The organism is Pseudomonas extremorientalis (assembly GCF_024584605.1).
In the GTDB taxonomy this organism is placed as follows: domain Bacteria; phylum Pseudomonadota; class Gammaproteobacteria; order Pseudomonadales; family Pseudomonadaceae; genus Aquipseudomonas; species Aquipseudomonas extremorientalis.
Genome location: NZ_CP089519.1, coordinates 687969 through 745639, shown reverse-complemented (window position 1 = coordinate 745639; position 57671 = coordinate 687969). Strand labels below are relative to the sequence as shown.

29 protein-coding genes and 2 pseudogenes (2 of these 31 cut by a window edge) are annotated in these 57671 nt (G+C 62.1%); 21 read left to right on the top strand and 10 right to left on the bottom strand.

Annotated elements, in window-relative coordinates; translation table 11 throughout:
- From LUU92_RS03135 to LUU92_RS03110, 6 genes are all read left to right on the top strand, one after another.
- Positions 1-647, top strand: the 3' portion of a protein-coding gene (locus LUU92_RS03135; RefSeq protein ID WP_257103149.1) for a TonB-dependent copper receptor. It extends 1423 nt beyond the left edge of the window; 647 of the gene's 2070 nt are visible here — the last part of the coding sequence; its start codon lies beyond the left edge, outside the window; the stop codon is at positions 645-647.
- A 125-nt stretch (positions 648-772) separates the two neighbouring features.
- Positions 773-2155 carry a PepSY-associated TM helix domain-containing protein gene (locus tag LUU92_RS03130; protein WP_257103148.1) on the top strand — a complete coding sequence of 461 codons (1383 nt, stop codon included), beginning with the start codon at positions 773-775 and terminating at the stop codon, positions 2153-2155.
- Between the two features lie 151 nt (positions 2156-2306).
- Positions 2307-4415 (top strand): TonB-dependent receptor, encoded by a 2109-nt coding sequence (locus tag LUU92_RS03125; RefSeq protein WP_257103147.1) that lies wholly within the window; start codon positions 2307-2309, stop codon positions 4413-4415.
- Positions 4415-5203 (top strand): ABC transporter ATP-binding protein, encoded by a 789-nt coding sequence (locus tag LUU92_RS03120; protein WP_093530648.1) that lies wholly within the window; start codon positions 4415-4417, stop codon positions 5201-5203. Before LUU92_RS03125 ends, LUU92_RS03120 begins: the two co-directional genes overlap by 1 nt.
- Positions 5200-6147: an ABC transporter substrate-binding protein gene (locus tag LUU92_RS03115; RefSeq protein WP_257103146.1), complete on the top strand. Its 948-nt coding sequence runs from the start codon at positions 5200-5202 to the stop codon at positions 6145-6147. Before LUU92_RS03120 ends, LUU92_RS03115 begins: the two co-directional genes overlap by 4 nt.
- Positions 6144-7154 carry a FecCD family ABC transporter permease gene (locus LUU92_RS03110; RefSeq protein WP_257103145.1) on the top strand — a complete coding sequence of 337 codons (1011 nt, stop codon included), beginning with the start codon at positions 6144-6146 and terminating at the stop codon, positions 7152-7154. The genes LUU92_RS03115 and LUU92_RS03110 overlap by 4 nt, the downstream gene beginning before the upstream one ends.
- A 5-nt stretch (positions 7155-7159) precedes the next feature.
- On the opposite strand, the gene LUU92_RS03105 is transcribed toward LUU92_RS03110, so the two are convergent.
- On the bottom strand, positions 7160-11716 hold the full coding sequence (locus tag LUU92_RS03105; protein ID WP_257103144.1) for a DUF4329 domain-containing protein: 4557 nt from the start codon (positions 11714-11716) through the stop codon (positions 7160-7162).
- 263 nt (positions 11717-11979) lie between these two features.
- Here LUU92_RS03105 and urtA point away from each other — a divergent pair, with 263 nt between their 5' ends.
- The 5 genes from urtA to urtE all read left to right on the top strand — a co-directional run bounded on the left by urtA (position 11980) and on the right by urtE (position 17634).
- Positions 11980-13245: an urea ABC transporter substrate-binding protein gene (gene urtA / locus LUU92_RS03100; protein ID WP_071491623.1), complete on the top strand. Its 1266-nt coding sequence runs from the start codon at positions 11980-11982 to the stop codon at positions 13243-13245.
- A 141-nt stretch (positions 13246-13386) separates the two neighbouring features.
- Positions 13387-14889: an urea ABC transporter permease subunit UrtB gene (urtB, locus tag LUU92_RS03095; RefSeq protein WP_071491624.1), complete on the top strand. Its 1503-nt coding sequence runs from the start codon at positions 13387-13389 to the stop codon at positions 14887-14889.
- Positions 14889-15956 carry an urea ABC transporter permease subunit UrtC gene (gene urtC / locus LUU92_RS03090; protein ID WP_071491625.1) on the top strand — a complete coding sequence of 356 codons (1068 nt, stop codon included), beginning with the start codon at positions 14889-14891 and terminating at the stop codon, positions 15954-15956. Before urtB ends, urtC begins: the two co-directional genes overlap by 1 nt.
- Positions 15953-16786, top strand: coding sequence for an urea ABC transporter ATP-binding protein UrtD (urtD, locus tag LUU92_RS03085; RefSeq protein ID WP_172963310.1), 834 nt, complete (start codon positions 15953-15955; stop codon positions 16784-16786). The genes urtC and urtD overlap by 4 nt, the downstream gene beginning before the upstream one ends.
- Positions 16787-16935: 149 nt before the next feature.
- On the top strand, positions 16936-17634 hold the full coding sequence (gene urtE, locus LUU92_RS03080) for an urea ABC transporter ATP-binding subunit UrtE (protein WP_071491627.1): 699 nt from the start codon (positions 16936-16938) through the stop codon (positions 17632-17634).
- Here the strand turns inward: urtE and LUU92_RS03075 are convergent.
- Together LUU92_RS03075 and LUU92_RS03070 are read right to left on the bottom strand one after the other, a co-directional pair.
- Positions 17624-23467, bottom strand: a complete 5844-nt coding sequence (locus LUU92_RS03075; protein WP_257103143.1) for a DUF4329 domain-containing protein — start codon at positions 23465-23467, stop codon at positions 17624-17626. The two genes, urtE and LUU92_RS03075, sit on opposite strands and share 11 nt — an antisense overlap.
- Positions 23468-23641: 174 nt before the next feature.
- Positions 23642-28213, bottom strand: a complete 4572-nt coding sequence (locus LUU92_RS03070) for a hypothetical protein (RefSeq protein ID WP_257103142.1) — start codon at positions 28211-28213, stop codon at positions 23642-23644.
- 256 nt (positions 28214-28469) lie between these two features.
- On the opposite strand from LUU92_RS03070, the gene LUU92_RS03065 reads away from it, so the two are divergent.
- The 6 genes from LUU92_RS03065 (at position 28470) to ureC (ending at position 32795) form a co-directional block, all read left to right on the top strand.
- On the top strand, positions 28470-29309 hold the full coding sequence (locus LUU92_RS03065; RefSeq protein ID WP_257103141.1) for an urease accessory protein UreD: 840 nt from the start codon (positions 28470-28472) through the stop codon (positions 29307-29309).
- Positions 29310-29312: 3 nt separating this feature from the next.
- Positions 29313-29615 (top strand): urease subunit gamma, encoded by a 303-nt coding sequence (ureA, locus tag LUU92_RS03060; RefSeq protein ID WP_003171437.1) that lies wholly within the window; start codon positions 29313-29315, stop codon positions 29613-29615.
- A gap of 9 nt (positions 29616-29624) precedes the next feature.
- Positions 29625-30137: a GNAT family N-acetyltransferase gene (locus LUU92_RS03055; protein WP_071491631.1), complete on the top strand. Its 513-nt coding sequence runs from the start codon at positions 29625-29627 to the stop codon at positions 30135-30137.
- Positions 30138-30142: 5 nt separating this feature from the next.
- Entirely contained in the window at positions 30143-30676 is a 534-nt protein-coding gene (locus LUU92_RS03050; protein WP_071491632.1) for a GNAT family N-acetyltransferase, read from the top strand.
- On the top strand, positions 30673-30978 hold the full coding sequence (locus LUU92_RS03045; protein WP_058423547.1) for an urease subunit beta: 306 nt from the start codon (positions 30673-30675) through the stop codon (positions 30976-30978). Before LUU92_RS03050 ends, LUU92_RS03045 begins: the two co-directional genes overlap by 4 nt.
- A 116-nt stretch (positions 30979-31094) precedes the next feature.
- Positions 31095-32795 (top strand): urease subunit alpha, encoded by a 1701-nt coding sequence (gene ureC / locus LUU92_RS03040; protein ID WP_071491633.1) that lies wholly within the window; start codon positions 31095-31097, stop codon positions 32793-32795.
- A 20-nt stretch (positions 32796-32815) separates the two neighbouring features.
- Here the strand turns inward: ureC and LUU92_RS29100 are convergent.
- Positions 32816-33850: pseudogene (locus LUU92_RS29100) on the bottom strand (NEL-type E3 ubiquitin ligase domain-containing protein); the annotation flags it as partial.
- 3228 nt (positions 33851-37078) lie between these two features.
- Positions 37079-37801: pseudogene (locus tag LUU92_RS29095) on the bottom strand (dermonecrotic toxin domain-containing protein); the annotation flags it as partial.
- Positions 37802-38299: 498 nt separating this feature from the next.
- On the opposite strand from LUU92_RS29095, the gene LUU92_RS03030 reads away from it, so the two are divergent.
- Both LUU92_RS03030 and LUU92_RS03025 read left to right on the top strand, forming a co-directional pair.
- Complete coding sequence (locus tag LUU92_RS03030) at positions 38300-44314, top strand: dermonecrotic toxin domain-containing protein (RefSeq protein WP_257103139.1); 6015 nt, start codon at positions 38300-38302, stop codon at positions 44312-44314.
- A 105-nt stretch (positions 44315-44419) separates the two neighbouring features.
- Entirely contained in the window at positions 44420-51355 is a 6936-nt protein-coding gene (locus tag LUU92_RS03025) for an NEL-type E3 ubiquitin ligase domain-containing protein (protein ID WP_257103138.1), read from the top strand.
- Positions 51356-51378: 23 nt separating this feature from the next.
- Here the strand turns inward: LUU92_RS03025 and LUU92_RS03020 are convergent, their stop codons facing one another.
- Complete coding sequence (locus LUU92_RS03020) at positions 51379-52317, bottom strand: DnaJ C-terminal domain-containing protein (protein ID WP_257103137.1); 939 nt, start codon at positions 52315-52317, stop codon at positions 51379-51381.
- Between the two features lie 238 nt (positions 52318-52555).
- Between LUU92_RS03020 and LUU92_RS03015 the strand changes: the two genes are divergently transcribed.
- Positions 52556-53824: an Hsp70 family protein gene (locus LUU92_RS03015; RefSeq protein WP_257103136.1), complete on the top strand. Its 1269-nt coding sequence runs from the start codon at positions 52556-52558 to the stop codon at positions 53822-53824.
- A gap of 124 nt (positions 53825-53948) precedes the next feature.
- Here LUU92_RS03015 and LUU92_RS03010 read toward each other — a convergent pair whose 3' ends face one another.
- The 3 genes from LUU92_RS03010 to LUU92_RS03000 all read right to left on the bottom strand — a co-directional run bounded on the left by LUU92_RS03010 (position 53949) and on the right by LUU92_RS03000 (position 56329).
- Complete coding sequence (locus LUU92_RS03010; protein WP_027607720.1) at positions 53949-54962, bottom strand: AI-2E family transporter; 1014 nt, start codon at positions 54960-54962, stop codon at positions 53949-53951.
- Between the two features lie 207 nt (positions 54963-55169).
- Entirely contained in the window at positions 55170-55469 is a 300-nt protein-coding gene (locus LUU92_RS03005; protein ID WP_017849707.1) for a PsiF family protein, read from the bottom strand.
- 71 nt (positions 55470-55540) lie between these two features.
- A complete protein-coding gene (locus tag LUU92_RS03000) occupies positions 55541-56329 on the bottom strand; it encodes an AraC family transcriptional regulator (protein ID WP_071491639.1) in 789 nt (262 codons plus the stop codon).
- 97 nt (positions 56330-56426) lie between these two features.
- Between LUU92_RS03000 and LUU92_RS02995 the strand changes: the two genes are divergently transcribed.
- Positions 56427-57296 carry a DMT family transporter gene (locus tag LUU92_RS02995; RefSeq protein WP_071491640.1) on the top strand — a complete coding sequence of 290 codons (870 nt, stop codon included), beginning with the start codon at positions 56427-56429 and terminating at the stop codon, positions 57294-57296.
- On the opposite strand, the gene LUU92_RS02990 is transcribed toward LUU92_RS02995, so the two are convergent.
- Positions 57293-57671: the final stretch of an esterase/lipase family protein gene (locus tag LUU92_RS02990; RefSeq protein ID WP_071491641.1), read on the bottom strand. Its footprint extends 512 nt past the window's final position; only the last 379 of its 891 coding nucleotides appear in the window; its start codon lies beyond the right edge, outside the window; it ends in the stop codon at positions 57293-57295. The two genes, LUU92_RS02995 and LUU92_RS02990, sit on opposite strands and share 4 nt — an antisense overlap.

Below are 57671 nucleotides of genomic sequence, written 5' to 3'. Positions count from 1 at the left end.
ATGCCTTCGACGGCGTGAAGCCGGAGAAAACCACCCAGCTCGACTTCGGCGCGCAGTACAAAGCCGACGATCTGGAAGCCTGGGCCTCGGGGTACATCGGCCGGGTGCAGGACTTCATCCTGTTCGACTACAGGCCCGGCATGACGGGCACCACCTCCCAGGCCCGCAACGTCGACGCCCGCATCGTGGGCGGCGAATTGGGCGCGGCCTACAAGCTCACCCGTAACTGGAAAGCCGACGCCACCCTCGCCTATGCCTGGGGCAAGAACAGCAGCGACGGCAAGGCGCTGCCGCAAATGCCACCGCTGGATGCACGCCTGGGCCTGACCTACAGCGAAGACGACTGGAGCGCCGGTGCGTTGTGGCGTGTGGTCGCGGCGCAGAACCGCATCGACCAGAACAAAGGCAATGTGGTCGGCAAGGACTACGACAAGAGCGGCGGCTTTGGCGTGTTCTCGCTGAACGCGGCGTACCGCATCAACAAGCACTTCAAGGTCAGCACCGGCGTCGACAACCTGTTCGGCAAGGCCTATGCCGAACACCTGAACCTGGCCGGCAACGCCGGGTTCGGCTACCCGGCGAGTGACCCGCAAGCCATCAAGGAGCCAGGCCGAACACTCTGGACCAAAGTCGACATGAGCTTCTAAGAGCATCGCGGGCAAGCGCCCTCCCACACTTTTGATGTTGTGAACACCATCAAATGTGGGAGGGGGCTTGCCCCCGATGACGGCCGACCAGACACAAAAAACTCAAAGCCTTGCGGAGCCCAATGATGAGCACTCAAAAAATATCCTTCTACAACCTGGCCTGGCGCTGGCACTTCTACGCCGGGCTCTTCGTCGCCCCTTTCATGGTGCTGCTGGCCCTGACCGGCATCATCTACCTGTTCAAACCCCAGCTCGACCCGCTGATGTACGGCGACCTGCTCAAGGTGCAGAGCGCCGCGCACGCCCTGAGCGCCGACGAGCAACTGCAACGCGCCCAGGCGGCCTACCCCAAGGCCGCGATCAGCAAATACCTGCCCCCCGCCGACGCCACCAGCAGCGCGCAATTCGTGACGCATCAGGACGGCCGCGAAGTGACGGTCTTTGTCGACCCCTATCGCGGCACGGTCCTCGGCGAGCAGGATGCCAAATACAACCTGCAAGCCATCGCCCGCGCCCTGCACGGCGAGCTGATGATCGGCACGGTCGGCGACCGTCTTGTAGAACTCGCCGCCGGTTGGGGCGTTATGCTGGTGGTGTCGGGCCTGTACCTGTGGTGGCCGCGCGGCAAGTCATCAGCCGGTGTTCTATGGCCACGCTTCACCACCCGTGGCCGGGTGTTCTGGCGCGACCTGCATGCGGTCACCGGTTTCTGGGGCGCCTCGCTGTTGCTGGTGATGCTGCTCAGCGGCATGACCTGGACCGGCTTCTGGGGCAAGCAGTACGCCGAGCTGTGGAATCGCTTTCCAGCGGCGATGTGGAACAACGTGCCGCAGTCCGACCAGCAGGCGCGCAGCCTCAATACCGCCAGCCAACAGACCGTGCCCTGGGCCATGGAGAACACGCCGATACCGATGTCCGGCGACCACGCCGAGCATATGAACCACGGCGCCATGCACGCCGCTCCCGCTGCACCCAAAGTGCGCCTGCAACAGGTGGTCGACCTGGCCAACGCACGCCACGTCGAGCCCGGCTACAGCATCACCTTCCCCACCACCGCCGAAGGTGTGTTCACCGTCGCAGTGTTCGCCAACGACCCACGCAACGACGCTACCCTGCACGTCGACCAGTACACCGGCAAGGTTCTCGCCGATGTGCGCTGGGAGCATTACAACCTGGTGGCGCGCGCCACCGAGACCGGCGTGATGCTGCACGAAGGCAAGATGTTCGGCTGGGTCAATCAGCTGATCGTGCTGCTGATCTGCCTGATGATCCTGCTGAGCGCGGTCAGCGGCGTGGTGATCTGGTGGAAACGTCGTCCGGTGGGCGGGCTGGGCGTGCCGCCGCTGCGCCACGACCTGCCGAAATGGAAAACCGCGATGGTGATCATGTTCGGGCTGGCGATCATTTTCCCGCTGGTGGGTGCGTCGTTGATCGTGGTGTGGGTGCTGGACCGACTGGTGTTGGCGCGGCTGTTCGCACAACGTGAATCTGCCTCAGGTTCGACATGAAGTCGGCGAGATGCCCTACATAGAGGCGTTATGTAGTCTTACGCGGGCTTTCGCCCACGCCGCAGAAAGTGTTAACTTATAACACTTTCTGCTTACTCCAGCTCGCCGCGCCCAGCGGCGAGCACTGCCTTCAAGAAGACTTTTTCGTCCGATGAACAAGTACCTCGCGTCCGGCCTGTGCCTGCTCGCCCTGCATACCAGCGCCCAGGCCCTGACTCTGCCCGCCAGCCCCGTCACTGCACCTGCCGTGGACGATGACCACGTCGACCTCAAGACCCCGACCACCGCTGGCTCGCGCCTGAACCTCAGCGCCCTGCAAACCCCCGGCAGCGTCGAGAGCCAGACCGGCGTGCAGATCCGCGAACGCGGCGACGCCAGTGTGCAGGACGCGATTTCCCGCGCCACCGGCATCAGCCGCACCGGCACGCCGGGCGATGGCGGCACCTCGTTGTCGGCCCGGGGTTTTACCGGCCAGGGCTCGGTGATGCAGTTGTATGACGGCAACCGCATGTACATGGGCATGGGCACCTCGACCTTCCCGGTGGACACCTGGTCGCTGGAGCGCGTCGACGTACTGCGCGGCCCGGCCTCGGTGCTGTACGGCGAAGGCGCCACCGGTGCGGTGATCAACACCGTGCCGAAAAAGCCTTTCGAGGGCGAGATCGAAAACCACATCCGCCTCGGCTACGGCTCGTATGATCGCCAGCAACAAGCCGTGGACAGCGGCGGCTCGCTGACCGACACCCTGAGCTACCGCCTGAACCTCAATCGCCTGCGCAGCAACGGATTCATCGACCGCGGAGACTCCAGCAGCGACTTCGTCAGCGGTGCCCTGCGCTGGCGGGCGGCAGACAACCTGAGCTTCACTTTCGCCAGCGACTACGGCGACCAGCGCCCGCAGAACTACTTCGGCACACCGCTGATCAACGGCCAGTTGCACAAGGGCCTGCGCGACAAGAACTACAACGTCAGCAACGACACCCAGCACTACAACGACCAGTGGACGCGCCTGACCAGCGAGTGGCAGATCAACGACAGCGTCAGCGCCACCAACGAGCTGTATTACCTGAAAAACCAGCGTCGCTGGCAGAACGCGGAGAACTACAACTTCATCGGCGGCCAACTGACCCGCAGCGGCAACTATGGCATCAAGCACAACCAGGAACAGGTGGGCGACCGCCAGACCTTCACCTTCAAGCACAGCCTGTTCGGCCTCGACAGCCAGACCGTGACCGGCGTGGAATACAACCGTATCCGCTTCCGCCTGGCCAGTAACTCGCCGTTTACCGACACGTTTGCCAGCGGCCAACCCATCGACGTGAACCACCCCGCGCCGGGCCAGTTCGCCAGCAACGACCCTTTCAAGCCGCTGTTCGCCAGCACCACCAAAACCGTCGCCGGCTTCGCGGAAAACCGCCTGCAGCTCACCGACCAACTGTCGCTGATCACCGGCATCCGCCGCGACTACGCGCACATCGACCGTGATGACCTGCGCACCGGCAGCCAGTCCGACAAGACCCTTACCGGCAATAACTGGAAGGCGGGCCTGGTCTACGCGATCACGCCCGACACCTCGGTCTATGGCCAGTACGCCACCAGCACCGACGGCGTCGGTGGCCTGATTTCCCTGAGCCCGGGCCAGCAGCAGTTCGACCTGTCCACGGCCAGGCAGACCGAGATCGGCATCAAACAGGCCTTCTGGGACCAGCGCGGCGAATGGACGTTGGCGGCGTATCACATCGTCAAAAAGAAACTGCTCACCGACGTGCCGGGCAACCCGAGCCTGCAGCAGCAAGTCGGCCAGCAATCCTCCCGTGGCCTGGAAGCCAGCCTCGACCTGCAACTGCCCCACGCCTGGCAACTGCAAGCCAACGCGGCCATCGTGCATGCGCAGTACGACGACTTCAAACAGGACGTCAACGGCGTGCAGGTGTCCCGCGACGGCAACCGCCCGGTGGACGTCCCACGTCGCACCGCCAACCTGTGGCTGAGCAAGGCGGTGACCGACGATATCCGCGCCGGTGCCGGTGTGCGTTATGTGGATGCACGTTATGCCGACATGGCCAACCAGAATGAGTTGCCCAGCTACACCGTGGTCGATGCCACCGTGTCGTGGAAAGCCCTGCGCAACACCACCCTGGGCCTGCAGTTGAACAACCTGTTCGACCGCACCTACGCCGTCAGCCAATACAACGACGGCCAGCAGTGGATCCTCGGCGAACCACGCTCGTTCTTTGTCACGGCGGACTACACCTTCTGATGACCGCACTCACCCTCAGCGACCTGGCCTGGACCCCGCCGGGGCATGACCATTGTCATCACCAGTTCCAACTGCGTGACGCCAGCCTGCAAGTCGGTGCGGGAGAGTTCGTCGGCCTGATCGGGCCTAACGGCAGCGGCAAGACCAGCCTGTTGCGCTGCGCCTACCGGTTCAGCAAACCGGCGTGCGGCGACGTGTTGCTCGACCATCAGAACGTGTGGAAACAGAGTTCGAAATGGTGCGCGCAACGCATTGCCGTGGTGCTGCAGGAGTTCCCGGATGCGTTCGGCCTGCGCGTCGATGAAGTGGTCGCCATGGGCCGTACGCCGCACAAGGGCCTGTTCGACGGCGACACGCTGCACGACCGGCAGTTGATCCACCAGGTACTGGCGTCAGTCGGCATGCACGGCTTCGAGGATCACGCTTTCGCCACCCTGTCCGGGGGTGAAAAGCAACGTGTGATCCTGGCCCGCGCCCTGGCCCAGCAACCGCAATTGCTGATCCTCGACGAGCCGACCAACCACCTCGACCCGCGCTACCAACTGGAGCTGCTGCGGCTGGTCAAGCGCCTGCACATCGGCACCCTGGCGAGCATTCACGACCTCAACCTGGCCGCCGCCTTCTGCGATCGCCTGTATGTGATCAACCACGGGCGCATCGTCGCCAGCGGCACGCCCCATGAGGTGCTGACCCGCGAACTGCTGCGCGATGTGTTTGGCGTCGAAGCGTTGATCGATCCCCACCCGCTGTCCGGCTACCCCCGAATCACCTGGATAACCCAACCATGATCCTGCGTTCGCTGCTTGCCACTACCTTGTTGTTCAATGCCACCGGGGCACTCGCCGAAGCGACCCACTACCCGGTGACCATCAAGAGCTGCAACCGCGACGTGACCTTCCAGGAAGCGCCGAAACACGCGGTCAGCCACGACATCAACATGACCCAGATGATGCTCGCCCTCGGCCTCAAGCCGAGCATGGCCGGTTACAGCGGCGTTACCGGCTGGAAGTCGGTCACGCCGGAAATGGCCGGGCTGCTCGACGGCCTGCCGGAGCTGGCGAGCAAGTATCCCTCGGTGGAAACCCTGCTCAACGCCAATGTGGATTTCTTCTTCGCCGGCTGGGACTACGGCATGCGCGTGGGCGGCGACCTCACGCCAAACACGCTGCAACCCTTGGGCATCAACGTGTATGAGCTGACCGAATCCTGCGCCTTCGTGATGAAGCGCCCGGCCGCGACCCTGGAAGACACCTATAACGACCTGCGCAACCTGGGCAGGATTTTCGATGTGCAGGAACGCGCCAATGCCTTGATCGCGCAGATGCAGGCGCAGGTCGCCGAGGTGCAACAGGACCTGCCCGCCGACAAGCCCCGGGTGTTCCTCTACGACAGCGGTGAAGACCGCGCCATGACCTCCGGCCGCCTGGGCATGCCCCAGGCGCTGATCGACGCGGCGGGCGGGCGCAACATTCTCGATGACATCGACGCCAGTTGGACCCGGGTCAACTGGGAGACCGTGGTGGAGCGCAACCCGCAGGTGATCGTGATCGTCGACTACAGCGAAGTCACTGCCGAGCAGAAGGAGCAATTCCTGCTCAACAACCCGGCGCTGCAAGCGGTGGATGCGATCCGCAACCAGCGCTTTATCGTGATCCCTTACGTGCAGGCCACGCCGGGTATCGACAACGTGCTGGCGGTGGAAACCCTGGCCAAGGGGTTCCACGGCGAATGATCACCCGTCGCTATGGGCTGCTGCTCGCCGCGCTTGGCGCGGTGCTGCTGGTCTCCTGCGTGCTCTCGCTGGGCTTCGGCCCGGCACGGGTGCCAGTGGACGTCGTGTGGCGCATCCTGCTGTACAAAGCGCTCGGCATCGGTCAAGCGAATTGGCCGGCCGGGCAGGAACATATCGTGTGGCTGATCCGTGTACCGCGCATGCTGCTCGGCGCGCTGGTGGGCGCCGGGCTGGCGTTGATCGGCGCGGTGTTGCAGGCGGTCACGCGCAACCCGCTGGCCGATCCGCACCTGCTTGGTGTCACGTCCGGCGCCACCCTGGGCGCGGTGATCGTGGTGCTGCATGTGGGCGAAGTCATCGGCCTGCTGACCTTGCCCATCGCCGCGTTTGTCGGGGCATTGGCGAGCATGCTGGTGGTGTTGGCCGTGGCCAGTCGCAACGGTCGCCTGGAAAGCGATCGTCTGTTGCTGTGCGGTGTGGCGGTGTCCTTTGTGATGATGGCGGCGGCCAATCTGCTGCTGTTCATGGGCGACCATCGCGCCGCCTCGGCGGTGATGTTCTGGATGCTCGGCGGCCTCGGCCTGGCGCGCTGGGAGCTGCTGGCGATTCCGGCGCTGACGGTACTGCTGGGACTTCTGGTGCTGCTGGGCATGGCACGCCCGTTGAACGCGCTGATGGCCGGCGAACAGACCGCCGTGACCCTCGGCCTGAACGCCCGCACCGTGCGGCTGAAGGTGTTCCTGGTGGCCTCATTGATGACCGGTGTGCTGGTCTCCATCAGCGGCTCCATCGGTTTTGTAGGGCTGATGGTGCCGCACATCGCCCGGCGTCTCGTCGGTGCCGAGCATCGCCGCCTGCTGCCGATCTGCGTGCTGCTGGGCAGTCTGTTCCTGGTCTGGGTCGACGTGGCCGCCCGCACGCTGATCGCCCCTGAAGACCTGCCCATTGGTGTCGCCACGGCGGCCATCGGCGGGTTGTTTTTCATCGGCCTGATGCGTCGGCACTGAGGGACTCACAGTTCATTCCGCAATGGACGCTGGGTGGGCCCGCCAGGTAGTTTCAGGTCGCCACGCAACACACCGCGCTGGGTCCAGAACTCACCGCGGTGCAACACCCGCACCCGCCCCCTGCGCGCCAGCTCACCAATCACTTGGGAGGGTACGGGCGCGGACGCCGTGTAGCCACCCTCAGCGGTCCACTTGCCGGTGGTCGTCAGCAGCTTGTATTCCGCCTGGTCGAAGTGCGGCGTATAGCTGAGTAAGGCACCGTCCCGAGCCGTCAGGTAAAAGCCGTTGATAGCCAGCCCTTGCTGCTTGAGCGTGTGAATGTAGAACGCCAATTCACGAAAACTGACGAAGTATTCGCCATACGAGCGCTCGCCCCCAAGCAGCGGCTGATCCAACCCGGCGTGGAACAGCAGGTGCGCCGCCCAGACTTGCCAGCCCTCGGGCCAAGGCTGCTTCACGAACAACACGGGAGCTACTGCCGATGGAAAACCGCTGTCCGGCGACGCCAGCACCGCTGCGTGCTTGCCCATTGCCCCATTGCTTTCCAGCAACGCGCTGATCGCTTGCTGGCCGGTAAAACGCCCCGCGTGTTGATGCACGAATCCCGCCGCGTCGTCCCCGTGCGCATGAATCGGCCCCAGCGCCCAGCGGCTGCCGAAAGGTTCGGCGCCACGGGAACGCCCCGGTTGCCACAGCGCATCCACTTTACCGGCGCCCGGCCAATTTTCGCTGGGCACCAGGATATGCAAATCGCCCGCTGCCGCCATGCGCCGGATGAAGTCGCGCGGGCTGAGCAGCCGCAGGCGCAACTTGAGGTCATCGCCGTACGCGGTAAAGCGCGGGTCGCGCACCACAAACCGCAGCAGCGCACCGTCCGCGCAAGACAGGTACAGAGGCAGCGCGTCACGGCCTTGCACCGCGTGCACTTGGTACATCGCTTCGATCAGCCGGGACGGCGAGAACAAACCCTGATAGACACTGTCGCCCGCCCGCGACGGACTGCCGGGAGCAACATCGGACGATGACTGCGCACACAGGTAAAGGCCGGCCAATTTGTAGCGATACGGATAACCGGCATCACTGAATACTCGACGGTGGGCCAGGCTGGAGCCCCCGTCCTCGACCGGCAACGTCGCGATGAAATGCCCGTTGCTGGTTGACTCCAGCACATAACCGAACTGGAATTCGGTGCGCGCACCGACAAGCTCGTGGGCGTAGCGTGCGGCGTCATCGGCCTGGGCATGCACCGGGCTGCACGCAGGGTCGTGACGCGCCCTCACATAGGCGTCATCGGTCGACGTCGCCGCTGCATGGGGGCGCCAACTGCGCACCGCGCCTTCGTCGCCCCACAGCGTACTGCCTTGCACGACCTGTAAGTCGAAGGTCATGGCGACACGGTTGACGTATTCGGTGGGGGTCAACCTGCCTTCTCGTACCAGGCGTTCAAGCTTGCCGTTGAACCAGTCATGGAGATTGCGCGGGCGCGTGACCAGGTCGGCCTGAGTCACCAACGGGGCTTTTTCGTCAGGACGGCTTTTCAAGCGCAGCAATGCACCATCGGCGGCCAGCCAGTAGTGAGCCATGCGCGCCCGCTCGGTCAAGAAGGTTTGCGCCAGCGCACGGGTGGAAAACATGTTGCCGTACACCTGTGACTGCTCAGGCGACAGCACGAACGGCCACTGCTCCACCGGCCTCGCGTAGTAACTGGCCACCGGCGACGTACGCAAGGGATGTTCCCCACGGGTGGTCAGCTCATCGGGAAAGATCCATTTCAGATCAAAGCTGTCGTCAGGCACCCCTAACGGTTCGGTGGCGAAGAACCAGCCATCATCGCGCCGCAGGATAAGCCCGCCATAGGGCTGGTCGATGCTGGTCGGCACGCGACGGCGTATATAACGTGCCGCGTCGTCCATCGACAGGAAGGCCGGGCTCAGGCGGCGGCGCACCAAATGTTCGTAGGGCGTCCACAGCCCCGTCACCTGGCCATAGCTGTCCCAGCACGCGCTTGTGCGGATCACGTCCAGACGCCCCGAAGTGGCGACATCACGGGCAAATTGCAGGGGTTCCAGGGTGCCGATAGTGAGCTTGGCCCGCACAGTCGCAGCATCGTCGCCGCTACTGTTGGCCTCGAACAAGCCTTGGTTGGAGGGGGACTGATAACGCAGCAGGGCACCCTCCGGCACTGCGATGTACACCGGCGCGCCGAGGGGCGGGCGCAGCGCATTGACCCGGGCCTGGAAAAGCGCCTCGCTCAAGTCTTCCGGTTCGATGAAAAAGCGTTGCAGCCAGCCGGCGTTGCCGTTGCCGATCCACGGTTTGCTGTAATAGAGGCTATGGCAGTCGAAATCGTCAGGCAGCTCGTCGCCATACAGCTTATTAAGGGCAAACAGCGCCGATTGCCGGGTCACAGGGAATAGCTCACTGCCGACATACTCTTCCCTGAGCCGGTGCTTGAGGATGAATGCAAAATACCGGCTGACATGATCTTCCCCCTGGTAATGGGGGCGGTGTTGATAGAGGTAGTCGGCGGCCGCGTCGGCGCTGGCGAAGATCGGCCCATGGCTGACCCTCTGCGGACGCTGGAAGGTCAGCAAGCGCACCCACGGCCCCCAATCCAGTTCGACGGGATCGGCGGGCCCCCAGAGCGCATTGCCGAGCACTATCCGCAGCGTCCCGGACTCGGCCAGTGCGCGGACCACGTCGGCCGGCTTGAGCTTGCCCTGCTCCAGTTTTTGGTTGATCGCGCTTTGCTTGCCCGCCGCCTCGGCGGACCATTGTTGGCGCCATGCCGGGGTGGTGATTGAAGGAGCCAGGGCCAGCAGGCAGTCTTCGGTGCCAGACAAGTAACCCACCTGCCCCGTTGCCAACAGGTCGGCCACATCGTCGGGAAGGAACATCTGGGCGTTCAGCTCGGTTTCCTGGCGGGTCCACTGGCGCTGGGTCGCAATGGCCGGGTCTGTCAGCGACAGGGCGGTCCGCGACCCGTAGCGGCCATGCAACTGGTGGCCGGGATGCAGGATAATCGGCATTTTCTGGCGGTCCAGCGGATAGAGCCCGGTGAAAGCGAACGGACGTGGCCCGGACGGCACCGGCTCGGTCACCACGAAACGGCCATCGGCCCGCTTGAGGATCATCCCGCCATGGACATGCTCACGCTGGCACCCTATCTGCACATGGGCATAGCGCGCAGCGTCGTCCGCGGTCAGGAATGCCGAGCTCAATTCCGGCAACGGGAACCGCGAGTAAGGCGTCCAGGTATCGTCCACCACGCCGCTGCGATCCCATAACACGCTGGTCTTTTCCACCGTCAGCTCACCGGCCCTGGCCACTTGCCGGACAACGTCACGGGTCAGCAGCGTGCCTTCGTGTAACTTGTCCTGGATGCCGTTGTCCGTCACTGTGCCGTCGGCCGCCTGGGTGAACAATTGGGACTCGGCGGCCGAACCCGAGAAGCGATAACGCAGGATCGCTTCGTCGCGCATACGAATGTACAGCGAGCCCCCCAGCGTGGGCTGCGGCCCCCGCCTGTACTGGCGGAATTGCGCGATATGTTGCGCCAACTCCAGGGGGCTGACGAAGTTCTTGTACAGCCAGGCTTCCTGGTCTGGGTACTGCCCCGGCAAAGGCCGGGAGTGGAAGTAGATACCATGCAGGTGACAGCCGGCGGGCAATACGGGCAATGCATCGCCAACCGTGGCCATCAGCTCGGGCTCGCCAGCCAGGTAGCCCTCGTTGCCGTCGCGTTGCAGGATCAACACACGCTGCTTGACCGTCGGCTTGCGCTGGATGCGCGACCAGGCGTGCGCCAGAGCCTGGTCCTTGTCGGCAAACACCGGTCCGCAAGGCAACGGCAGCGGCGGCGCCTTGAATGGCTTGTAGGGTTCCCAGCCCGTGGGAACCTCCCCTACCGAATCCCCCCAGACAGGAATGGACGCCAAAAAGCTCAGGCGCCCAAGCGATGCCAACTTCTTGTAGTAGCCGATCATGTCTCCGGCGTGGGCATGGGGTGAATCAAATCCGCCTTCTCGGTAGCGCAACCAGCGCCCGTACTCGGCACCCGCCGTAGAGTCATCAGGCTCGAACTTGATCAAGGTCCCGTCGGGCCCCGACAGGTAGGCGCTTTTGAACTTATGGCGATCCTGAAAGAGGAAGATGATGTCCGGCTCGGAAAAAAAACCCTGGAAGGCTTTCACTTCGCTCGCCGACCACTTGGGGTTCTGCTGCATTACCCACTCGGTCATGTTCGGGTGGGTATGCCAGCTGCCGACGATGCGCAAACCTTCTGGATCGATGAAGTCCTCGGTGACCGGGTCGCGATCCAGCAACAGGTTGAAATTGAAGACCGTGGGCCGATCGGAGATGGGCTCACTGGCCAGGTAAAGACCGTCGGATAAGCGCTGCAGAATGACGCTGGCGTGCTCCAGCTTCAAGGGTTGGGCGATGCGCCCGTGGATATAACGGACCACATCGTCCGCACTGATAAAGGCCGGCGTCAACGTGCCCAGCTTGGCATGCCCCTGTGGGATAGCTGCACGCTCCGCGCGCGGTGGTTTGTCGTCCATGAGGACACCTCGTAACAGAATCGAAGGATCTACCATCCTCCCTGCGCGCGTTTTGCAGGTGCTAAATAGTTAGCCGGCACCTCGCACCAAAATAACGCCCCGCCTGCACCGCCGGCCCCGTCGAGCGCCGTTTCAGTGCGCATCACTGCACCGGCCCACCGGGATACCGCCCTGGCGCCTGCCCCCTGAGCGACCGGGCACAGCCTTTGCAATCGTCCCTGCATCTGTCCAACAACAACACTTGGGTTCACGGAGATCGCACCATGAAACGTCGCAGCTTGATCAAGGCTTTCACACTGTCGGCATCCATCGCCGCCATGGGCATGAGCTGGACCCTCCAGGCCGCCGAGACCATCAAGGTCGGCATCCTGCATTCGTTGTCCGGCACCATGGCGATTTCCGAGACGTCCCTGAAAGACATGGCGTTGATGACCATCGACGAGATCAACGCCAAGGGCGGCGTGAACGGCAAGATGCTCGAACCGGTGGTGGTCGACCCGGCGTCCAACTGGCCGCTGTTCGCCGAGAAGGGCCGCCAGTTGCTGACCCAGGACAAGGTCGCCGTGGTGTTCGGCTGCTGGACTTCGGTGTCGCGCAAATCGGTGTTGCCGGTGTTCGAAGAACTCAACGGCCTGCTGTTCTACCCGGTGCAATACGAAGGCGAAGAGATGTCGCCGAACGTGTTCTATACCGGCGCGGCGCCCAACCAGCAGGCGATCCCGGCGGTGGAGTACCTGATGAGCGAAGAAGGCGGTGCGGCCAAGCGCTTCTTCCTGCTGGGCACCGACTACGTGTACCCGCGCACCACCAACAAGATCCTGCGCTCGTTCCTGCACTCCAAGGGCGTCGCGGATAAGGACATCGAAGAGGTCTACACCCCGTTCGGGCACAGCGACTACCAGACCATCGTCGCCAACATCAAGAAGTTCTCCGCCGGCGGCAAGACCGCGGTGATCTCCACCGTGAACGGCGACTCCAACGTGCCGTTCTACAAAGAGCTGGCCAACCAGGGCCTGAAAGCCACCGATGTACCAGTGGTGGCGTTCTCGGTGGGCGAAGAAGAATTGCGTGGTATCGACACCAAGCCCCTGGTGGGCAACCTGGCGGCCTGGAACTACTTCCAGTCGGTGGAGAACCCGGTGAACAAGAAGTTCGTGGCCGACTGGAAAGCCTACGCCAAGAAACACAACCTGCCGGGCGCGGATAAAGCCGTGACCAACGACCCGATGGAAGCCACCTACGTGGGCATCCACATGTGGGCGCAGGCTGCCGAGAAAGCCAAGTCCACCGATGTCGACAAAGTGCGCGAAGCCCTGGCCGGCCAGACCTTCGCCGCGCCATCGGGCTTTACCCTGACCATGGACAAGACCAACCACCATCTGCACAAGCCGGTGATGATCGGCGAGATCCAGGCCGATGGGCAGTTCTCGGTGGTGTGGCAGACCCAGGAGCCGATCCGCGCACAACCGTGGAGCCCTTACATCCCCGGCAATGACAAGAAGCCGGACTATGCGGTGAAAAGTAACTAAGCCCCAAGCGCAGATAAAAATGTGGGAGGGGGCTTGCCCCCGATAGCTGAGTGTCAGGCTCTGCATGTGCTGACTGACCCACCGCCATCGGGGGCAAGCCCCCTCCCACATCAAGCTTGCGCGTGATCAGGACATTTTGTTATGCCTACTGCCCTGTACCGCTTCATCCTCACGGCCCTGCTGTTGCTGCCTTTGGCCGCACACGCCAGCGACGCCGAAGACTTCCTGGCCGCCAACCCCACCCAACAAGCCAAACTGCTCCAGGACTGGGCCGCCCAGCCTGACCCGGCGCGCATCGAGCTGGTGGACGCCCTGCAACAAGGTCAGCTCACCGTCAACGGTGAGACCAGGACCGTACGCCTGAACAACCGCCTGCGCGGCCTGATCGATAACGTGCAGGCCAGCCAGCAACTGCTCGCCGCCGACCCCAAGGTGCGTCTGGCCGCCGCGAAGACCTTGCAGAAAAGCGCGCAACCCGCGCAGTTGAAATTCCTCGACCAGCAAGTCGCCACGGAAACCGATGAGCAGGTGCACAGCGCCCTCAGCCTGGCACTGGCCAACCTGCAACTGGTCGACACCGACCCGGCCATTCGCCTGAATGCCGTGCGTTTGCTCGGCAGTACCGGCGATCCGCTGGCCCGCACGCGCCTGGAAGCCCTGCTTGCGCCGGGCGTTGAAAGCGATGCTGCCGTACATACCGCCGCCGAAACCAGCCTGGCCCAGGTCAAGCGCAAATTGATGATCGGCGAACTGCTCGGGCAAGCCTTCAGCGGCATGTCCCTGGGTTCGATCCTGCTGCTCGCGGCCCTGGGCCTGGCGATCACCTTCGGCCTGCTTGGCGTGATCAATATGGCCCACGGCGAGATGCTGATGCTGGGTGCCTACTCCACCTACGTGGTGCAACTGCTGATGCAACGCTACGTACCGGCGGCCATCGAGCTCTACCCATTGGTCGCGCTGCCGGTGGCGTTCTTCGTCACCGCCGCCATCGGCATGGCCCTGGAGCGCACGGTGATCCGTCACCTCTACGGGCGGCCCCTGGAAACCCTGCTGGCGACCTGGGGCATCAGCCTGATGCTGATCCAACTGGTGCGCCTGGTGTTCGGCGCGCAGAACGTCGAGGTGTCCAACCCGGCGTGGTTGTCCGGTGGTATCCAGGTGCTGCCCAACCTGGTGCTGCCGTACAACCGCATCGTGATCATCGCCTTTGCGCTGTGCGTGGTACTGCTGACCTGGCTGCTGCTGAACAAGACCCGCCTGGGCCTCAACGTGCGTGCGGTCACCCAGAACCGCAACATGGCCGCCTGCTGCGGCGTGCCCACCGGGCGCGTGGACATGCTCGCGTTTGGCCTGGGTTCGGGTATTGCAGGTCTGGGCGGGGTCGCTCTGAGCCAGATCGGCAACGTCGGCCCGGACCTGGGCCAGAGCTACATCATCGACTCGTTCCTGGTGGTGGTGCTTGGCGGCGTCGGTCAGTTGGCCGGCAGCGTCACGGCGGCGTTCGGCCTGGGCATCGCCAACAAAATCCTGGAACCGCAGATCGGTGCCGTGCTCGGCAAGATCCTGATCCTCGCGCTGATCATTCTGTTTATCCAGAAACGCCCGCAGGGACTCTTCGCACTGAAAGGACGGGTGATCGACTGATGAACCAGCCATTGATGCTCACGGCCACACAAAAGGCCGGCCCCAAGCTGACGATCGCCCTCGGCGCGGTGATCCTCGCGGCGCTGCTCGCGCTGCCGCTGCTGTCGCTGTTGCCGCCGGACAATCTCTTTCATGTCTCGGCCTATACCTTGACCCTGGTGGGCAAGATCCTCTGCTACGCCATTGTCGCCCTCGCCCTCGACCTGGTGTGGGGCTACGCGGGCATGCTGTCCCTCGGACACGGCCTGTTCTTTGCGCTGGGCGGTTATGCCATGGGCATGTACCTGATGCGCCAGGCCGCCGGCGATGAGTTACCGGCGTTCATGACCTTCCTGTCGTGGACCGAACTGCCGTGGTACTGGGTGGGCACCGAGCACTTCCTCTGGGCCTTGTGCCTGGTGGTGCTCGCGCCAGGGTTGCTGGCGCTGGTGTTCGGCTTCTTCGCCTTCCGTTCGCGGATCAAGGGCGTGTACTTCTCGATCATGACCCAGGCCCTGACCTTCGCCGGCATGCTGCTGTTTTTCCGCAACGAGACCGGCTTTGGCGGCAACAACGGCTTCACCAATTTCCGCAGCATCCTCGGGTTTGGCATTACCGAGCCGGGCACGCGGGCGGTGCTGTTTGTCGCCACCGTCGCCTTGCTGGTGGCCAGCCTGTACATCGGCTGGCGCCTGGCGCAGAGCAAGTTCGGCCGGGTGCTGACCGCGCTGCGCGATGCCGAGAACCGCCTGATGTTCTGCGGCTACGACCCGCGTGGTTTCAAGCTGTTCGTGTGGGTGTTGAGCGCGGTGTTGTGTGGTTTGGCCGGGGCGCTGTATGTGCCGCAGGTGGGCATTATCAACCCCAGCGAAATGTCGCCGACCAACTCCATCGAAGCCGCCGTGTGGGTGGCCCTGGGCGGGCGCGGCACGCTGATCGGCCCATTGCTCGGCGCTGGCGTGGTCAATGGCATGAAGAGCTGGTTCACCGTGGCCTTCCCGGAGTACTGGCTGTTCTTCCTCGGGGCGCTGTTCATCCTCGTCACCCTGTACCTGCCCAAGGGCATTATCGGCCTGTTGAAGAAATGAGGAACGTCATGCTGGAACCCATTTTCGATGCGGGCAGCGGCCGCGACGCCATCGGCCTTGGCCAGGCGGCCGGCAAGGGCCTGAACACCCGCCACGGCACCATCCTGACCCTGGAAGACATCAGCGTGAGCTTTGATGGCTTCAAGGCACTCAACGCCTTGAACCTGTACATCGGCGTCGGCGAACTGCGCTGCATCATCGGCCCCAACGGCGCGGGCAAGACCACGCTGATGGACGTGATCACCGGCAAGACCCGGCCCAGCCACGGCACCGCCTGGTTTGGCGAAAACCTCGACCTGACCGGCATGAGCGAAGTGCAGATCGCCCAGGCCGGCATCGGTCGCAAGTTCCAGAAACCCACGGTGTTCGAGGCCCTGAGCGTGTTCGAGAACCTGGAACTGGCGCAGAAGACCGACAAATCGGTGTGGGCCAGCCTGCGCGCACGCCTGAGTGGCGAGCAGAAAGATCGCATCGATGAAGTACTCGACACCATCCGCCTGACCGCCTGCGCACCGCGCCAGGCCGGGTTGCTGTCCCACGGCCAGAAGCAGTTCCTGGAAATCGGCATGCTGCTGATGCAGGACCCGCAACTGTTGCTGCTGGACGAACCCGTGGCGGGCATGACCGACGCCGAGACCGAATTCACCGCCGAACTGTTCAAGCGCCTGGCGGGCAAGCATTCGCTGATGGTGGTGGAGCACGACATGGGCTTTGTCGGCTCGATTGCCGACCATGTGACGGTGTTGCACCAGGGCAGTGTGCTAGCCGAAGGGTCGCTGGAGCAGGTGCAAGAGAATGAGCGGGTGATCGAGGTTTATCTCGGCCGATAAGGCTGCCACAGACTGGTTTATGTAGGAGCTGGCTTGCCTGCGATGACGACGGATCAGCCAAACAGTTGTCACTGATAGTCCGCTATCGCAGGCAAGCCAGCTCCCACATTTGAATCGGTTCCCACAGGGGGATCGAGGAGGTTTTGGATATGTTGCAAGTCGACAAGCTGCACCAGTACTACGGCGGTAGCCACATTCTGCGCGGGCTGTCCTTTGACGTGAAGGTCGGCGAAGTCACCTGCCTGCTCGGGCGCAACGGCGTGGGCAAGACCACCTTGCTCAAGTGCCTGATGGGCCTGTTGCCGGCCAAGGAAGGCGCGGTGACCTGGGAAGGCCGGGCCATCACGGCGTTCAAGCCGCACCAGCGGGTGCACGCCGGTATCGCCTACGTACCCCAGGGCCGGGAAATCTTTGGCCGGCTGACGGTGGAAGAAAACCTGCTGATGGGGCTGTCGCGTTTTGGCGCGAAGGAGGCCAGGGAGGTGCCGGCCTTTATCTACGAATTGTTCCCGGTGTTGCTGCAAATGAAACACCGGCGCGGCGGCGACCTGTCCGGTGGCCAGCAACAACAATTGGCCATCGGCCGCGCTCTGGCCAGCCGGCCGCGCCTGTTGATCCTCGATGAGCCCACCGAAGGCATCCAGCCTTCGGTGATCAAGGAAATCGGCGCGGTGATCCAGAAGCTCGCCGCACGCGGTGACATGGCGATCCTGCTGGTGGAGCAGTTCTACGATTTCGCCGCCGAGCTGGCCGACCAGTACCTGGTGATGTCCCGGGGCGAGATCGTGCAGCAGGGGCGCGGAGACCAGATGGAAAGCGAGGGTGTGCGTGGCCTCGTCACGATCTGAGTTGAGCCTGCTGCGCTTTACGCAACGCCATCAAAAACCGTGAGGCGACATGCCCCTTGGGCTGCCAGAAACGGTCGGGCTCCAACACATGCAACCGGCCGGAATTGAACAAGACCGTGAGGACTTCGCTGGTCTTGAGCCGGGGTTTGTCCGATACGGGGTCGATCCAGCCAGACAGCAACAGGTCGTGCTCGACGCGCTCGAAACTGGGCGCGTAGACCAACAGGGCGCCATTTCTGGGAGTGAAGTAGTAGCGGGCGCCAGCCACTTTATCCTGCCTTAACATGTCGACCACAAACCGAAACTCCCTCTGTGAGATAAAGTTTTCGGCGATGGCTTGTTCATGTCGGTCACTCAGGCGCTCCAGGCTGACGTCCCATTTATGCAGTTGCTGCACCCCCATGACGTGATAGCCCTCGGGGTATCTGGGACGCGGTTGAGAGCCTTCAATCAGGTTCATCACCCCGCCAAACAGGTGCCGATAGGCACTCGTATTCATGCGCAACCCCACATAAACACTGGGACCACTGTCGTCCACCGGCTCACTGGCAAGATAACTGTTGCTCGCAGCATTTTTCAGGATAGCCCCCATGCTGGCCTTGCCTGGAACGGCCGGTGAGCGGCGCCACATATAACGCGCGGCATCGTCCGGGTGAGAAAACAGCGGCCCGAGCACCACCCGCGCATCCGGATCTTCGGCGACCGTAGTGGGTGCACCGTCACTCCAGGACTGTGACACCGGCCCTTGGCCTGCCCAGATTGCCCCCGTCACCAGCACCTCGAGCTGACCGGCCCGGGCGACCTGGCGTATGTAGTCTTGAGGGTTGAAGTTCCCATTCAACATGCGGATGTAGGCCTGCAACTGCGGTTCGGTGTCCCAGTCACTGTCCAGGCGTGAGGCACGGTATTTGAGCAGGGCGCTGTCGGCGCAGGACAGGTACAACGGCAGATAAGGCGCAGCCCCGGCATTTTTTTTCGTACGCACCACCGCTAACGCGGCACGCAGCAGGCTCGGCGGGATGAAGGCGTGATAGACCGGTGATGCCAATAATTCTTCCGGCTGCCGGGCCGGGGCGCACAGGTAGAGTGCCGCCACCGTACAGCCCACCGGCAAATGCCCGCCCAGCAACACCCTGTCATAGGGAAAACGCCGGTTCTCCCCGTCCACCGGTAGGCTGGCCATCCAGTGCCCATTGGCCAATTTGAAGATAAAACCGTAGGTCAGGCGATCTCGCTCTCCAGCGCGTTCATGGGCGTTGCGCGCAGCATCATCGATATGGCTGAACACCGGCCCCAAGGCACGATCGGCTGTGGCATGGATGAACCGATCAGGCGTGATAAAACCACGTGCAGGCAGCCATCCGCGGCCCAGCACCTGAGCGTTGCCCCATAGCGCGCTGCCTTGCACTACGGTCATCGAGGCGACCTCGAGCACCCGATTGACAAACTCGACAGGCGTCAGGCTACCGTCGCGCAGCTGTTTCTCGAGGGCATTGCTCAGCGGGTCGTGAGGCGTTTGCTCAGCCGGTGCCAATGCCCGCCGGAGTACATCAAGGTCATTGGCAAGCGGATCTTGCTGCGTCGCGTCCATTGCGCTTTTACAACTGAAACCGATCACCGAGCCATCCACCCCAAACAGGTACTCATGGCTCCACAGGTGCTGGCACGTAAGCGCCGTGCCCAGCACATCGGTGGAAAACATCGCTCGATAGACCGCCTCGCCATCCTCGTCCAGCACAAAGGAGGGCAGTACGTCTTGCCGCGAACGATAGCGCGCCACCAGGGTCATGCCTGGTGCCAACCAGTCCGCACGCACATCTTCATCGGGCAGGATCCATTTGGGATCGAAGTTTTCGGTCGCGACAGGCAGCGGCTCGGTGGCGACAAACAGGCCGTCGACGCGCTTGAGCAACAAGCCGCCGTACACCCTGTCTCGGCGATTGCCCAGGCGCTGGTGGGCGTAGCGCAGCGCATCTGCCTGGTGAAAGAACGCCGGGCTCAATGCCCTGCGACTGAAGTCGGCATAAGGGCCCCAATCGTTCCCTAGCCTGGCGATGTCCTCATCCCAGCATTCGCTGGGCACAAGCACGCTGAGCCAGCTCATGCCGATGACTTTTTTGACAAATTCCTGAGCCGACAACTGGCCACCACTTAGAAGGGTATGCACGTCTTCAAAGAGGCCGGAAGGTTGTTTTTCCGGATCAAACAACCGTGTCGAAACGGCCGTCTGGTATTGGAGTAGTGCAGTGTCCAGGGTTGAAATAAATACAGGCAAGGTCACGCTGCTGCCCTTGTCGCGCCAACGCCTGGCGGCCTGAAAGGCGCTGTACAAGTCCGCAGAAGACAAGAAATACCTGGCCAACCATCGCTGTGGATTTTGCAAATTATCGGGCATCCATCGGCGCACGTAGAACAGACCGTGAAGAGCAAACGCCGACGGGTAAATGAACGTTCCGTCATCCTGGCTACCAAACAAGCTCGCCAGGGTAAACAGCGGGTTGGTGGCATCTGCGGGAACAGCCTCACTCACCACATATTCATCTTTGTGGATGTGCTTGAGGAGAAAGGCAAAAGCCGTCTGCGCCGATTGATAGCTACGTCGCAACCGCATGTGAGCATCTATGACAGCAGATTTGGCAGTGGAAAACACCGCACCGAAGGCCGCCTGTTGCGGTTTTTCAAACGTCGCCGCTGGCGCGTAAGCGCGCCAGGTTGATGAAGCACCGCCAGGTAATCCCCACAAAGGGCTGCCGAGCACAATGCGCAAGCCGATGGCCGACAAGTGCCGCACTCTGGCCTGCGGCTCGCGGGGCGCCGAGGAGGTGTCTGGGTTCAATTCATCCAATTGCTCCTTGGCGCCCGTGAGATCAAAGGCAATCAGGGCGTCCTCGTCGCAGGAGAGGTAGCCGGTGGAGACCCAATGCCGGTTGCCGATGAGGTTGCGCAGATCAGCATCGCTGAACAGTTGCCAATCGACACTGGCCTGCTCACGTGACCAGCCGTTGCGCTGCATGCGGGCCTTGTCCAGCCGAGCAACCGACCGACATGACGCGTACTGCCCGTAAATCACATAGGGCTCAGGGACCAACAGCACACCGCTGTGGTCAGCAGGAAACACCGTGCCGATCGCAAACCGCTGCTCCTCCATGCACGCCACCGGCAGCGTGGCGACGAAACGCTGGTCGGGTGTCTTGAGGATGCAACCGCAGTATTCACCATAACGATCGGAACCCACCTGTTCATGGGCAAACCGTGCAGCATCATCGGCCTGCAGAAACGGTGGACTGAACTCCGGCATGCGGTAGCGCGCAAAGGGCCGCCAGTTTTGTTCCACGCGGCCTTGGACATCCCACAGCTTGCCAGCCACCAACACCGACAGCTCGCCCGCCGCCGCAACCCGAAGTACATATTCCGTGGGGGTCACGGCCCCAGAGCGCAAGCTCGCCTGATGGCCATTATCGTTGACCTCTCCGGTGGGCGTGACGTCATACAGCTGGCTCTCCAACCCCGTCCCGCTGAAACGGTATTGCAGCTGCGCGCCGTCCCGCGTGCTCAAGTAGAGCGTGCGCAGCGCCCGTTTCGATTCTCGGGCCTGGGCGATTGCAGCCGCCAGGTCCTGCGGCGCGACAAAGCTTTCGTACAACCAGTGTTGAAGCGTTTTCATCCCAAGGTCAGGCAGCGCCTGGTAGCATATCCCATGGACCTCATACCCCTCGGGTATCGCTGGATCGCCCTTGGCATCCTGGGTAAAAACCGACGACGGCGAAAACATCCGGTTACCGACGGGCGCAGGCTGCGTCGAGAAGTACGCTTGGGCCTCGGTAGCTTTCAAAATAAAGGCGACTTGTCGCAGCTGCGGCGTGAGGCCGAACTGCCCGTGTGCCACTTCTGCGGCCTGTTCCGGGAAAGGCACTATCCAGTTGTACGGCGGATCGACAGGAGACACGGAGACAAATGGCTCAAAGGCATTCCATGTCACAGGCAGCCTGCCACGGGAGTCGCCGAAGACAGCATTGGTCTCGATAACATGAAATTCACCCAGGCTTGCCATCTTGCTGACGACTTGCAAGGGCGTACCGCGGAAACCATCTACGCGAGGTTTGAAGACACCGGTGTCGATGATCGCTTTCAGCGCCGTATGAAACTCGCGCTCTTGTGGGCTGCCACTGCGTACATATTTGACCAGCGAACCCGCCGTGCCCGAATAGTAAAGGCAAGGAATGGGCTGACCATCCGCCGTCAGGCTGGCGACGTAGTTCCGATAGGGAATCGTCAGCGTCAACAGCAAACGCTCATCCAGCGAGCGCCCTCCTTCAACATCCGGCTGGGTAGCCAGCATCCGCTTCAATTCTTCAGGGTTGCTGCCCACGGCAACAAAAAAACCGTAATAGCGATAATCCGCAGGCAATGTCAGGACATCAAGAACGCGCCCTTTTGACAGCCCCATACTCACCAGCCGGTTGATGTCGGTAATCAGCCCGGTTGCCACAAACCTGCCGTCATTACGCTGCAGGATGTAGCCAAAATGGGAGATGTCACGCCGCAACACTTGCTGACTGAGGTATCGGGCAGCGTCATCGGGCCGGAGAAAATCCGGGCTGAAATGGGGTCTTAACTCTTCAAACCACGGATGAATCTTTCCTGCACGCGGCCAAATTACTCCGGCCTTCAGAACGGCCATCTCGCCCATGCTCGCCAAACGGTCAAAGTAACGGAACACCGTGAGCGCGCCGCTCTCGATCTGCCGCTGTGCGACCGCCCCGCCCTTGCCCAACAACAACGACTCGGCATCCGTTCCCGAGAACCTGTAACTGTTCAAGCCTCCATCGGGGAGCCTTTGCAACAGGGTCGGCGGACGCAGAGGGTCAAGTAGCGCGGGAGCGTCCGCCAGCAACTCGACGAGAGGTGCCAGGTGCGAAGGTAAAAAAGGTGGCTTGGTTTTATCGACCAGACGCATCAAGACGCCCTCGATCAGAAAGCCGGGCGGCAATTGCGTCTGACCGTCGGCACCACGCGGGAATAGTGTGTGCGGCTGGCCCCATTCATCCAAGGTGCCCTCGCCAGGCACATAGACGTATTCATCGAGGTCTGTTGCCTTGAGCAGATACCCCCAGAACGGCTGGTCAAACGCCTGGTCCGTGAAAGCAATCAGCTCTGACAGCTGGGAACGTGCGAAGACAGCGGAAAAGAGCGGTTGCATCCGCTCACGGCCCTTCAAGGGCTTGTTCTTCACCCACTCCTTGAGCACCCAGTCTTTGCTGACCTGCCCGCGCACACCGCCCCAGGCAGCGTTGGGCACCAGCACCCACAGTGCGCCGGCCTCGGCCACCTGCGGTACATAGTCCTTGAAAAAGTCGATCTCCGGGTTGCGGGCGGGGTCAAGCAAGGTAACGAACGCCTGCAATTTTGCCTGGGTCCGCACGACGAATTTCAACAAGGTGCCATCTGGCCCAGACAGATAATGCGCCGGGACGTGGCCGCTCAAGCGCAAGATGACCTGCATGTCGGGGTACGAAAACAAGCCTCGCAGAATTGAACGCTGCCTGGCCGGAAACATCCTTGAGGGAAAATCATCATCGGTATCAGGGTGGGAATGGTAAAACCCGGAGCAGGTGTAATCCGCCGGTAGAACCGGCTTGCCATCTCTGATCGGGATCACACTGTCGAGCGCTATCTGCTTGGTGGCACCCTGCTTTGGCACTGTCGCGAAGTACTGGCCGGCGTGCTTGAGAATCGCACCGCCGTACTCGCGATCGCGCTTGCTGCCTATCTGCGTGTGGGCCCAATACGCCGCATCATCGGCGCTGATAAAGGGTGGGCTGAGGGCGGGCATGTGCCCATCTGTTATGGGGGTTTGCCGAACACTATCGGGTTGTGGCAGGTCATGGATGTCCATCATGCAGCACCTTCGAGAAGGGTCGAGGAAGAAGCGCCCATCTAACGCTCCCGCCATTCCCGAAGGGGACTAACTATGTCTGGTCACGCACGCCGCTCGCGATGACCCGACTCAGAACTCATCCTTCGCCGGGCGCTGCGGTTGCACGGAAACGGACGGTTGCTCTTCACCGTCGTGCTTTGGCCAATCCACATGCAGTACACCGCTGCGTGTCCAGTAACCGTCCGGCTCCAGCACCTGCAAACGTCCATCGGTGGCCAGTCGCGACAGCCATTCGCCAGGCAGGAAGTCGACCGGGCCAAAAAATAATTGCCCGGTAAACAGATCCTCTTCCGGCGGGGTAAACCTGGGCTGGTACTTGAGCAGCGCACCGTGGCGTGTGCTCAGGTAACAGAACGCCCCCTTGACCCCGCCGACCCTCAACAGGTTGCGGTAGAAACCCAGTTCATCACGCCCGACAAAATGCTCGCGCAGTTTGTCATTGCCGGCCGCCTCACCCATGGTCTTGAAAAACAGGTGGCAGGCTTGCAGTTGGTAACCTGCGGGGTAGGCGGGAACCGGCGGATCGGGAAACAGCAGGGTGCTTTCATACAGAAACAAGCGTTGCGGCACTGAGGACTCGATACCACGGTCATTAAGGGGTTGCGCTGCGATGAACGCGCCTTTCGCCGTGTCGACCAGAATCGCCCCAAGCCACTCTCGCCCCTCAAACCTGCCGAGGCGTTGTGCGCAAGCGCGTGCCGCATCGTCGGGATGGGAAAACATCGGCCCGAACAACAACCCGCGATCGGGCTGGGAGCCGCCAGCCCCTGCGTTGGCAACCCAGCCGGAGCTGACTTTGCCCGGCTGGCTCCAGACGCTGCTGGTGTGTTCCACCTGTATATCCAAGGCACTCGCTAGCTGGCGAATGTACTCCAACGCGGTCAGACGGCCCGCCTTCAACTGTGCCCAGGTCTTTGCCGCAGGCAAGCCAGGAGCGAACGGTGTCGCGCTGACGGGGGTCAGTCTGAGCCAGGCACCGTCCACGCAGGAGACGTGCACAGGCAGGTAGGCGTGATGGGTCGGCGTACTGGCTCCCCAGGCCCGCTCCAGGTCTTGTGGCGCAACAAAATTGCGGTACAGCGGATCGTCCACGAGGATATCCGGCTTCGCCGGCGGGCACAGGTACCACCCCAACAACTCATAGTCCTGCGGTGGCTTGCCCTCGAGCATCACCCGGTCCAGGCCCAAGGCGCCTGTGGTACCTGCAAGCGGTACACTGGCCACATAACGCTCAAGTTTTTTCGCCTTGAACAGCAGGCCGAACTGCAAGCGCGTGCGGGAATCGGCCAAGTGATGCAGATAAAACTGCAGGTCGGCCCGTTGCACAAACACCGGTGTCAGCCCTGTATCGGCGGCCACAGGCAGGGCCTCGGGCACAGAGGCATTCGGCAGCCACTGCGAAAGCACACGCGCCGGCCCCCACAGCGCACTGCCCTCGACTACCCGCAACTGCCCGGTCCGTGCGACCCGGTTGACGAACTCACTGGGGGTCACGGAACCCTCACGAAACCGGCGTTCGACTTCACTGCGCTCCGGGTGCGCCTTGTCGCGGCCACGCACCGTTACCAGGCCTTGCAGGCTCTGTTCGAAGGCGCTATGGCTGGCGGTGTAGCACAACAAGGCGCCGTCGGCACACAACAGGTATTCGCGGCCGGGAGAGTACCGGGCCGGCACGGTGGACGGGCTGAGCATCGCCGCCAGAAACGCGGTGGAAAACATGTTCTGGTAAACCGCACGCTCTTGCTCGGTGAGGGCAAAGGGCACCTCCCCCGCTACCCGCGAGTGGTAACGCGCCACGCACGTGCTGGCGCTGAGGAACATCGCTTGCGTCACCAGTTCATCCAGGCGAATCCAGCTCGGGGCGAAGTCTTCGACCTGTACCGGCAAAGGTTCGGTTGCGGTAAACAAGCCATCGGCTCGTCGCAGGATCAGCCCGCCGTACACCTGATCACGCCGTGTGCCCAGGCGCTGCAAGGCATAGCGGGCGGCATCATCGGCGCAACTGAACACCGGGCCCAATTGCCGGCGGCTGATGTGCGCGAATCCGATCCAGTCAGCCCCAACCGGCCCCGGCACGTCCCAGCACTCACTGGTGACCCGCACCAGCAATTGGCCGCTGGCCGCCAACTGGCGAACATAGCTGCGCGGCGTCAAGGTGAGCGCTAGTTTGGCGGGCAGTACGTGCGGGTCGACTTCACCGGACTCGTCGCGAAACAAGGCAAACGGATCTTGCCGGGTGTGGTACTCCAGCAGCGCGCCGTCAAGCGTGGAACAGTACAGCGGCAATGGCGACAAAAACCCACCGCGCCTGACCCGCTGCTCATCGTAGAGGGCGTGATAGAACGACTGCGCGTCGATGAAATGGCGGGCCAGCCAGGCGTCCTGCCCTGTCAGGCCCGGTGCGATGCGCTGGCAGGCGTAGTACACGGCGTGCACCCGGAAATCGTCGACCAGTGCAGGCGCACCGAATTCGCTGGCATGGTAGAGACGATCCAGCAAGTGCCCTGGCAGCAGTTGTGTTGCACAAAATTCGTCGCGTACCGTGTGTTTGATCACCAACCCCAGGCCACTGGCACTGATGGCGTAGCGCGTGCGCCCACGGGCACAAGCCTCCGCCACGGCATCGCGGGCCGTGGCGAACACCGGTCCAAACTGTGGTTGCGATGCCACCCGGGGCTCATCCATCTCGAACGGCCCCGACCAGTCGCTCTGCACCTGGCCCTCAGGCCCCCAGACCGGATTGCCCACCACCACGCGCAAACGCCCGCCCAAGAGCATTTCGCGTACAAGGTCGCCGGGCTGCAGTATGCCGTCGCGCAATTCATGCTGAATCTGGCTGCCACCGGCGCCAGGGGCGACGCGGGCGCGCAGGTCATGGGCCATGCCCGGCGCAAATGGCTCATAGCACAGCAGGCTGTCCGCCGAGCCCGACAGGTAGGCCAGCGGGATGTCCGGTTGTAGTCCGAAAATCCCATGCAGGTCCGTGTCCATGAACATCTGTGCCGCAATCGCGGCCTCTTCGTCCGGCCACGTCAAACCGTTGCCATCACCGCGCCGGCGGGAGCTGCAGATACCCTGCACGCGGTGCCCCGCCGGCAACACGATGGGTCGGCCCTGTCGATCCACCGGGCAGACGTGACTCAGGTCGAAACGCCCGGCTGGGTTTGCCTGGGGGGCGGTGGCGACGAAACGTTGGTCGTCACGCTGCAGGATCAGGCCGGTGTAACCGCTGTCGCGGCGACTGCCGATCTGCTCGTGGGCGTAGCGCGCCGCATCGTCTGCAAGCACGAAGGCCGGACCGAGGTTCAGCGTATGCCGCGCATAGGGCGCCCAGTCCGTGCCGACGCGTCCTGGCACGTCCCACAGCGCACTGGTGCGCAACACCGTCAACTCACCGGCCGCGGCGACTTTGCGCACAAACTGCAGGGGCGTCAACGTGCCCGCTATCAGCGCAGCCTCAACGTTATGGTCGATTTTGTGCGCCGAGGTTGGCTTGGGGTTATAGAACTCTAATGACGCCTGAACGCTGGGGAACACCAGTCGCAACTGCGCACCGTCGAAGGTGCTGAAATAGAGTACAAAGGCGACGCCGTCGAGTTGCGCTCTGGATTCGCCGATGGCATGGGCCAGCGCTTGCGGTTTGATAAAGCGCTCGTACAGCCAGGGTTGCTTGACCTGTGGCGGCGCAGGCGAATCGGTGCACAACGTGAAGGCACCGAATAAGGCCCACGAGCGTGGCACGCTGAACGTGTCAGCACGCTCCGACGCAAATACAACGGCGGGCTTGAAGTCCATCCGGGCCACCGTCACCGGTTCGGTTGCCATGAACACTTGCCGCTTTTCATGCTTGAGCACAAAGCCCAACTGCTGCTCGGCAGGGCGACGTAGCAGTTGTTCATGAACACCCGCCATCACCTCAGTCGCATCCCCTTGGATTGGCCCCAGGTAGGGTTCGGGCGTGCGGGGAGCCGGGTTCACCAAGTAAGGACGCCAGCTAGGCAAGAGGTCCCCGCGCCAACCGGCCCAGACCGGCGAGGTGACGATAACCGACACTCGACCGGCCGCCATCAGCTCCTGGATATATTCCCCGACCGGCTCATCGGCCAACGGTAACGCCGGCGTCGCCTGCCCTTGCATCCTGGCTTGCATGCGCTCGACAAAGCTTTTCTGCATGGCGCGAGTATCCGGCGCGAAACGCACCAGAGAACCTTGCGGTCCCACGCTGAAAAACGCGTTGAAGTGGTAGTAGGTTGCAAACACCGCCTCAGCGCATGGGACGCTCTGCGTCAAGACAATACGCTGGGCGGACCAGCCGGGGCGCTGACGTTTGATTTCGGCGTGACGGTCGATATCACAGAAGTAATAGGCCTCGTAGAGATAGCCGTGGGGCAGTAACCGGTCGGCAGCCGACTCCATGCTCACCTCGTCGGGGAACAGAAAGTCGTGCAAAGCACCTTCCTGGGGGTAGCTGGCGTGGTAGTCGCCCTCGGCATCGGTAAAAATGTAGCCCCCATAGGACCGCCCCGTGGCCCTGTTGATCTGCGTTGCCGCGTAGCGTGCGGCAGCGTTCAACGTAGCGAACGGCGGGCTCTGCCGATGCAGCAACGCCTCGACAGTCAACGCCTGGGCAGAATTCGTCATGTGCTGATCACTCCTTTGAGAAGGGTGGACGGCCACCCTCACGGTTACACCATCCTGAAGAAGGCACATGCCCTGAGGCGTTAGATAATTAAGACATGCGCACCACAACAGCGCATGGATTGACGCCCCCATACCGAGACAGCACCAAGACAGCGCACAGCAGCGCATAGACTGACCGTTAGACGGTGCTCCTCCCCGGCACGTCCTTTGCTACACCAGAGGAAAAGCTGTCTAAAAACGACGTCAAGCAATCACCATGAACCTGCCCGCCTCCACCGCCCTGTTCACCCCCAGCTGGCATGCCGAGCTGGAACTCGGCTACGCCCGTGTCGGCGACACCACCCGCCCGGTGATGCGTCGCCACCATGGCCCGCTGCGGGTGCAAAAACACCTGTACGCCGAAGGCCCCGAAGTGTGCCAGCACATCATCGTGCACCCGCCCGGCGGGATTGCCGGCGGTGACCGACTGGACATCCGCGCGCATGTCGCCGAAGGCGCCTGGGCGCAATTGACCAGCCCCGGCGCGGCCAAGTGGTATCGCGCCAGCGGCCCTGCCTATCAGCAACTGGAACTCACCGTGCAAGCCGGCGCCACCCTAGAGTGGCTGCCCCAGGAAACCATCGTGTTCAGCTCCGCCCAGGCCGAGCTCACCACGCGCATCGACCTGCAGGGCGATGCCCGTCTGTTTTACTGGGACGTGGTCGCCCTGGGTCGCCCGGCCAGTGGCGAGCGCTTCGATCTGGGGCATTTCCAGTCTCATCTGGATATCCGCCGCGACGGCCGGTTGCTCTGGCATGAACGCCAGCGCATTGTGGGCGCCGACGGCTTGCTGGAGTCGCCCATCGGGCTGGACGGCCAGCCGGTGTTGGCGACGCTGCTGCTTACCGGTGAAATCGACACAGACTTACTGGAACACTGCCGCACCCTGCCCCATGCAGTACGCGGCGACCTGACTCAATTGCCCGGCTTGCTGGTCGCCCGTTGCCTGGCCAGTGAAGCACTGCTGGCGCGGGCATGGCTGATCGATTTATGGCGCTTGTTGCGCCCGGCGGTGCTCGGCCGGGAAGCCGTTTCACCACGAATCTGGAGTACCTGAACCATGGACCTGACCCCACGGGAAAAAGACAAACTGCTGATCTTCACCGCAGGCCTGGTGGCCGAGCGCCGGCTGGCGCGCGGAGTGAAGCTCAACTACCCGGAAACCATCGCCTACATCTCCGCCGCGCTGATGGAAGGCGCCCGCGACGGCCGCACCGTGGCCGACCTGATGCACTACGGCACCACCTTGCTCAGCCGCGAACAGGTGATGGAAGGCATCCCGGAAATGATTCCGGACATCCAGGTGGAAGCCACCTTTCCCGACGGCACCAAACTGGTCACCGTCCACCAACCCATCGCGTGAGGCCTGGTCATGATTCGTGATGCGACCCAAGACGACTTGCCGGCGATCCGCGATATCTACAACGATGCGGTACTCAACACCACAGCGATCTGGAACGAACAGCCGGTGGACCTGGGTAATCGCCAGGCCTGGTTCAGTGCGCGGCATGCCCAGGGATATCCGATCCTGGTCTCGGTGGAAAACGGTGAGGTCACCGGTTATGCCTCGTTCGGCGACTGGCGCCCTTTCGAAGGCTTCCGCTACAGCGTCGAGCACTCGGTGTATGTGCGTCACGACCAGCGCGGCAAAGGCCTCGGCCCACGCCTGATGCAAGCGCTTATCGAACGTGCGCGGGAAGGCGGCAAATACGTGATGGTCGCCGCCATCGAAAGCGGCAACCTGGCTTCCGTGCGCCTGCATGAACGATTGGGCTTCGTGTCCACCGGGAAAATGCCGCAGGTGGGCATCAAGTTCGGCCGCTGGCTGGACCTGACCTTCATGCAACTGGCCTTGAACCCGGGCGCCGAACCGCCCCAGGAGTGAAAACGATGAACGCCACGCACCTGCGTCGAGTCAATGCAGAAAGTTTTGCCCATTACCGCCCGGGCTTGATCGAGCTATTGCTGGATGCCGTCAGACACGGCGCATCGGTCGGCTTCATGGCGGACTTCGATGAGGCCCAGGCGCGTGCTTACCTGAGCACTGTGCAGGCGAGTATTGAAGACGCCAGCCTGTTGCTCTGGGTCGTGGTACGCGACGAACAGGTGATCGCCAGTGTGCAATTGGCCTTGTGCCAAAAAGCCAACGGCCTCAACCGCGCCGAAGTGCAAAAGTTGCTGGTACACAGCAGCGCGCGGCGTCATGGCCTGGGCCAGCAACTGATGCACACCCTGGAGCTCGCCGCACGCCAGCACCAGCGCGGCCTGCTGTACCTGGACACCGAAGCCGGTTCACCGGCCGAAGCTTTCTACCAGTCGCTGCGCTACACCAGGCTCGGTGAACTGCCCGACTACTGCCAAAGCCCGGACGGGCGCTACAGCCCGACCGCCATTTACTTCAAGAAACTGGGGCAACCTGCATGATTCCTGGCGAATACCGGATCCAGCCTGGCGACATCGAACTCAACGTGGGCCGGCGTACCGTCACCCTAAGCGTGGCCAACAGTGGCGACCGGCCGATTCAGGTGGGCTCGCACTACCATTTCTTCGAGACCAATGACGCACTGACGTTTGACCGGGCGGCGAGTCGTGGCATGCGCCTGAATATTCCGGCAGGCACGGCGGTGCGGTTCGAGCCGGGACAGAGTCGCGAGGTCGAGTTGGTGGATTTGAGTGGTGGCAGGCGGGTATTCGGCTTTGCAGGTCGGATCATGGGTGATCTTTAGGGCCTTATCGGGGGCAAGCCCCCTCCCACATTTTGACCGTGTTCACACATCAAGGTGGGAGGGGGCTTGCCCCCGATAGCGATCTCACATTCAACACATATCTTCAGGGCAACCACATGAAAATCAGCCGCCAAGCCTACGCCGACATGTACGGCCCCACCGTCGGTGACAAGGTCCGCCTGGCCGACACCGAGCTGTTCGTCGAGGTCGAACAGGACTTCACCGTCTACGGCGAAGAAGTGAAATTCGGTGGCGGTAAAGTGATCCGCGATGGCCAGGGCCAAAGCCAGTTGCTCGCCCATGAAGTGGTCGACACCCTGATCACCAATGCGTTGATCATCGATCACTGGGGCATCGTCAAGGCTGACGTCGGCTTGAAAAATGGCCGCATCCACGCCATCGGCAAGGCCGGCAACCCGGATATCCAGCCCGGCGTGACCATGGCCATCGGCGCCAGTACCGAAGTGATCGCCGGTGAAGGCATGATCCTCACCGCCGGCGGCATCGACAGCCATGTGCATTTCATCTGCCCGCAGCAGATCGAAGAGGCCCTGAACAGCGGCGTCACCACCCTGATCGGCGGCGGCACAGGCCCCGCCACCGGTACCAATGCCACTACCTGCACCTCTGGCCCGTGGCACCTGGCGCGCATGCTCCAGGCCAGCGACTCATTCCCGATGAATATCGGCTTCACCGGCAAAGGCAACGCCAGCCTGCCCGAGCCATTGATCGAGCAGGTCAAGGCCGGCGCTATCGGCTTGAAGCTGCACGAAGACTGGGGCACCACCCCCGCCAGCATCGACAACTGCCTGAGCGTGGCCGACGAGTACGACGTACAAGTGGCGATCCACAGCGACACCCTCAACGAGTCCGGCTTTGTCGAAACCACCCTCGCCGCGCTCAAGGGCCGCACCATCCACACCTACCACACCGAAGGCGCCGGCGGCGGCCACGCGCCGGACATCATCAAGGCCTGTGGCTTTGCGAATGTGCTGCCCAGCTCCACCAACCCGACGCGGCCCTTCACCCGCAACACCATCGACGAACACCTGGACATGCTGATGGTCTGCCATCACCTCGACCCGAGCATCGCGGAAGACGTCGCCTTCGCCGAAAGCCGTATCCGCCGCGAGACCATCGCCGCCGAAGATATCCTGCATGACCTTGGCGCATTTTCCATGATCAGCTCCGACAGCCAGGCCATGGGCCGCGTCGGCGAAGTCATCACACGCACCTGGCAGACCGCCGACAAAATGAAAAGACAGCGCGGCCCGCTGCCGGGCGACGGTGCAGGCAACGACAACTTCCGGATCAAGCGCTACATCGCCAAGTACACCATCAACCCGGCGATTACCCACGGCGTCAGCCATATCGTCGGCTCCATCGAAGTGGGCAAGTGGGCCGACCTGGTGCTGTGGCGCCCGGCGTTCTTCGGGGTCAAGCCGACGCTGATCCTCAAGGGCGGCGCGATTGCCGCCAGCCTCATGGGCGACGCCAACGCCTCGATCCCCACGCCGCAACCGGTGCACTACCGGCCGATGTTCGCCAGCTTTGGCAGCGCCCTGCACGCCACCAGCCTGACCTTCATCAGCCAGGCGGCCCGGGACGCCGGGCTGCCCGAGGCCCTGGGCCTGAAAAAGCAGATCGCCGTGGTCAAGGGTTGTCGCGACGTGCAGAAAACCGACTTGATCCACAACGATTACCTGCCCGACATCGACGTCGATCCCCAGACCTACCAGGTCAAGGCCGACGGCGTGTTGTTATGGTGCGAACCGGCGGATGTGCTGCCGATGGCCCAGCGTTACTTCCTGTTCTGAGGTGTACGGCCTGCGTCCGGTTACAAGTCCTGGTACAAGTCTTCGATGCTGTCCAGCTTGGCGCGCTGTAACGCTTCGTCGGTGAGCTTTTCCACCTGGGCCCGGTCTTGCGCCGCCAGTTTCTCCATTTCGGCGTCGAGCTGCGCCTGGGTCATCACTGCCCCCGGCGGCACCTCGGCGGCCGGCTTGCCCAGGTGTTCCGCCAGCCGCAGTACCTCGCTGCGCCAACGGTCCTTTTGCACCGGATCAGCGGCGTCGAGCCAGGCTTGCTGGGCATCGCGCAGATCCAGCCAGGCCTCTGCCTTGCCTTGCAGCGTCTTGAAGGGCTCTGTGTGTGCCTGCCGGAGATAATCCAGCCAGAACGGCTGCTCACTGATCGATTGCCGCAACAGGTTGCCTTCCTCAAGGGCGAGCACTCGCTTGCGGGCCTGTTCGATCATGTCCGCGGTCACGTCCGGTTCCGAGAACATCATCCGAGCGGATTGCCAGGGCAAGTGCAATTTGTCCGGGGGCGCCAATTCGGTCGCGTAGATCAGGTAGACCTCTACCTCGTCGATGTCGCGCATCGCATTGCCCTGCGCATCGCGATGGGTGATGCGTTCGCCATCGGCGTCGCGCTCGGGGTATTTGCGCCCTTCGGCCACCAGCGCATCGACCCGGGCACGCGCAATCCGACCCAGTTCATCCAGGCGTGACTTGCCGCGCGCCACAGCCAGCAAGTCGCGCTCCACCGTGTCCGGGAGAAGCGAGTCGTACGCCCGCGCCACCAGCACTTCAACGCCCATGGCATTGAACAGTTGGGCACCGGCATCCACGCAGGTGGTGGGCGCCGCGGCCATGGCAAACAGTTTTTCACGCAAGGCTGTGTTGGCCGCCGCCGACTCGACCATTTTCCACACTTTGCGTGTGAAATCGATCTTGGCCGCACTCTCTTGTTCGAGTGCATCTGCAGATTCGGACAGTTTGCGCAACTCATTGAAAAACGGTTCGGAGCCGTGCTCATTTTCCAGGGCGTCCCAGGTGTCCTGTTTGGCCCGCCACTGCTCATCGCTCAGGCCACTGCGCCAATGGATGCTGTCCATCACCCCTCGCAGCGGATAGGTACGGTCCGGCTCCAGCCCGACGGACAGCCGGTAGCCCCTGACGATCTCCAGATTCTGCGCGGAAATGAACGCCGGTTCCACGCTGATACGGGTGCGTGCCACGGTGTTTGCGTGGCTTGACCCAGGTTCGACCTGGGGAACGCTGTCCAACCGATTGGCGCTCAGGTCCAGCACGAACGAACGCGCCCGTGGTTGCTCAAACAAGCCGGTAGGCCACGTGGTCTGCCCGCTGTCGCCGAGCAGCAGCATGCTCAATTCCGGCATGCGGCCGATGTCGGGCGCGCGGCCAAGCGGATTGCTTTCCAGCCCCAGGTAGTTCAGCTTCGTAAGCCCACTCAGGTGATTGAAGGCGTTCGTGTCCAGGACAATCTGATTATCGGACAGCTCCAGCTCGGTCAATCGCTGCATTTGACCTATCGGCTCGGGCAGCACGCTCAGTTCGTTGTTACTCAGGTCCAACCGCCGCAGCCGCTTGAAATAGCGCAGGAAGGGGCTGGGGTCTGTCGAGATTCCCGCATCCGATAGGTCAAGGGCCGAAACATGGTCGAAGTTGGCGGTCAACGGCGGCAGTTGCTCAAGCTGGTCATGCAGGTCCTCGTCGGACAGGTCGAGGACTTGCCCATGGGAGTACCCGCTGACATCCGCATCCTCGGGCCCAGCGCGGCGCCAGGCGTCGCGCAAGGCCTTGACGATTCGCAGGCGGGCAAACCGTTGTTGCTGGAATGCCCCTGATCGGCGCTGCTCCTCGGTGACCTGGTTATAGTGTTCGCGTTGCCAGTTCTGCAACGTGTTGTCGAATGTCTTGTATTCCATCTCCAGGGCCTTGAGCCGGGATTGGTACTCCAACCCCATGTCGTCGATGAACGTGTTCACTTGCTCGAAGGTAAACCCAGGGAAAAGGGTGCGCACGCGCTCCTCGATGATATGCCCCCAGGCCGTATGCTGACCGTGGTTGCTGGCCAGGTACCCCAACTTCCCGCTCGCCAGGCGCGGTGCCGGTCGGTGTGAAAAGAGGTACCGGCGCTGCTGGAGTTTAAGCACCGTGCGCAACTGGTCACGGGGCAGCGCCGCGGCAATGATCCTGGCCTTCAGTTCCTGGCCTTGCTTGATGTTCGGCAAGCCGATGGCCTGGCGGTGCTCGTCGGGCAAGGCGTGCTGGATAGCTGAGTAGAGGTCGTCGGGCTCATGCAGGGTTTCATCGCGGACATTGCGTGCCTGGTAACGGCCCTCTCCAACCCGCACCAACACCTTGCGTTCAGTCGCCTGCTGCGGGCCGAAACTGGCCCGTAGCTCACCGTCCAGCTCTGCCTCACGCACTTCCAGGCGCAGGTTGTCCTTCCATCCCGCCAACCTCGGCACTGAATTGACGACCAGGGCTTCGGTGTCCTTATCCGCCAGCGCCTCCAGGTACAGGCCCTCGTAGGCGTGGGTCAGGCGCATGTTCTGCTGCAGGTCGCGCGCCTGCTCGGCCAATCGCAGCGGCACACGCTGCCGGGTGTTGAGCGTTTTTCTCTCCTCGGCAGTAGCGCTCCCCAGCAACTCCTGGACCATGAGCGTCGGGACCCGAGCAAACTGGCGCTTGATCAATTGGGTGGCGGCGTCCGTGGGCGGCTGCTGTCCGGCGTAGAGGCTGCGCATCAAGCGCGCGCGCTGGGTGACCGCGAAGGTTTGCAGACGTGCCTTCAGGGCAGCGACGCGCAGTTCCGGCGTTCTGGGGGTGTAGCCAGGCAACAGGGCATGGATCTGGGCTTCGTCGAGAAAACCGATCACCCGCGCGGGCAACTGGCCCTTCATCAATTCTGTAAGGCTGATCCGCAGGGTGTCGCGGGTGGAGGCACCGGGGTCGCCGTACTTCACTGACCGGCCGCTTGGCTCGATGTCCCAAAACGCTTCGATCGCCAACTGTTGCGGCCAACCCTTGAGGTACACAACCAGGGACGCTGGATAGCCGCACAAATTGATGGAATGCTTGCCCGCGCCGATCTCCTCGGCCACCGTCCCGGCGTCGCGATAGGCACGGAACCTGCGCACGGTATCCAGCAGGATCGCCGGCACCGGTTCACCTTCGACATGCACCCGACGCAATCGGTCTTGCGTCACGCCACTGGTGTGGCGGATCTGCTCCAGCTCGGTGTCACTGAAACCGTCCATCACCGGCCCCAGGCGGCGCATCAGGGTTGCGCCTTGCCACTTCAAGGGTTGCTCAAGTTCATGGTTCCAGGCGCCCTCGCCATTGGCGGTCAGGCGCGGCAAATAGGCATCGCCCCGTGACGGGTGCTCGATATGAAAACGCTCGGTCTGCGGGTCTTGCCGTACCGCATAGCGCTTGCCCTCCAATTCCAGCAGCTGTTTGCCGTCGACCTGATGCAGTCCCTGTGCGTCGGCGACGGAATCGGCGGGCAACGGCGAAGGATGCTCGTAGATGGACAGATCGGGCTTCCACAGCCGGGTCTTGCCGCTGGGCAACTGCACCGCCTTGAGCTGCTCGATGAAGGGCGACAGGGTCAAGTGAGCCACGCCCGCACCGGCCGCCAGCAGGGCCAGGTTTTCCAGCACATCGGTGATATGCGCCCAACCGGCTTCGCGGTCCCCCTGTGCCCACTCGATAACACCGTCCAGCACTTCGTATAGCAACTGCCCCGCCGTGACCAGGGACATCGCCACCCCCAGCGGCGGAACCACCATGCCCAACAGGTTCACGGCAAACAGGCCGGTATTCAGATAATGCTCAAGACGCCGCGAACGTTCAGCATCGTCCGCGTCGGCAGTGCTCACGGCCTGGGCCCGCGCATCGGCATACAGGCGCTTGCGCAAGCTTTCGTAGCGATGGGGCCACAGGTCCACTTCCTCCCACAGCCCCTTGATCGCATTCGCGCCGATATTGAATTCCGGCGCGCTGATCGGCACCCGTGTCTGCGGCCGAGGCTCACCGAAAATCGATGGAATACTCTGCAGGTACGACGGCGTCACCAGTGACGTGAGGTACTGGCCCCATTCGGACTGCAACCAATCCTCGATGAACGATCCTGGCGGTGCATCCACCACCAGCTCGGTGAGCCGGCGAAAGTAGTAGGGGCGATGCCGGTAATCAATGAACCGGCTGTAGAACCGCTGGTATTCGGTAACCGGTAACTCTACGGAGCGGTCGCCATGGGCCTGCGTGCCGGCAGTAAGACGGGCTGTCACGGCGTTGCTGAAGTCGGCGAATGACGCGTACCGCTTGATCGGATGCTCGGGGTCGTCCGGGACGTAGATGATCACCCATTGGGAATAGCGATATTTGACGCAGGGGTCGATGACCAGGCAATCGCGCAGGCGCAGGTTCATCATGCACGGCACGCGGTACCACACCTGCTTGTCGCCCAGCATGATCGGTTGTTCACCGGCCAGCACGCGCATCAGCAAGGCATGATCGCTCGCGTCGATATCACCCTTGACCAGGGCCAGGTAGGCCGCCGCCTTGAACGCGGCTTTCTGGTGGGTCAGGTAGCGCTCGCGCAGCAAGCCCTCGGCGACCGCATCCTGGGGTTCCAGGAAGGTCTTGAGGTAGGCCTGGTACTGCGCGCCCAGGTCCAGGTCACGGCACAACTGCACAAAGGTTTCGATCTGCAACGAGGTGGCATGGCGTTCGAACTGGCCGCGCGCATCGGGTGGGGTGATAAAGCCTGAGGATTGGTTGAAAAATCCCTTCTCGGCCTCCCGCGCTTCGAAGTTGTTCAACGCCGCCTGCAACAACGAAAAGGACTTGCTCTTGAACCCGCCCGTTGGCCGGCCGAAGGCATCTTCCACCGGTGAATAAAGCCGCAGCCAGGTTTGATGGACATCCAGTTCGAAGCCCGCCTTTTTCAAGGCAGCCTCCAGTAACGGCTGGGCGAATGCGGTCACTGACTGCAATTTTCCCATGGACTTTTCCAACTGGTTGAGCGCGTCGCAGCGTGCATCCATCAGGGTTTTGAGCTGATCTTTCTGGTGCTGGGCGGCGGCGGCGTACCAGTCGGGAATCTGTGGAGCAGTCTCTTTGAGGGCCTGGCGACGCTCGGGCGAGGCCCGGACAAGGCATGGCGCGATGGCCTGTTTGATCAGCGTGTAATGCTGGCCTTGATCGATGGGTACGGGCAATGCTGAGTGTTCGACTGCAACGGACTTGGACATGGGATGGCTACTGTGTGATCTGAAGACCACGGGATCCTAGGTCCCCCGCAGAAGGGTGCGGGCCTAACTATTTATCCGACGTTCGCTGTGATCAGGTAAACGTCAATCGAGCCCACGCTTGGGCTGTTCGGACACCGCGAACCGCCCGTTCCTGCGTACGCTTGCAAGGTAGCCTAAGCGTACTTATCTACCGCGTCACTTCCCTGCGCGAGTGATGTGCTGTCACCTCCTAAACCCAAGGAGTGACTCATGTCAGTTCTACGCCCAACAGACGAGACTCGACCGACCGTTTCAGAGAGCGTGCACAGCACTTTCCTCGAAAGCGCCATCCCCGACTGGTTGATTCAAGCCACACCACAACAACGCAAAACCCTCAAGGCCGCCGGCACGGTGCTGCCGGACTGGTACGTGCAGGCCTCGGCGACGCAACGCAACGCGCTGCAAGCCAGCATCGCCACCCATTTCGCCGCACAGACCCGGTTGGACAACACCATGTCCAGTCTGGAAGACATCGACACCTTCGCCCGCCCCCTGCTGGTCAACGCCTTGAAAGAGCGGTTCAACGTCACGCTGGATGTCGACAAGACCTTCATCCGGCTGAGAAAAACCGTGTCCCTCACCGAGTTCTATATTCCTGTCGGTTGGTTCGAAGCGCTCAAGTTGCCGCTGCTGCAAGCGGCACTGCACAACTTCGAGGCCTCGGAATGCGAAGCCGGCGCGTTTCATTCCTCCTCGGGGTTCGTGGTCCAGTCGGCGAACGCAGACGGCTCCACCGCCGTCACCACCCCCTTGACGGTGGAGCAGTTCACCAGCCTGTGCCGTTCGCTGGATATCGGCGCGAAATACCAGGCTTACCTCAAGGATTTCCTGGAGCCCAATAACGCGGTGGCGCAGGCCGTCCTGCAGGAGCGATTCACCGTCGCGCATAAATCAGCGTTGCGCTCGGCGGCTGAACAGGCCTTGTTGAAAAATGACATCACCGACGCCGATTACCGCATGGTGTTGTCGGTAATCGACGGCGAAAAAAAGCCGGTGCTGAACGGCAAGCGCATCTGGTTGCGCGACCTGAGCCTGACGCAACACCGACTCACCGGTGTGGTGGTGTTCGTGGTCAGCGGCGAACTTCACAACGGGAGCGAGTTGCTGCTGTACATTCCCGACGATCCCCAGGCACCGCTCAAGCGCTACACCCTGGGTCAGCTCACGCCGCTGTTCAAGCAACGACTCACTGCCGCTGATGCCACGCCGGCTCCGCAGGAAGGTCCCACGACCTACCAGCGGTTCTTCAGCCAGTTCATCCATTATGGAGAGCGGGCGGAGTATTTCAGCCAGTTCACCCAAGACACCTCGGACACCTCCCTCGCCCAGAAGCTCTTGCCCTATAAACCGCTGATTGATCAAATACGACAGGGGATCGACCCGTTCTATTTCTTCAGCACCACCCACCCCTCGCCACCACCTGCTCCACCCAAACAAGTGCCCAATCCTGATCCGCGCCTGGAGCCGGTCATCACGCCGCCGGCCCACGGGGGATGGTTCTGGGGCGAGGACCTCGACCTGTGGACCTATCTCTACGCACAGCATCGCGCCAAACTCTACGCCGACGCACGCGCTCATGCGGTGCCCACGGCAGATGTGGATGCCAGCGTACGCTCACGCAAACTGGCGCAGTTGCTCAACATCGGCATGCTGGTGTTCACGGGTATCTCGATGTTCATACCGGCGTTGGGTGAGGCCATGATGGCGGTGATGGGCACCCAACTTCTGCTGGAAACCTTTGACGGCGTGAAGGAGTGGTCGGAGGGCGATCGCAAGGCGGCCAAGGCCCACCTGATCGACGTCGCGCAAAACCTGGTGCAGTTGGCGGCGATGGCCGCCGTGGGGAGAGGTTTTACCAAACTGACAGCGGTGCCGGCTGAACCGGTCGTCGAGGCGACTCAGCCAATAACGTCGAGCGATGGCAAGAGCCGCCTGTGGAAACCCGACCTGAGCCCCTATCGTACCTCGATCCAGCTGGCGCCCGATGCCCAGCCTGATGCGCAAGGGCTGTACAGCCATGAGGGGCAGACGATCTTGCCGCTTGAAGGCTACACCTACCGCGTCACGCAAGATCCGAACACCGCCGAATACCGCATTCAGCATCCTACCCGTCCCGAGGCCTACTCACCGAAACTGGCCCAAAACAACCAAGGGGCCTGGCGCCACGAAGGCGAAACCCCACTGGACTGGGACGACACCACTGCACTCAGGCGCCTGGGCCATACCACCGAGCCGCTGGACACTGACCAGTTGCTCAAGGCCCAGGAGGCCAGCGGTGTCACAGCCGACGCCCTGCGCGAAGCGCATGTGAATGGCGAAGTCACACCGCTGTTGCTGGCCGATTCGCTGCAACGCTTCAAACTCCACCAGCAGGTCAACGAACTCATCCAGCGGCTCAAGAGCTCCGATCCTTTCGTCTTTCCCAAGGCCGACCTGGGCACGCAACTGGACCTGATGAAGCGCCGTGGACTGTTGTCCAGCTCCCCGCCATTGCGGGTGATGGACAGCCAAAGACGCGTACTCTGGGATGACGTACCCTCCCTGTCACCCCAGCCCAGGCGCACGGTAGTACTCAACGAACAGCACCTGGCTCGAGGCGAGGGACTGCATCAGGTGCTGTACACCCTGCAAGGCGCCGACCCTGACCTGGTCGACATTCCCGGTTCGCCCCTGGACACGCTGCCCATGCGGGCCGCCAAACTGCGTCGGCAACTGGGCGAGTTTGTCGAGTCGATCAAGCCTTCGTATGTCGAGGAACGTTATCAGCAACTGACCGCCAGCAACGACCCCGATGTACAACGTGTACAGGACGCGTACCCTAAACTGCCGACACGCATCGCCGAGCCGTTGCTTAAAGAACTCAGCGCTGCAGAATTGGCAGCCTTTCGCCGCAGCGCGCGCCTGCCGGTCGCGCTCGCCGAACGGGCGCAATGGGCCGAGCAGGAAACCCGGGTGTCGCGCGCCTATGAAAACCTGCACTTGAACACACCGTCCGACCTCGACAGCCAGCGCCTGGCCCTGCGTACCCTGGAGACCTTGCCCGGCTGGCCTAGGGGAACGCGCGTGGAATTGCGCCAGCGTATGCCCAACGATGCTCAGGACGTCTTACTCGATGCCATCGGCGAGGCGGGCGGAACACCGAGTAAAATCCTTGTACAGCTCGACGATGGGCGGTTCGAAGGCAACCACGCCACGGATTTGTACGATGCCATTCTGAATACGTTGTCACCGGGTGAACGTATCGACATGCGGGTGACCGACACCGACCACCTGCGGGCTGCCATCCAGTCCACTCCCTTGCCCCGCGAACAACTGCGTGCTGTGTTGCTCGAAAACCCAGTGCGAAAACCTGCCTACGACGCCACGATGCGGTTGCTCGGTGGCGGGCGTGGCTACGAGAAACTCAAAGCGCAGCTCAGCACTGCGCAACAACGGGTGCGCAAGCTTTACCCCTCATTCAGCGATGAGCAAGTCAGGGACTTTATCGAATCGCTTGGCAGCGAAGTGCGTTCATCCTTGACACGACGGGAAGCCGAGTACCGAAAGCTTGAGGACGATTTGAACGTGTGGGTCGAGGCCAACAACCCGCGAGTCGGCGCGTACGCCAGTACGGTCGCTAATGACATCAAGCGCTGCTGGCGTCGTGAATCGGGCAGTACGCTCAAACTCATCAGCTATGTACCGCTGGACCTGCCCGCGCTCACGGCAGACTTCAGCCATGTCACCGAATTGGAACTGCGTACCCGCCTGTGGGGTGGCAACACGCAGACGTTCCTGAATAATTTCAACCAGCTTAAAAAGCTGAGCCTGGCCAACTGCGAACTCACCGCCGTCCCTGAAGGGCTCGACAGAATGCCTCAGCTGACTCAGTTGAGGCTGAACCAGAACAAGATCGTGCTCACCCCACAAAGCGCCGCACGGCTCAGCGCACTGCACAAGCTGGAAACCCTGGAGCTTTCGGGCAATCGCTTGGGCCTCACCCCGGACTTCAGCGCCATGCGGGAGTTGAAGAGGCTGGACCTGTCGGGTTCCGGAATCGAACACTGGCCCACCGGCCTGCTGGACAAAACCAACCTGGAGTTTCTGAACCTGCGCGATAACCGCCTGAGTGAGGTTCCCGAGGCAAATCTCGACCCGCAGCCCGAACAGCTGGAAACCATCGCCAGGATCAACGATGTCACGTTCCTGAAAGGCAACCCGTTTCCTGAAGCCTATCGGCAACGCTTCGACACTTACTGGCAACGCTTGGCCGCGGAACGTCCGGACCTGATCAAAACCCATGACGCGTTCGACATGAACAACCCGCACCTTGAACGCGCACGCGCGCTGTACCCCAATCGCAACACGCTGGAGATCCGGCAATTCATCTGGGATTTGGGGGAGGGTCTGGAAGCGGAGTTGTCGCGCCTGGAACAAGAATTCCAAGTGCTCAATACACAGCTCAACACGTGGGCCTCTGCCGGTGGCAACATCAACAGCAGGACCGGGACCGGCTACGTGCGCACCCGCCAGCGCATGCTCAATTTCGCGGGGCGGGATGATCGCTACCTGGCAAGGGACCGGATAATCAGTTGCTGGCGCAAGGAAGGGCCTCAACAAAAGGCTTTCGACCTTACCCCCATAGGTTGGGAATTGGACCTCAGCAATCTCACCCTGCCAAGCCTGCCGGAGCTGGACGCAGATTTCAGCCACGTCGGCTCGCTCAAACTCAATAATATGAGTCTGAGCACCAGCCCCGAGCAATTCCTGCTACGCCATCGCGGTGTCCGTTGGCTGGATATGTCGAACAACCAGTTACGCGAGTTGCCCCAGGCCCTCAATCAAATGAACGGGCTGACCCGCTTGCTTTTGCATGGCAACCAGATCCAGCTCACTCCCGTAACCGCGCAAGTGCTGGCCCAGCGTACAACGCTCAGGGCGTTGAGCATGGCGATCAACCCCTTGCGCATCGCTCCGGATTTCAGCGCTATTACCGACTTACGTACGCTGAGCCTGCAGAACTGCGAGCTTGAAACCTACCCGACCGGAATCGGCGCGCAACCGCTTCTGGAGTACGTTGCATTGTTGAACAACCGCATCACCGAGCTTCCCGACTCACTCATCAATCCGCCTGCCGAGCAACTGGCGCAGTCGGCCCGCATCACTAACACCATCAGGCTCCAAGGCAACCCGCTGACCGAGGCGACGCGACAACAGCTGCGCCAATACCAGGCGCGCCTCGAGCAGGTAGGCCTGAGTTCGGCCGACCACCCTAACCAACTGGTTTCCTCGGCACTGCAGGTTACGTCGACGCCAAGAGTACACGCCATCGGTCAACAGCAGACCCGCTGGATGCGAGGCGTGCCCGACGCGCAAATCGCGCCCCGTACGGCCCAATGGCAGCAATTGCGAACACAACCGGGCAGTGACGGGTTCTTCGCCATGCTCGAAGGCATGAGAGAGGCGCCCGCCGGCCATGCAGACCTGCAGAACCGGGTCTGGACAGTGATCGACGCTATTACCCAGAACACTGCGGAATCCGCGGCACTGCGCGAACAAATATTCGAGTGGGCCGGCCGCGCAACCTGCTGTGACCGCGCCGGATTGTCGTTCAGCAACGTGGAGATCATGGTCATGGCGCACAACGCCAAGGCACTGGCCAGCGATGTGAACCAGGGCGCTACGCTGATCAAGCTGGCCAGGGGGTTGTTCCGCCTCGACGAGGTGGAAAAAGCCGCGTTGAACGATATCGCCCGGCGTACCCAGGCGATCAATGACAATCCCAGGTACTCGCCTACGGAAAAACTCCAGCAGATCGCACTGTTGGATGAGGTCGAGATCAGGCTGGCCTATCGCTTCGGACTCAAGGGCCCGGACCAACTGGACTTGCCTGGACAACCGCAGACGGCGGCCTACACCGCAGGCAGGGTGAGCGAAGACGTGCTGAAAAAAACCCGCCAGGAGATCCTCAAGCTGAACGATTCACCGGCCGAATTGCAGGCGCTGGTCGCCAGGGAGTTCTGGCAGGAATACCTGGCCCAGAAGTACAAGGGGCAATTCGAGGAGCAGGGCCAGCCCTTCCATGAACAACTGGCGGCCTTGCATGACGAACACGCCGAGGGTCGGTTGTCCGACAAGCTTTATGATCAGCAGGCCAAGAACTTGCAAGCCGGGCTTGCCATCCAGGAAGCCACGCTGATGGAGGCACTGACCCGCACAGAGCTGAAGACCCATCCGCTCAGCTGACCCCACGGCGCCAGGGGCGTCGCTCCCTGGCGCTGTTTTATCTACCCCGGCCTGCGCCTACTTACGTGATTTGCTGTCTGCTCCCAATACCCAAGGAAAGACCGCATGACTATTTCAACTTCGCCAAAAAGCGAAGCGACTCCCTCCGCGTCAAATAGCCTGCACGACGCGTTCTTCAAAAGCACCCTACCTGAGTGGCTGACAAAAGCCACGCCACAGCAACGCGAGGCGCTCAAGGCCGCTCCCGTAACATTGCCCGACGGCTACCTACGGGCCTCGGCGGCGCAACGCAAGCCCGTGCATGACAGCATTACGGCCAGCGCGACCGCTCAAGCCCGCCTGGCTGAGGCAATATCCACCTTCAAGGAAATCGATGCATTCGCCAAACCCTTGCTGGTCACGGCGCTCAAGGACCAGTTCAACGTAGAGCTTGAGGTCGACAGCACTTACATCCGTCTGCTTCAACCGCTGGAAATCGGCATCTTCGGTATCGATGTGAGTAGCTTCGAGGTGCTGAAGCTGCCGCTGCTCGACGCCGCCCTGCACAACTTCGAAGCGTCGGAATGCGAGGTCGGCGCCTTTCATGCCGCATCCGGCTTCATGGTCGAGCATGCAGGTGAACTCATACCGCTTGCGACATCGCTGACCGTACCGCAATTTACCGGGCTGTGTCGCTCTTTGGATATCGGCGCGCAGTACCAGACGTACCTCAAAAACTTTTTCAAGCCCGCCGATGCCGTCGCCCTGGCGGCATTGCGCGAGCCCTTTATCGACGCACACAAAACGGCCCTGCGCGCCGCCGCCGAAATGGCCTTGCTGAACAAGGACATCCTGCCCCAGGATCATCGGATGATTCTCTCGGTCATCAATGGCGAGCTGACACCCTCTGTGGATGGCCGGCCTGTGTGGTTCCGCGACCTGACGCTAATGGGCCACCGCATGATCGGCTGCATAGTGTTCGTGATCAGCGACAAGTACCGCTACACCGATGACTCCATCATCTATATCCCCAACGACCCATACCATCCGCTCAAACGCTACACGGACGCCGAACGCATCGCATTGTTCAAGAAGCGCCTGGTCACACCCGATCCGACACCGTCCGCAGGTGACCTGCCCACCCAGGACCAACGCTTTTTCAGCCAGTTCGTGACCTACACCGAACGCCCGAATTACTTTGGGCGGTTCACAAAAGACGCGCCATCGGGCAGCTTCAGTGAGGCGCTCAAACCCTACGGGTCGATAATCAACGACCTGGTGCGCGGCGCATTCACCTTCGCAGGGTTCAAAAAATTGCCGCCCGCGGCACCCCGCCCCCAGGTGCCGTTGCGTGATATCGACCCCGCCCCCGGTGGCGTGGCGCGCAAAGGCCATGGAATGTGGGCGGCCAACGTCGACCTGTGGGCCTACCTGTTCGACCAGCACCGCGACAAGCTCCTCGACGATGCCCGCGCCCATGCCGTGCCCACCGCGCAGGTGGATGCCCAGGTACGCTCACGCAAATTCTCGGCATTGCTCAATATCGGCCTACTGCTGCTGACCGGCGTCTCGATGTTGGTGCCGGGGCTGGGCGAGGCCATGCTCGTATTGATGGGCGCCCAACTGTTATACACGGCGTTCGAAGGGGCCATAGAGTGGAGCGAGGGCGACCGCAAGGCGGCCAAGGCCCATCTGGTGGACGTGGCCGAAAACCTGGTGCTGATCGGCGTGATGGCCGGTGCCGGCAAAGGCTTCGGCAAACTGCTGGCCGTGCCGGCTGAACCGGTGGTCGAGGGCTTGCACCCGGTCGTGCTGCCCAACGGAGAAACCCGCCTGTGGAAACCCGACCTCAAAGGCTATGAAAGCGATGTCAGCCTGGCCGCCGATGCCCGCCCTGATCCTCTGGGGCGCTATGAAGTCGACGGCAAGACCTATATCCGTCGGGACGGCAAGGTTTATCAAATAAGCCAGGATACCGCGAGCAACGCCTGGCGCATCCAACACCCCAGCAAGCCCGAGGCCTATCAACCGCTGCTGCGGCATAACGGACAAGGCGCATGGCGCCATACCCTGGAACGTCCCCTGACGTGGGACCGCCTGACCCTGCTGCGACGCCTGGGGCATGCCACCGAGCCGTATTCCGACGAGCAACTGCTCAAGATCGCGGATATCAGCGGTATCAGCGACAACACCCTGCGCAAAGTTCACTTGGATAACCAACCGCTCCCCGCCGACCTGGCGAATGCCATTCGCCTGTTCGATGCCGACCAGGGTGTCGACGCAGTAATCGTCCAGGTACAGAGCGGCCAAGCCATCGACTCGCGATACCTTTACTGCCTGCCGTTGATCACCGAGCTGCCACGCTGGCCAAGGGGTCGGGTGCTGGAAGTGTTCGACGCACCGGACCTGACGGGAACCCCTGTACGCTACGGCGCCGAGCGGCTGGCGGCAGGCGATCCTGTCAAGGAGCCCATCCGCGTGAACCGCGAGGAGGTTCTGGCCGATGGCTTGCCGGCACGTATCCTTGATGCGCTGGATGAGGCCGAGGTTAACCGCCTGCTTGGCGGTGAGGGCGCTCGCGTCCGAGAGGCCCGGCCCGATGAATTCAGGAAACAGCTCAGCGACTTCGCCCAGACCCGCCGGTCGGCTATTTTTGAACGTCTCTATGAAGGCGCCCAAGCCCAGGACCCGCGTGTCGCGCAATTGCGCAAGGCCTCGCCGGGGCTTAGCCAGGCTGCGGCCAATGAGATCCTGGCCCATACGCCTGAGGAAACCCTCGCCCGCCTTGAAAGCACAGGCACCGTGCCCTTGGCCATGCGCGAAGAAGCCCACTGGTATGCGCGGCAGGAACGCCAGACCCGTGCCTTTGCCGGGCTGTACAGTGAACACGTTGCAACCACCGACACCAAGCGCCTGGCCTTGCACGCGTTGCAGCAATTACCCGGTTGGTCGGACACTGTGCGCCTGGAAATACGCAGGGACAGTATCGACGGGGCACTGATCGATGCCATCGGCGATGAAAGCAGCACTGTGCGTAAATACCTGGTCAAGGACGGCCCGACCTACCAGGCGTTCAATGAACGCGGTGAACCCCTCAACAGTCGACCCCGGTATGGCGACAACTTCTATGCCTCCGTGCTTCACGCCTTGCCTGACGAAGCCCGGCAGGCCTTGGGGATCCCTCACGTAGGCCAGCAGGCTCAATTGCGCGAGGCGATCATCCGCAGCGCCAAAGAACATGCGCGCCTGGCCCCCCAGTGGATCGAGCAGGCCCCACTGCGCCCCATGCCGCCTTCGCGCGCGAGAACCCACCAGATAGGGTACGCCTTCAGTGGGCGCGGGCGAGGCCTGGCGCCGTCCCTGGAATCCAGGGCGCGGGATGTGTACCACGGGCTGACCCCGAAAAAGGCCAAGGCGTTTATCCGGCGCTTGAAAGCCGCCGGAAAAACCGACAACCAGATTTACGACCTGTTGCAGCAACGCCGACGCGAGTGGGAAGACCTGGAAGCCACACTGGAGCGCTGGGTCAATGAAGGGTCAGTCGACAGAAGAGCAACCGCCGATGCATTGAAGCGCTGCTGGCAAAACGGCCCCCTGGCCGAGAATAACAAGGCCTTTACCTACTTCTACCTCCCGGCCGACGGACCTCTGCCCTTCATCGCGATAGATTTCCCCCACGTGCGTAAGCTGAGTGCCTGGCATCTTACGGTCGAACAACTGTCCAACCTCTTCCCCAACCTGGAAAACCTCAAGATCTCGGTACGAGAGGAGCATGCCGGAGACCTGCTGCTGAAACTCAAACAAACGCCGAAGATCAACCACTTGGAGCTCAGCGTAAAACTCACGCCCCAGGTGTTGAACGGCTTGGGTGACCTCACTCACTTGGTTGAGTTGAAAGTGAACGATGATGGGTACGGCTCACAAATGCAGCCAACCCTGGACGTCAGCCCCCTGCGCCAACTGCGCCGCCTGGAAATAAACTCGCCGCGGATGCTCTTCTGGCCGACAGGGGTATTCCAACTTCCGCGCCTGACCCGTCTGAACCTATACCGAACCGGCATCAGAACGGCGCCTTCGGAGTTGCTGACCAGCAGCAACCGGTTCGTGAAGGCACTGTCGCTGGACTGGAGGAAGTACCCGCTCGACCAATTCAGGCTGGCCTACAACAACTTCATAAGCCGACCGCACATCGTCGACCTGGAAAGCATGGTCCAGGACTTCTGCACCGGGGAATTGGATCGAATGTCCCACGAGACGGGTTATCACAACAGTAACGAAATCAGCAGAAACTTCGCCACGCAATGGTCAACGCATCAGGCACGCTTCCAAGCGATTGAGGCCCTCAGCGAACAGTACAACACACTCAGCACGTATCTGGAGGCGTGGTCCCAGGCCGACGCTGGCCCCCCCGTCAGCATGAAGACACAAACAATGAACTCCCTGAAGGGCTTATGGGGCGCAGGGGCGCTTGAACGCTACTCACAAAATCAACTGCAGAGTACGCCCCGCGTGCGCCATTTGACGTTGAGAGACCTGCCGGCCACGGCGCTACCAGACTTGCCGGCCAACAACTTCAATCATGTGACCGATGTGCGCTTGAGTGGCCTGAATAACCTGCGCGCGCCCATAGAACAAGTCCGCGGTTTTATCGCCGCGTTCCCGCAGTTGAATATCTTGCAGCTGGACAATTGCAACCTTGCCGAAATGCCGTTTTCTGCCCAGCAGCAACGCGGGCTTCAGCATCTTTCGCTGAAAAACAATCCGCTGACAACCGCAGACGTTACAGGCCTGTCGGACCTGCGCAGCCTGAACCTGGGAGGCACCCATTTGGAACAGGTACCTACCGGCGTCGAGACACTGGAGCAGCTCCACTCATTGGACCTGCGCAACACCCGGATCACCACGTTGCCGCAAGCCTTGCTGGACCGCGAGGCATTACTCTTTGATATCAAGGTTGAAGGTGCACCATTGAGCTCGACCAGCGAAGCCGCTCTGGACGCTGCCAGGGCGCAGGTTGAACAGAACCGGAGTTTGCCTGCCAACAGTCTCAAGCGCCTGGCCGATGGCGTGCAAGACCACTTTCCTCCCTCCGAAAGCATCGCTTCAGTGGTCGGCCGGTCGCTATTGAAGCTGCCAATCCCCGAGACGGCCCCGGGCTCTGCGCCCCTGACTCAACGCCTGCAACGCCTGCTGCCGCCGCTGGAGACACCGTCAGTGGATCAGTGGCTGGAGCGAATGCGCGGCGAAGGCCTCAGTGATCTGCAGATCCATGCCCGCATCGATGGCTGGAACCTCACGCAGGAAACGCTGATCCATCAGCTCAACGCTTGGTTCATGGCACGCATCCCCTCGGCAGATATCGATCTTCTCCCCGCAGCCTTCAATCACAGTCGCGTCATTGAGAATATTCTGCAGTGCTGGCGCCGCGGATTGATGGCGGACAGCGCAGGCCAGACCCTCACCTTAACTGGCCTGCGCGTAGGAGACCTGCCGACCCTGACCGGGGATTTCTCGCATGTGCGCAACCTCGACCTGTCCGGAGTTATGATCACCGCGTCAGGAGCCAACGGGTTCCTGGACAGTTTCAGTGGACTGCATTCGCTGTTGCTGGTCGACAATGGGCTTCAACGCTTGCCCATGGCACTGGAACGCATGCGCGACCTGCGCGACCTGGACTTGGCGTACAACCTGTTCCACGACGAGCAGACACTGCACAGCACCCTCAGCGAGCTCCGGCATCTACAACAGTTGAACCTGAACAATAACGCCCTGACCAGCTACGGCATCGACAGTACCTCGCCACTTCGGATTTTGAACCTACGCAGCAATCGCCTGACCGATTGGCCCCAGGGCACTCTGGAGTCGAGCCGCCTGCGCCAACTCGACATCGGCTCGAACCTCATCACATCGATCCCGCTCGAGGCGCTGGACGGTAGCCACGATAACCTGATGGCGGGGACCGATATCTCAAACACCCCCACTCTGTCCGAACAAAGCTTGAGCGCACTGCTCGCTTACGGCGACCGCACGGGAAGCGCCCGCGCCCTTGGCATGACCCGTCACGAACTCGCCGTGGCGCTGCGCCTTGAATTGCCGCACATCGCAGGCGTCGATCAAGTCGCACCAGTGCCCTCGACGGACAGTCGCCTACTTGCCCCCTGGATCAGTGAGCTGGGAGCGCTCCAACAGGATCGCTTCCGGGAGATGTGGGCTCAATTATTGGCTGAACCCGACAACGCAGAATTCTTCGACTTGCTCAAGAGCCTGCAAAACACCGATGAGTTCAGGTACGCACGCGTCGATCTGGCGCAGCAAGTACGCACGGTGCTGGAAGCCGCTGCCGGTAACACGGAATTGCGTCAGACCCTGTTCGGCCTGTCTGCCAGCCATGGCACCTGTGGGGATGGAAGGTTGCTCACGTTCAGCGGGCTGAGGGTCAAGGTCTACGAGCAACAGACACTGATGAGCATCGACCCCACCCGCCTGGATTTGAAAGGCGACGCCCTGTTGAAGCTATCCCGCCAGTTGTACCGCCTGGATAAAACCGAAGAGCTGGCGATGGCGTTCATCAAGCAAGCCAGTGGCATGGTGGACCAGGCCGAAGTCCGGTTGCGCTACCGCATCGGCCTGCGCGCTGGCTGGAAAGACAAACTGCTGCTACCTGGGCAACCCACACGCATGATGTACGACCGTCCGATCAGTGGCGAGACACTGGTCAAGGCGCGCCAGTGGATTCTGGAACAGGAACATAGCGATGTCTTTTATGAAAACCTGATCACCCGGGATTACTGGCTGGACTACCTAGGGCAAAAATACCCCGTAGAACTCGAAACCCTGGAGAGTGAGGCCGACCGCAAACACCAGGCCCTGGAAGACGCCCATGAAACAATGGACGAGGACTACCAAAAGGCCGTGAATATGCTGGAGATTGATCGCCAGACGGAACGCAACCTCAAACTGCTGGACCTGTCACGTCGGGAGGTCGCCGAGTTGACGCCGCCTGGCGACGACAGCCCGCAACCCGGCCCCTCCAGAAACATGACAGGCGACCGTGCGCCATAACGGTCGCCCTGGCGTTCAACCCCTTAGAAGTTCTCGCGGGGGTTGAACGCCGCTTTTTGCGCCAGCTCCTGCCACAAAGCCTTGACCGCCTCATCGTCCGACTTGGGCATCACGGCCTTGAGCTGCACGAACAGATAGCCACGTTGCCCGGCCTTGTTCAGCAGGCCGTGGCCCTTGGCACGCATGCGCTGGCCGTTCTGGCTGTTGGCGGGGACCTTGAGGTTGATCTTGCCGGTCAGCGTCGGCACCGCCACTTCCGTGCCCAGCGCCAATTCCCACGGCGTCAGCGGCAGGTTGATGATCAGGTTTTCGCCATCCACTTCAAACCTGGGGTGTGGCGCGAACTTGATGATCAGGTACAGGTCGCCATTGGCCCCGCCGCCAATGCCCGGCGCGCCCTGGCCCTTGAGCCGGATGCGCTCGCCGTCGGTCACGCCGGCGGGAATCTTCACGTTCAGGCTCTTGGTGGTGTTGCTGACATGCCGGCCCGAGGCGTCGTACTGCGGCACCTGGAAGCTGATCTGCTTGGATTCGGTGGACAGGGTCTCCTCGAGGAACACCGACAGCTGCATCTCCACGTCCTGGCCTTTACGCCCGGCAGGACGGCGTTGGCCGCCACCAAAGGCGTCGCCACGGGAGCCGAAGATCGAGCTGAAGAAGTCCGAGAAATCCTCACCGCCACCACCGCCACCAAAGCCGCCATGGCTCTGCCAGCCCGGTGGTCCCTGGAACGGTTGGCCATGCTGGCCGTATTTGCGCAGCTCGTCGTATTCGGCGCGCTTGTCGGCACTCTTGAGCGCCTCATAGGCTTCGGACGCGTCCTTGAACTTGGCTTCGGCGTCTTTTTCCTTGCTCACGTCGGGGTGATATTTGCGTGCGAGCTTGCGATAGGCCGCCTTGATTTCCTTATCGTCGGCCGTCGGCTCTACGCCCAATATCTTGTAATAGTCTTTGAAATCCATCGGCGGTTCACCATCCTTAATCGAGATCGCACAGCCCGGGGCACAACGTGCGCTGCATTGCACTTGTTGAGTGATGTGGCCTGGGGATGCGTCAAAGTGTTATCGGCACTTGCCGTATGCAGCAGATGTGGGGGCGAATACCCAACTTTCAAGCACGATTTAGCGGATAGTCGGCCTACGCATCCGCCTTCGACTGGCATACACTGCGCGGCCGTTTTTCAACCGGAACCCGATAGACATGAAAAACCCATCCCCAGCCCGTGCCTGCGGCATCGACTTTGGCACGTCCAACTCCACCGTCGGCTGGATCCGCCCCGGCGAGGAGACGCTCATCGCGCTGGAGGACGACAAGATCACGTTGCCGTCGGTGGTGTTCTTCAACTTCGAGGAGCGCCGCCCCGTGTACGGTCGCCTGGCCCTGCACGAATACCTGGAAAACTACGAAGGCCGGCTGATGCGCTCGCTCAAGAGCCTGCTGGGTTCCAAGCTGATCAAGCACGATACCAGCGTGCTCGGCACCGCAATGCCGTTCACCGACCTGCTGGCGCTGTTTATCGGCCAACTCAAGAGCCGTGCCGAAGCCAACGCCGGGCGCGAGTTCGAAGAAGTGGTGCTGGGTCGCCCGGTGTTTTTCGTCGATGACGACCCGATGGCCGACCAGGAAGCCGAGAACACCCTGGTCGACGTGGCGCGCAAGATCGGCTTCAAGGACATCTCGTTCCAGTACGAGCCGATTGCGGCGGCGTTTGACTACGAGTCCACCATCGAGAAAGAAGAATTGGTGCTGATCGTCGACATCGGCGGCGGTACGTCCGACTTCTCTCTGGTGCGCCTGTCGCCGGACCGCCGCCACAACGACAACCGCCAGAGCGACATCCTCGCCACCGGCGGCGTACACATCGGCGGCACCGACTTCGACAAACAGCTCTCGCTGAACGGCATGATGCCGTTGTTCGGCTACGGCAGCCGCATGAAAAGCGGCGCCTACATGCCCACCAGCCACCACATGAACCTGGCCACCTGGCACACCATCAACTCGGTGTACTCGCAAAAATCCCAGCTGGCCCTGGGCAGCATGCGCTACGACATCGAAGACACTGGCGGCATCGACCGCCTGTTCAAGCTGATCGAACAGCGCGCCGGGCACTGGTTGGCCATGGAAGTGGAAGAAACCAAGATCCAGTTGACCCACGAAGACAGCCGTCATGTGCCGCTGGACCGCATCGAAGCCGGTCTGAGTGTGGACCTGAGCCGGGCACTGTTCGAGTCGTCCATCGACACGTTACTTGAGCGCGTGCGCAACAGCGTCACGCAGTTGCTCAACGATGCATCGGTCAGCGTGGCCCAGGTGGACACCGTGTTCTTTACCGGCGGTTCCAGCGGGATTCCGGCACTGCGCCACAGCATTTCGGCGATGCTGCCGAATGCACGGCATGTGGAAGGCAATATCTTCGGCAGTATCGGCAGTGGCCTGGCGATCGAAGCAAGCAAGCGCTACGGCAGCTGAGTTTTATCTGAAACGCTGCGTCGCGCCCATCGGGGGCAAGCCCCCTCCCACCTTTGAATGTGTTCACAGATCAAAATGTGGGAGGGGGCTTGCCCCCGATGGGCCAGACCGGCCAATACAAAGCCTAAACCATCCCACCGAGCTTCAGCTCACTCTTCAAATACGCATAGTAAATCGGCCCCGCCACCACACCCGGCAGCCCAAAAGCCGCCTCAAACACCAGCATCGCCAACAGCAACTCCCACGACTTGGCACTGATCTGCCCGCCCACGATCCGCGCGTTGAGGAAGTACTCGACCTTGTGGATCACGATCAGGTAACCCAACGCCGCCACCGCCACCCAGATCGACAGCGACAGTGCGACGATGGTGATCAGGGTGTTGGACATCAGGTTGCCGATCACCGGCAGCAGGCCGAGCAGGAAGGTCAGCACGATCAGGGTCTTGGTCAGCGGCAGGTGGATACCACACAGCGGCAGTACCACGGCGAGGAACACGGCGGTGAAGGCGGTGTTGAGCGCGGCGATCTTGATCTGGGCGAAGACAATGTTGCGAAACGCCTGGACCAGCAAGTGCAGGCGGTCGAACAGCGCGGCGGCCAGGGGTTTGCGTTTGGTCAAGTCGGGCACGCGCTGCAGGGCGATGATCGCGCCGAGCACCATGCCGATCAGCAAGGTGACGAACATGTGGGCGGCGTCTTTGCCCACCAGTTGCAGTTCGCTGAGGTGCTTGCTCAGCCAGTCTCCGATGGCCACACGGAACTCGGCAGCGCTGGCGGGCAGGTAGGCGTCGAGGAACGGCGGCAACTGGCCGCGTGCGCGGTCGACCACGCCCATGAATTTGTCGAGGGACGCCCCGGGGTTTTCCGCTTCGTGGAGCAGGAAGCTGATGGCGCCGGCAAAGATCAGCGCCAGCACGCTGACGATCAGGGTGCCCAGCAACGCCACCGCCAGCCAGCGCGCACGCCGGCCTTCGATCAGCCGTTGCAGTTGAGGGGTGAGCATGTTGACCAGTTCATAGACCAACAGGCCGGCCAGCAGGCTGGGCAGCAATTTGAGCGGCAGCACCAGCAGCAACCCGCCAAAAATGATGATGTAGCTGGCCAGCAATAGCACGTGACGCTGAGAAAACGTTGGCATACAGCCTCAAAACGAACGGCGTTAAAGGATGGGCAGTCTGCCAGCCTTGAGGGAATCAAGCGAGTGGGTCGATTATGAATGCGATCAAGTGTGGGAGCCGGGCTTGCCCGCGATGGCCTCGCCGCGGTGTAGCAGACAGAGCAAGGCGCCTGTATCGCTGGCAAGCCCGGCTCCCACCGTTGATCTGCGGCGTTCGCGAAAGAGTGATCAGCCTTTGAGACAGGTGCTCATAAAGGTTTTACGCGCATCGCCGGTCAGCGCCTTGGTTTTCGCCGACGCATTGCAATCCTTCATCTTCTGCTGCTGCGGTGTCAGGGTCTTGGCATCATTGGCCGCCGGGGCGGACAGGCAGGTCTTCATGAACGCCTTGCGCTCGTCGCCCTTGAGCGTCTTGGTGGTGGCTTCGGCGTTGCAGGTGGTCATTTTGTTTTGCTGGGCGGTGGCGGCAAAGCCTTGGGAACACAACAGCAAGCCCATCATCAACAGCGGAATACGCAGCATCTTCATGGAGTTTTCTCCCTGTTACCGCGCCGACGGGCACGGCCTACCGAGCAGTGTAGTCAAAGCCTGTTACATCTTCACCGACTACGAATATGGGCACGCCGGTACTGCTCGGGGGTACATCCCGCCTGGCGCTGGAACATGGCGATAAACGCCGAGGCGGTGCTGTAGCCCAGGTCAAACGCCACATGTTGCACGCTGCGCTCGCTGTCGAGAGCCTCGATGGCGGCCAGGTAACGCAGGCGCTGGCGCCATTCGCCGAAGCTCATGCCCAGCTCCCGTATGAACTGACGTGCCAGGGTGCGCTCGCTCACGTGCACCTGTTCGGCCCAGTGCGCCAGCGGCCGGTTGTCGCCGGGATCAGCCTGCATGCCTTCCAGTACGCCGAGCAGCCCTGGGTGACGGGCGTAGGGCAGGAAGCACTCGTGGATCGGCGCCTGCTTGAGTTGGTCCACCAGCACCTGGGCCAGGCGGACATCGGACTCGGTCTGCGGCATGTTCACGTCGCGCTGGGCGAAGTCATTGAGGATGGCCTTGAGGATATCGCTGATGGCCAGGGTGCACGGCTGCCGGGGCAATTGCTCGCAGAGTTCCGGGGCCAGCCCCACCGAGTGGTAGACAATTGCCTCGGCGTTATAGGAACTGTGCTCGGTATGCGGCGGCACCCACACGGCGTACTGCGGCGGTGACATGAAGCGGCTGCCGGCCACTTCCATGCGCATCACGCCACTGGCGGAGTAATCCAGCGAACCCCAGAAATGCTGGTGCGGCGTGCACTCGGTGTCGGGGGCGAAATCCGAATAGCGGAAATACACCGGACTCGGCAGTTGGGGGAAATCCTGGAGGCGTACGTTGTGCTTGGCCATGTTGTCTGGATACAGCGGTGGGTTGTCTGGATCGCAGTATAGGCTTCGATCCAGACAATGGATAATCCTGCCTCACCTATACACCGGGCTCCTTTCGATGCAATACGCTTATCCCTTGCTGGCCATTTTTATCTGGGCCGGCAACACCGTCGTCAACAAACTGGCCGTGGGTTCGATCTTCCCGGCGGAGATTGGCTTCTATCGCTGGCTGCTGGCGGCACTGCTGTTTACGCCATTCATGCTCAAACCGGTGATTGCCCACTGGGCGCAGATCCGCCCGAACCTGGGCAAAGTGTTCATCCTTGGTGTGCTGGGCATGGCGGTGTACCAGAGCCTGGCCTACTACGCCGCGTCGCTCACCACGGCGACCAACATGGGCATCATCCTGTCCCTGATGCCGTTGATGGCGCTGGCGGCGGCGATCATCAGCCTCGGCCAACGCCTGACCTACGGCGCGCTGACCGGTGCGGTGCTGTCATTCGCCGGCGTGGTCGTGGTGGTGTCCGCCGGCAGCCTCGGCGCACTGCTGCAACATGGGGTCAACCTGGGTGACGGCATGATGCTGGTCGCCACCCTGGCCTATGCGGTCTACAGCACCCTGCTGAAGAAATGGCAACTGCGCCTGCCCCCGCTGGTGCTGCTGTATCTGCAGGTGCTGGTGGCGGTGGTGGTGCTGTTTCCGCTGTTCCTGTTCTCGGCCAAGGCCGGCCTGGGCTGGGCCAACATTCCGCTGGTGTTGTATGCATGCCTGTTGGCTTCGATGCTGGCACCGCTGGCCTGGATGCACTCGGTGAAAACCCTGGGCCCGAGCCGCACCACGTTGTTTTTCAACCTGCTGCCGTTGATCACCGCGCTGATCGCCGCCGTGGTGCTGAAAGAAGAACTGGCGCCGTACCACCTGGTGGGCGGCCTGCTGACCTTGGGCGGGGTGATCTTGTCGGAGCGCTGGACCACCCCAGTGCGTTAAACCCCGGCCGCCTTCAAGCGCCGGGCATGCTCGACAAATAGCCGGATCGGCTCCGCGCCCTTGCCCACCAGGCCCAGGGACTGGTTGACGATATCGAAGTGGTCCAGCGCGTAGTCATCACCGATCACCAACCCCAGGTGTGAGCTATAGCGCCCGACCATGCCGTCGCACTGGCCTTTTTCCCGCACGAAGCTGCGGGCGAACAAACGGCAACTGCGGTTCGTGCCGTCGAACAGGTTGCGGCCACGGTCAGTGATGCCCGGCTGCAAGGTGCCGGACCACGAGTAATAGCGCACGCCGTTGACCTCTTCGGCACCCTGCCCGCCCCAGGTCTGCGGCAACCCCTGCGGGTATTGCTGGTTGAACAACGCCACG

Excerpts from the sequence above, each read along its gene's own strand:
- urtC (WP_071491625.1), top strand. The coding sequence starts at position 14,889 with ATGAACCAGCCATTGATGCTCACGGCCACACAAAAGGCCGGCCCCAAG.
- LUU92_RS03070 (WP_257103142.1), bottom strand. The coding sequence starts at position 28,213 with ATGACGAATTCTGCCCAGGCGTTGACTGTCGAGGCGTTGCTGCATCGG.
- LUU92_RS03050 (WP_071491632.1), top strand. The coding sequence starts at position 30,143 with ATGAACGCCACGCACCTGCGTCGAGTCAATGCAGAAAGTTTTGCCCAT.
- ureC (WP_071491633.1), top strand. The coding sequence starts at position 31,095 with ATGAAAATCAGCCGCCAAGCCTACGCCGACATGTACGGCCCCACCGTC.
- LUU92_RS03005 (WP_017849707.1), bottom strand. The coding sequence starts at position 55,469 with ATGAAGATGCTGCGTATTCCGCTGTTGATGATGGGCTTGCTGTTGTGT.
- urtB (WP_071491624.1), top strand. The coding sequence starts at position 13,387 with ATGCCTACTGCCCTGTACCGCTTCATCCTCACGGCCCTGCTGTTGCTG.
- urtD (WP_172963310.1), top strand. The coding sequence starts at position 15,953 with ATGAGGAACGTCATGCTGGAACCCATTTTCGATGCGGGCAGCGGCCGC.
- LUU92_RS03055 (WP_071491631.1), top strand. The coding sequence starts at position 29,625 with ATGATTCGTGATGCGACCCAAGACGACTTGCCGGCGATCCGCGATATC.
- urtE (WP_071491627.1), top strand. The coding sequence starts at position 16,936 with ATGTTGCAAGTCGACAAGCTGCACCAGTACTACGGCGGTAGCCACATT.
- LUU92_RS03020 (WP_257103137.1), bottom strand. The coding sequence starts at position 52,317 with ATGGATTTCAAAGACTATTACAAGATATTGGGCGTAGAGCCGACGGCC.
- LUU92_RS03030 (WP_257103139.1), top strand. The coding sequence starts at position 38,300 with ATGTCAGTTCTACGCCCAACAGACGAGACTCGACCGACCGTTTCAGAG.
- urtA (WP_071491623.1), top strand. The coding sequence starts at position 11,980 with ATGAAACGTCGCAGCTTGATCAAGGCTTTCACACTGTCGGCATCCATC.
- LUU92_RS03015 (WP_257103136.1), top strand. The coding sequence starts at position 52,556 with ATGAAAAACCCATCCCCAGCCCGTGCCTGCGGCATCGACTTTGGCACG.
- LUU92_RS03125 (WP_257103147.1), top strand. The coding sequence starts at position 2,307 with ATGAACAAGTACCTCGCGTCCGGCCTGTGCCTGCTCGCCCTGCATACC.
- LUU92_RS03000 (WP_071491639.1), bottom strand. The coding sequence starts at position 56,329 with ATGGCCAAGCACAACGTACGCCTCCAGGATTTCCCCCAACTGCCGAGT.
- LUU92_RS03025 (WP_257103138.1), top strand. The coding sequence starts at position 44,420 with ATGACTATTTCAACTTCGCCAAAAAGCGAAGCGACTCCCTCCGCGTCA.
- LUU92_RS03010 (WP_027607720.1), bottom strand. The coding sequence starts at position 54,962 with ATGCCAACGTTTTCTCAGCGTCACGTGCTATTGCTGGCCAGCTACATC.
- ureA (WP_003171437.1), top strand. The coding sequence starts at position 29,313 with ATGGACCTGACCCCACGGGAAAAAGACAAACTGCTGATCTTCACCGCA.
- LUU92_RS03115 (WP_257103146.1), top strand. The coding sequence starts at position 5,200 with ATGATCCTGCGTTCGCTGCTTGCCACTACCTTGTTGTTCAATGCCACC.
- LUU92_RS03110 (WP_257103145.1), top strand. The coding sequence starts at position 6,144 with ATGATCACCCGTCGCTATGGGCTGCTGCTCGCCGCGCTTGGCGCGGTG.
- LUU92_RS03075 (WP_257103143.1), bottom strand. The coding sequence starts at position 23,467 with ATGCCCGCCCTCAGCCCACCCTTTATCAGCGCCGATGATGCGGCGTAT.
- LUU92_RS03120 (WP_093530648.1), top strand. The coding sequence starts at position 4,415 with ATGACCGCACTCACCCTCAGCGACCTGGCCTGGACCCCGCCGGGGCAT.
- LUU92_RS03130 (WP_257103148.1), top strand. The coding sequence starts at position 773 with ATGAGCACTCAAAAAATATCCTTCTACAACCTGGCCTGGCGCTGGCAC.
- LUU92_RS03105 (WP_257103144.1), bottom strand. The coding sequence starts at position 11,716 with ATGGACGACAAACCACCGCGCGCGGAGCGTGCAGCTATCCCACAGGGG.
- LUU92_RS02995 (WP_071491640.1), top strand. The coding sequence starts at position 56,427 with ATGCAATACGCTTATCCCTTGCTGGCCATTTTTATCTGGGCCGGCAAC.
- LUU92_RS03065 (WP_257103141.1), top strand. The coding sequence starts at position 28,470 with ATGAACCTGCCCGCCTCCACCGCCCTGTTCACCCCCAGCTGGCATGCC.
- LUU92_RS03045 (WP_058423547.1), top strand. The coding sequence starts at position 30,673 with ATGATTCCTGGCGAATACCGGATCCAGCCTGGCGACATCGAACTCAAC.